Raw genomic sequence first — 57,671 nt, forward strand, 5'->3', positions numbered from 1 at the left:
CGAACCATCATCGGCCTGGAGATCGGCGGCACTCAACGTCACAGTCCCAAAAATCCTGTCTTCGCCCTACGAATTCCACAGAAGACTCAACTGATCCTGTGTCTCACACCAGTCTGACAGAGAGGGCATCGCAGACAAGTTGCCATGGCCAGACAACGTGTGGATCGGCACATCAGTCGAGGATGAAGGCGCGCTTCCACGGATCGCCGACCTCGCTCAGGTCCCGGCCGCAGTCCGCTTCCTCTCCTGCGAGCCGCTGATCGGCCCCTTGCCGGACATGGATCTGGACCGCATCGATTGGGTCATCGTCGGAGGCGAATCCGGCTCCAACGCACGCCCCGTCGCGGAGGCCTGGATCACCGACATTCTCGACCAGTGTCAGCGGGCTGAAGTTCCCTTCTTCTTCAAGCAGTGGGGTGGCCGCACTCCCAAAGCCGGTGGACGGCTTCTTGACGGTCGAACTTGGGATCAAATGCCCGAAATCCGCAACCGGAAAGAGACTACACCTACCGGGTGATCCAAAAATCTTGCACGCCGCCTATTCCGTTGCAACTCGTTCGCCCTTCAGCGTGAAGCTGCTTTACAGCTCGACGAACCAGTGGCTGACCAGCGAGCCCTAGCGCGGATCCGAGTACGTCCCGATAGCGATCAGCCACCCGGAAACCGCCGAACTCGTCAAGCAGTCGCTCTATATTGCCCTTGATCTCACGAACCCATTGATCCTCTCGCATTGCCTCCTCTTGCAGAAAAGGATCAGGAAGCGCAAACAGCGCACCTTCATCGACCACAGGGGGAGGCACTAACAGCCTCCTCCATTCTTTCTGAGCGCCAGCGAGCGCGTCACCGAACAACAACATACCGTCAGGATGCCGACTCAGGTAGACCAGGTGATAAACAGGTTGGAGTGTAGCCCGATTCTTCACAGGGAACACCCAGCCTCCAGAGCCAGCCGCTTGCGCGGCTCGCCGCATAAACTCGTGCGCGATGGCTTCTACGCGCTCCTCGTTCGTCTCGAACCGCACGAACAAGTCACGCCACCATGATCCACCACATGCCCGATCCATGGAGTTCAGCGTGGCCTGTCGATTCTTGGCAGTGGATGATGGATCTAGAAACGCCCCGATCCTCCTGACCGCATTTGCAGAGAAATTGAGCAGAACCTCAGTCTTGCGCATACGACCACCATGAACTCCCCCCATCGCTTTACCGGTTATGTCTTCGAAAGAGATCGCGAGCCCAAATGGATCTAGAAAAAGAAATAGCGGCGAAGCGGCAGTAAGTTGTAGCAGTCGATCAAGGTGAGCCTCAAGCCTTCCCTTATGAGCCACGCACGATACCCCGTCAGCCTGTGCCGCACCCACCAGTCCACTTAGGCGCGCAAAATCCGCGCGCCTTCTCTCAACAAAGTGACATTCGATGTTTCGATAGTCCACAGCTCGTGCGGTACTCAGCACAAGCGCAGGCGAACCGTCTGTTCCGTCAGCGTAACGCCCCGGCCCGGCATAACCGTCAACATACACCACACGTTTACCCTCAGCAGTCGATCCCACTTTACTAGCCCAGGGCTTTATGTAACGCTTGAGTATTCCATGCTTCAACACGGCAGCAGCCTTCTTGCTGACAAAGAAGGGCTGCCCCGGCTCAACGCCAACCTCTCCCGACGCTTCCCCGCCAAGATCTTCAGGCTCCTCATCCTCAGGCAATTGGCTCGCGACGGATTCACTACGCTCCACCATCATCACCTCGAAGATCGTTTACCGAGCGACGTGTCCATGATTCAACAGACACAATCGGGTTACTATCACCCAAAGGCCTGACGCTACGCAATGACAGCCGCACGCCCATCACCCATAACGGCCGAGTGATACCGCTGAATGGATGACGATACCGGCGAACGCCATGTTGACAAACTGTTCGCTGGAAGCTTTCCCATGAGCCAACCTGCGGACACGACTGGTAGCGCGCAGACGTCCACCGACAGTGGACACGTTCACGAATGTGGCTCACGTCTGCCGGTGGGAGCGTTCGGCGTGGCGGGGGCTAGCGCAGTCCCTTAGTCACGATGGCAAGGGCGTCGTTGTCGTGCTCCGTGGTAGGGCCGTCGCCATGAGCGTCGCGGTTGCCGCAGTGCTGTTAGCCCTGATCCTCGACAACTACCTCAACCGACAGTCCAGTCGTTCCAAGCTGATGACACCGTGTTTCGTGGCGGGCACCGTCGACTCCATGGCGTCCACGCCCCAACTGTGCGCAGTCCGCCGCAACCCCTACACAGGCCAGGGTCGACCTGTCTTTGATCAAGGACCGGTGTGCCCCTCGATCACCTCTCGCGGCACTTCCGCCAACTTTCGACCGCGCCAGGTCAGCTGCCACCTGCCATTCCTGAACTCCAGCCGGAACGGCGTGGGGTTCTGGAACGGGTTCGGCTGATCGGGGTTGCGATCAACAGTGATCCCCTGAGCATGATCGTGCTCTAGCGCGTCACGCGTCTCCTGCGAAGCCCCGAACTCACTGCGGGCCTCGACGATGGCCTCGTTGCAGAAGTCACGCACGCGGTCCCACTCTTCGTCCGTGAAGCCTTCGATGCTCATGCTGGCCTCCGGTTCTTCGGACACCGAACGTCTCACGTGCTGCTCATGCAGCACGTGAGATGCCAGGTGTGCGGCTACTGAAGCCGCGTCCCAGCGCTTGGGTTCCCGCTTGGCGGGGTTCCCCATCGTGCGGCCTTTGCCACGGACGACGGCCTGCCCGGCCAAATGTCGGCCAAGGCTGGGGAAGCTACGCCGTATTTCCGCAGGTCAAGCGCCATGATGACCGACCGTTTCCTAAACCGTGTGTCGCAGGTTCGAATCCTGCCGGGGGCACGCAAAACATGGGCAACATCAACAGGCGAGCGGCTGGTACTCGAAGACACCATCAAGGTGTGAGTATCAGCCGCTCGCCTGTTCCTGCTGGTCAGCTCGACGTCGGGCCACTTGGTACCGCCACACCCGAGCTGACCAGCAGGTCTGCACATCACGAACTACATCTGGGGCACTAACCGCCAGCACGGCCCGACCGCAACGATGGGCGACCGTGCCGGATTCTGCTCAGAAGCTGCATCCGCTGCGGTGGTTACCGCGTGGTGCGCCAAGGCATGTCTTGCTCCTGCATTCGTGCGAGCAGTCGACATCTCTGCGTCGCGATGACGCGACCGCCGCAGCGCAAGTCGGAACTGTGGACGACGCCCGCCCGCTCCCGTGGCTGGTTGGTGGTTGTCCGCGATGACGCCTGCTGACGTGCCTCGCAGGTCAGGGCCTTTGCCGATCCGGTGCCCTCGGCGGGATTACCAAAGGATGGGACCTGGTCTGACCAGCGGTTTTACACCGGCAGTCTGGTGATTGAGTCATCCTTCGGGCTGTCCACGCGTGAGTAACGCCCACTTGGAGCGGGACCGCGCGGTTCGCTCCAGGTGGGCCCTGTGGCTGGCGGACGAGATGCACGGGCGCCTGTCACGTGTCGTGGCGGGCCGCCGCTGTGTGCGAATGGAGATCTCGTTCTCTCGATGGACGTGGGAGGCTGCCCAGGTGAGGACGTGTGCTGCGCTCGATGTCGGACAAGGGCGTGGTCGCGATTCTGGATCCGCGCCTCGCTACCGCCCGCTACGGCGGTTTCCTGCGGGCCTCGCTGCCGCCGTTCTGGACGACCTACGACCCCGAAGTGGTCCGCGCCGCGCTCAAGCGCCTGGACGCGGCGCAGACCCCCTGACCCGTTCGACCAGCTCGTCCCGGTACTCGGTGGCCGCCTGGAACTCCGGCTCGTCGCCAACCGCTTTCTTCAGCGCGCCTTCCAGGATCTTCAACCCCTGGCGGTCGTCACCGTGCGAGTCGGCCATGCGCGCGGCGTTCTCCATGGCCTTGGCCAACCGGGTCGTGGCCTCGGGTTCCGCCCGCGCCCTGGTGATCCGGATCCAGTTGCCACCCGGATCGATGACCGCGAATCCGGTGTAGCGGTCGTTGCGCAGCCGGGGTCGGGTCATCCGCGGGATGCCGGAGATGAGCAGCTTCCCGTGCGTCTTGCGCATGGCCGCCGCGAACTCCTCGAACAACGCGTGGATGTCCGGCACGACGACGATGCACGTGCTGTAGGACTGCGCCGGGTCGTAGTCGTCCATGCCGAAGAAGTGCAGGTTGATGTCTTCCCGCCGCACCGCCAGGTACGGGTTCGGCCGCGTCTGCCGATAGGTCACCTCGAAGCCGAGCATCTCGTAGAACGACGCGATTTCGTCGATGGAAGGACAGGGCAGGGCCGGAATCGTCAGTTCGTTCGCCACCGCCCGAAGCTAAGCCCGACCCGGCCGAAACGACACGGACCTATTTGCTCACGCGAACAGCAGCGCAGCCCAACTCGGGACGCGCTTGCCCCAGAGGGTTTGGGTTGCTGGCCGACGAAGGGGCGTTGGCGTAGTAGGCGCCCCAGGTCGAGCCCTGTTTAGAGGCCAGTGGCGGCGGCATTTCCTTCTGTCGGTTGGCGATCTCGGTACGTGCCGCCGCCCTGGCCGGACTTCGGGGAGGGCACCAACCTGCGCGAGATCGTTCTGTGCAGGGCCGGACTTCGGGCGGGAGTACCAAAGGATGGGAACAGGGCTGACCAGCGGATTCGTACCGGCAGCCTGGTAGTTGAAGCGCACCTCGCGCTGTGACGCGGCGCAGCGCGGCGCACCGTTGGATAGCAGTGGGCAGGTTCTGAGGCCGCATGGCGGACCAGGGGATCACTGGTGGCCTGTCCGCCATGCCTCGAACGTCCGCTCCTGCCGAGGAGCGGTCGCCGCTGCACGCGGATCCTGCGTGCGTCGGGCAGGTGTCCGCACGGGCGCAAGACCGGTCGGAGATTGGTGGCCCGGCTGGCCGCACCTTCGCATGGGATCTCGACGGCGCCGGCACCTTCGCCACGTCATCGCCGGGCTCGCTGGTCACGGTGACGTACGCGACCGCGGATGACCACGTCATCAAGCTGAGAGTCACCAACGACGCCGGTCAGTCCCACATCGCTTCGACCTCCGTGCAGGTGGCTTCGCTCGGCATCTATTGGGGTCGGCCGATGGCTCCCACCAACATCACCTTCACGCCAGCGCCGGACCACAGCTCCGGCAGGCTCAGCTGGAGTCCACCCTCCGGTCCCCTTATCGAGGGCTACGAGGTGATCTCCGTGGATGACGGCACACCCATCGCCCTACTTGGACGACGACGTGGCCGGCCAGACACACGTCTACTTCGCCGACTGTGAGCTGCCGGAGTCGGTAATGGTCCGGGCGTTCAACCGGCGCGGGGCCAGTCCGTCGACGCCGACGATCACCATGACGCTGCCCGCGACGGCCATGATCGTGGGCGACTCGATCAGCCAGGCAGCGCGGGCGACTGCACCTGGCGTCACCGCTTCGACAAGGCCGAGACGGCCGACCTCACCCTGGTAGGCCCCCACGACGACCTGTTCGACAAACGTTGCCAACGAAGTGGAACAACAACCACACCGACACCTACTCCCCACCCCCTCGACGGCTTCTACCGCCTGCACACCCTCGGAGCCGGCCCCATAAGGCGAGCACCGCCCCTCGGCGGCCTGCTCGGCTCCTTCGACCCCATGACCGACACCGACGGCCTTCCGGCCACTCCTCCATCCGAGCGGCCGGACATCCGATTCACCGCTCCCTCATTGCCGCAGACCAAGACGCCGCTCAAGGTTCTGCACGGCCCGGCGATGCGGCATGTTTCGACTCTCCATGAAGAAGAGGTCGTCGGTGAACGGCTTGAATCCCAGCGAACGCCACACGTGCCGGACTCGCTCAAGGGCAGGATCAAATATCGCCGGGTCGTCTTTCTCGGCTTGGCTCAGCTCGACCGGGAACGGCTTTAACGCGACACATGACTGAGCGGAGCACAACCAGCGCAGCAGCCTGCCCGCCAGCAGTCTGCCCGCGCCACCAAGGCCACGCCACCCCGGTGCCAGTTCCGCGAAATCGACGATCACTATCTCACTGCACGGCAGTTCGAGCGTGTCCTCGATCCCTGGGTCGACGTCTACGAAACCATAGGTTCTCGTGTCGGCGAAGAGCGGTATGAACTCGGCGTACTCTGCCGTACGGGCATCCAGAGCGTCGAAGGTGTCGACGACGTCCTCCAGATCCAACTTGAGACCGTTCATCCGAAAAATCGTGTACTCGATCGAATCAGGTCGTTCTTCTGCGGCCAGAAACGCGTCGGGTAACGACCTCCAGTTGCTCTGCTCGTCCTCGCCGTAGTCCTCCGGATCGAACTCGCGGATCACAGCCGAGGCCCACCAGTCCATGCTGCCGCGGTCGCTCATGCCCGTGCCATCGAGGAACGACCGCCCGTCGAGGTGCAATTCGACGTCGGGGAGCCGGCCAAGCAGGAGGTCCCTGCCAGCGTTGTCTTCGGTCTTGCTGCCGCCAATCATGGGCAGGGACTGTAGCGCGGAACTTCTGTCGGGCACGTAGTGGGCATTCGCGGCAAAAAGTCAATCGCAGGGAATCATGGTCGGTATCCGCCCGCGAACTCCAGCATTACCTGACTGCGGCTGGGGTTGAGAGGGCGGTGCCTTCGACGTCGAGGGCGGGGAGCCAGCGCAGCCAACGGGGCAGCCACCATGCGCGTTCGCTGAGGAGGACGAGAGCGGCCCGGACCAACACATGCGGACCGCGATCGCGTACAAGATCCCACACAACGCCTGCCGGTCATCCAACCGCTTACGACCCGGATACCGACGCTGGCGCTGCACCTGCGGCAACAACGGCTCGATCCGCTCCCACAACCCCGTCGTCGACCTCCCTCCGGATAATGGAGCCATGGAACGGCCGATCGACTTCTCGCGCGACCGCCGCATGCTGTGCGGGATCTGCGCCCACCAGTGGCTGGTCGACCTCGAGTGGATCGACCGCTGGGAGCAGAGTAGAGAGGTGTGTCCCGGGTGCGGTACGACGTGCGAGCACGAAAACGCTCCCCGGGTGACGGTCGATCCCGACGACCTCGCGCTCGACGACGACAAGATCGCTCAGCTCGCCTGGTACCACACAAGCACGCTGCCGGACTGGCCGACGAGGGACTTCGATCCGGCGGCCGATCTCACGCCCGAGACGCGAAGAATGATGGGCGGCTCCAAGCGGGTCGCCGCGTGGGCCGCGCGCCAGCGCGGGAAGGCCCTCCATGTCGGCACGTACGAGTCCGCGATCCACAACATGCTGAGGCGGATGCGCGATCAGGCCGACCACGGCAGCCAGTTCTACCTGTACCGCGTCTTGCTGATGCCGTCCGTCGTGGTGCGGGAGGGCTGGCTCATCGATCCCGGCAACTTTGTCGGCGACGTAGTTCTCGACGAGGTCTGCCCTCCGGGCGTGGACGTCGCCCGCTACCTCAACTACCACGAGGACCCCGGCGGGCTCTCGCTCGCCCTGGGACGGGGCGCGGTCGCCGGCGTCCAGCAGGTCGCCGTACCCCTCCGTGACGCCTGCAACAACGACTGGGTGCGAGAGGCTGTCGCGGACCTCGATGGCGCCTCAGACGCCCTCGTCCCGGCGACCGGCAGGCTTGGCCGATTCATGCGGCCGTCGTCTCCGCGGGCTTTCCTGGGCCGCGAGCTCGGTGCGGCTCTGGCTGGCAAGCTGCCGGTCAACCTCCAGGACCAGTTCGCGTCTGCCGCTGCGTTCGACGAGGGTGACAACCCGATGCGATGGGCTCGTCGGACGAGCTGCCTGTTCGATCTGATCGTGGTTCCGCTGCGCGCGCTGGCCGAACTCGATCGGCAAGAGCGCCGCACGGTCTGAGAACCCACCGCGCGGTCGCTGCTGCCGCCCAGCACTCACTGTGTTCCCAGGCGCAGTTCGACCGCTGGCCCGCACTATCAAGATCAGCAGCCAGGTTCCGGGCCGCCTGAACATCCGCTCATCAGGAGGACGTTCCCACGTCCAGGCCAACACGCAGAACATCTGTCTATGCCGCGGAGCGAGTGTTCGAACCCTCGGGTGCTCGTGCAGTGAGAGCGGGCCTATGTGCGACCAGAGCGTCTTCACCCCCGTAGGAGATCAACGGGCTGGAACTCGCTGGCAGTGGCATGACCGTGTCGGTGCGCACGATCGGCCGTGTCGTGGCCTGCCTCGGCTTGAATCCCGCCGGTTCCTCGGGCCCGACCGGGTGAACAGCGCAGCTCGTGAGATGCAGTTGCCGCGCCATCCAACGGAGGTCGAGGTTTATCGGAGGCCAGTGGCGGCGGCATTGCCTCCTGTCGGTTGGTGATCTCGGTACGTTCCGCGGAGGGCCGGACCTCGGGGAGGACTACCAAAGGATGGGAACAGGGCTGACCAGCGGATTTATAGTGGCCACCTGATGGTCGAATGCCGGTTCGGGCTCCTGCCGTCGGAGTGAGTGCTAGGCGATGGGCAGAGGGTGACGGACCGTCAACCGCCTACATGCCGCTCGGCCTGCGGTGCGTCTCGCCGAGACCGGACGGGTTGTGGCACTTGGTCGGACGTCTCGCTGCAGCTGTTTGCCTCGCTGGTCGGTCATCCCACACCCTCGCCTGCGCTGACACTGGTCAGGAGGTGGGATGCGGCCGTCGGTGCGCCACTGTCGCAGCACTGTGCGGCCGTAGTTGTTAGTGCCGGCGACTCGGTCCAGTTCGGCGCCGGCACTGCACCCGACCATGAGCCTGCTCCCGCAGGAAGTGCTCCCACATGACCTCTTGAGCCGTCGGCGCGGGCGGCAGCTCGCGATGCGCCGAGAACCCGGCGGGAGTGATGACTTGCGCGGTCTCGCCACCGCTCTCGGGCCTGGTTTCGCCGTCTACGTGCGCGACCTGCAGTGGAAGGCGTTCACCTCGGCGCTGATGACCATGAGCGGCTGGTCGACGCCGAAGTTCAAGCAGCCCTGGGCCTACGGCGAGCCCTACACCGCGATCAACCGCGACTACCTCCAGCTCCGCGAGCGTCTGCTGCCCTACCTGTACTCCTACGCCGCCGAAGCGCACCGCACCGGCGCGCCGATCAACCGGTCGCTGATCTTGGAGTACCCGGACGACCCGAAGACCTGGGACGACACCACCAAGCACCAGTTCCTGGCGGGCGAGGAGTTCCTGGTCGCGCCCATGTGGGACACCGGCGAGGTCGGCCTCGTTGACCCGCGCGCCCGGCCGCAGCCGCCCGGTCATGATCAGCTCGCGGAGCGCGCCCGCCGTCGCCTCGGCGGCGCTCTCCCGCTCCGGCACCCGCACCAGCTCCGCCAGGTGCTGGGCTACTCGTCTTCGTCGTCGATCGGTTCAGTGATCCACTCCGGAGGTACGAGGGCCTGGCTGTTGCTGTAGCGCCAGCGCTCGACGACGTGGTCCCGGAAGAGCGGGTCGGCCAGGTCGGCGTGCTCGACGACGATGACCTGGAGCGCGCCGTCGAGTGCCTGGACGGTGTCGTTGATGATCCGGTAGATATTCAGCAGGTGGCTGAGGTCGGTCCCCTGGGGTGTGGGCTCGCCGGTGTAGTCGGGTGGGAAGTACACCTGGGACGGCTGGTCGAGGATCAGCGTCCGAGGAACGGGTCCGCGGTGCTCGCTGAACCACTCGTGCAGGCTCAGCAGCGTGGCGACGTGGTAGCCCAGGTGGTTCTCGGCGCTGCCCATGTCGGCGAGCCGGACGGGCCCGTCGGCCGTGTCGGCGACGACAGTCAGCCGGTTGACGTCGAGGCGGATGGGCGCGTCCGAGTGGTCGAGCTCCAGTGAGGCAGCCTTGGTGCGGATGTTCTGGCTGATCAGGGACAGGTAACTGGTGAGCCGGTCGCCCTGGGTGTCGTCGCTCAGGAGCTCTTCCAGCTCAGCGATCTGTCGCTGGAGGTCGTCGCGGCGGTCTTCGACCTGCGGGGCACTCACATGCTGGGCGGTGGTGTCGAGGTAGAGGCTGATACGACCGCGCACATGGGCGGCCCGCTGCGACTGGTCCGGCTCCTGCTGCAGCGCGCGCAGCCCGGCGCTGATCTCGTTAATCTCGTCCTGGCTGCGGGAGAGCGCCGCGCGCAGTTGCTGCAACTGCTCCTCCTCCAGGGCCATCTGGCGTTGCAGGGCGGGTGTGTCGCTGCCGATCACCTGCAGATCGCCGTCGAGGCGTTCGAGGTCTTGCATGATCGTCGCCACCGTGGTGTTGGCCGAGGCGATCTGGCTTTCGCACACCGGGCACTGGGCGGCCTGGGAGGTGTCCGGGGACAGTCGCATCAACCCGAGAGACGCGAGACGCCGGCGCTGCTCTCTTGCCTCGCCCGCGAAGTCGTCATTCTCCTCGACCGCGCGCTTGAGGTCGGCGATGCGGGCCCGGGACTGCCCGACGGCGCGCCGTAGTTGGGCGCGCCGGCCGATGGCGGCGGCCAACGGGTCGCCGCCGTTGTCCGGTCGGGACTCCAGCTCTAGCCGGATGCTGCCTTCCAAGGCCAACCGCAGAAGGCCAAGGACCTCCTCGGCCGTCGGCTCGCTGTCGCGGTGCGGTAGAAGCCCTGCCTCGACCGCCTCGGTGAGCAGTGCTCGGGCCTGGCCCGACGCTGGGCCGAGGTCGCGGGCCTGGGCGAGTTTGGCTTCAAGGTCGGAAAGGTCCCGGCGCAGGAGCCGCAGCCGGTTGCGCAACGCTGCCTGTTCGGGGTCGACGGCGCCAAGGAAGTACGGGATCACACCCCGGATGGTGTTCGGCCGCCACTCCTCACCTTGGGAGTGGAACAGCAGGTCGGGGTTGGCGACCTCGTTCTGCGCTTGGAAGCAGAAGTAGAGCGCGTGGCGGATCGACGGAGCGATCGTCTGGGCGCGGGCGACCGCAGGCACCTTGACGGTGCGGTCGATGCCGCAGAAGTCGCTGAGGATGTCCTTGGCGGTGTCCAGGGGCGTCGCGAAGGTCAGCTCTTCCAGCGGGGGAGGCGGGGTCTCCGGGGCCTGGGACAGGACACACAGCACGGTGCTCACGGCGTTCCCCGGCTCCGGGGCGCGCCGGGCGACGAAGATCTGCTGGCCGGGCTTCGCCAGGGTGACGGCGTAGGTGCCCACGTACTTGCGGACCTTGCCAGCCTTGACGGGGTAGTCGGAGCTGGCCAGACAGTAGTCGATGATCGTCAGCAGCGCGCTCTTTCCGCGCCGGGAGTCGCCCGTGACGATGTTCAGGGTGCCGGTGCGGAACGGGACCGTACGGACCTGTCCGGGCTGCTTGCCGTAGACGGTGACCGCTTGGATCTGAAAGGTCACGCTTGGACTCCCAGGAGCGTCAGGACGGTGCTGATGCTGCCGGTGCTGGGCAGCCAGCGCCCGAGTTGGTGGGCGGCTTTCTGGATCGCGGTGTTCTGCTCGGGGCCGTCCTTGAGGGCTGTCACGGACCGTGGCTTCACTGTCAGCCCGGAGCCTTGAAGCCTGAGCACATCGCTCTGAAGGGCGAAGAGCAGGCCTGGTCGCACGACGGCGGCGAGCGCGGCGGCGTTGAGACTCATGGCCACGCGCACGGCCTCGTTCTCGTCGAGCCAGCTCATCAGCCCGGTGCGGATGGTGGCGGGCAGCGCCGTCCGGATGGACGGCTGGAGGGCCATGACCGCGGCGGTCACTGCGACTGGAAGCGGGCAAGCGGAGTGGTACCGCTTCTCGTAGCCCTGCACAGCCCGGACGCACACGAGTGCTGTGAAGGCCGGGTTGAACAGGGCGCGCTCCTCGCGGCTGAGGTCACGCTCGGCCATCAGCGGCTCCCGCCGGCTCCAGCAGAGCCGCCAGCCGGGCGCTGAAGTCCGGATGCCACCCGACCCGCAGCTCGTCCGCGAGCATCTGGTATGACCCCTTGACGACGAACACCTCTTCACAGCCGGTGCGGATGCGAAGCCGGGCCTCCTGGTCGACCCACCTGTAGATCAGCTTGGCCTCACGCTTCATCTCTTCTTCGGTGGCTTCATCGCCGAGGTCTTCACGCATCTCGGCGAAGCGCGACTGCCACTCCTCCACGAGCCTGCGCTCATACGCGCCGATCTCGCCGGCACGCAGCAGGTTCTCGTTCGCCCAGCGGGAGCGCTGAGCGAAGGCCCTCACCCAGTCGCGAACCGCGTAGCCGATCCGCTCCGCGCCCACGTCGATCAGCCGGAGCTGATGCACGAACACCTTATCGGCGGCATCGGCAGCGGCCGGGGCCGCAGCCGTGAGCGCGGCGATATCAGGGTCGATCGGCAGATTGTGCGCACCGATCTGATTGCGTAGATCGTTGAACAGCTCGTCGAACTCGGCACCGGTCACCGGATCCGACCCCGGGAAGCTCATCTGGATGGACGCCCGCTCGAAGAACCAGCCCTCAAGACGCTGAAGAAAGGACTCGGCGTACCGGCGCTCGACGGCCAGGCTTGCGTAGCCGAGCAGGTCCTCCCTGATGGAGTCCATCCCCGGTGCGTCACCGATGACCTCGATCCGGCTGATGAGCTCGGCCCGGCGTTGCGTCCCGAGCGCGTCGAACGCCTCGAAGGCCTTGGCCAACGTCGTACTCTTCGAGGACTGCCGCGCCTGGACGAGGAGGGCCTCGGCAGCCTGCTCGTCACGGTGTCCGCTAGCCTTGGGTTGCAGGAGGAAACCCGCGCTGTCGTCCGGCAGCTCTGCGGTGGTAATCAGGTAGAGGCTTGTCTCGGCAAGATCGATGTGCTTCTCGGTGACGGCGTGTGACCAGACCCTGATTGTCTTCCACAGGTCCGACGACAGGTCCGTCAGTCTCACGTTGTCTGCCCGCTTCTTCAGCTGGGTCAGCTCGGTGTGCGACCCGATAAGGGCCTGGACATCGTCCGTTGCCTCAATCGCCACACTCCACTCGATCCCGCCCCGTGAGAGTTCCACGCACCGCTGGAGGGCCACGCGGAGCTGGTAGAGGTATCCGAGCGCTGACGCCGATGCCTCGAAGGGATTCTCCGGGCCGGTCATGCACCCACCGCCTCCCTCTGGTTACCGAGTGCAGCGATCATTTCATGGCTGCGCCGCAGGTAAACACGGACTGTCGAACTTGTCGAACCGTTACGAGTGCTGGCCAGCCGCCCGTAGTAGCCGCGCTGACCGTTACGGCAGCCGCGAATCAGCGTAAGGAGGGTGGCTTGATCATGTACATCCCTGCGGAGCGGGCTCCTACGGAGCGAGGGCGTCGGCCATGGCCTGGGCGAGCTCGTCGATCGTCCGCACCCACGCACCTGGGCGGCGTTATCCAGATCCGAGGCTCGGCGTCGCGGGCGTGATCGGCATCCGCCTGGCAGGGTGAGGGCGGAGCGCCGCCCGGTGCGGCCTACTCGTAGGCCCAGGCCCGGCCGGTCTGGCGGCACTCCTCCACGGGGATCGGGTCGACGCCTGTCCTCATGCGGGCGGTGTACAGCAGGCCGTCGAGGTGGTCGATCTCGTGGTGGATGAGGCGGGCGAGTCCGCGCTCGTACACGGTGGTCACGGTTTCGCCGGTCAGGTTCGTGGTCTCGTCGGCGATCTTCAGGGGCGGGGGACGAGGCCGCGGACGTCGAAGAAGCTCAGGCATCCTTCGTACTGCTCGTCCGCATCGTCGGAGCGGTCAGTGATCCGCGGGTTGAGCAGGATGATCGCCGGGGCATCACCGAGCGGCTGGACGACGGCGGTGCTGCTGGCCGCCGCCCGGCTCGCAGCCGGCCTGTCGGCCGCCGGGCTGCGGGCCTTCCGGTCACGCCGCTGGCCCCGCCACCTGCGGCGGCTGCCGCCCCAAATCACCCTGATCGCCCGCTGCCTGACCGAGGCGTCCGCGTTGCGGTCCGCCCGCTGGCTGGAGTCCGGCGCCGACGCGGTGGTGATCCTGACCGCGAACGAGGCCCTGCACGGCGCCGCCGCCCTCCTCAGCGGCCAGCCGCACCTTCGGTTCGTCCACGAGGCCGTGACCACCGAGGACGCCGTCGTGAGGCTGCTTGGCCAGCTCACCCGCCGGGGCGAGCAACGGGTGATCGCGGTGTACCCGACCTGGGCGGTCGGCGAACAGTTCGCCGCGGCCTTCCCCCACCTGCCCGCGGTGGTGCGGGCCTTCGCGGTCGACGACGGCCGCCGCCTGACCGACGCTGAGCGCGACGGCGGCCGGACGGCGTTCGGTATTCCCGCCGCCGAAGCCGCGGCGTGTCTGGTGGGCGACTGGTGGCCGTACAAGGACATCGACGTCATCAACGCCGCCCTGGCCCGGCTGAAGGAACCGCTGCACCTGGTGGTCGCGGGGAATCCGCTCGACGAAGCCGTACTCGAGCGGTGGCGGGCCCTGCCCCGCATCCGCCTGCACACCGTGCCCGGTCCCGTCGCGGAAAGCGTGCTGCGGCTGGTCTACGGCGCCGCCGACGCTGCCCTGGTCGCCCGCCACCCCGGGGTCGGCAAGGAATCCGGGCTCGTGATGGACGCTGCCCGCCTCGGCGTCCCCCTCATCGTCTCCGACCACGACCCCGCCCTCACTGGCCGTCTGCACGGCCAGCCCTGTGCCCTGACGTTCATCGTCGGCGACCTGGACGGTCTCGCCGCTGCCCTGCACGCCCTCATCCGCCAGCCGCCCAAGCCGCCCGGCTCCGAGGCACCCGGCCTGGTCGGGCTGTGGACGGCCGAAGATCAGGCCGACTTCCTCACCCGAACCTTCACCCCGCTCACGGCCAAGGAGTCCCGATCCTGAGCACGCCTCCAGCCCTGATCGCCTTCCACTTCCCCGGCCACGTCCCCGACACCCAGCGGCACGAGCTCCAGGCCGCCTGCCGGGACTCGGCATCATTCCCACCGGCACCAGCGCCGGCCCCTGGCACGAGCACACCAACACCCAGCTCCGCGACACCCTGCGACACCAGGCCGGTCCCGGCTGGTACCTGCTCGCCGACGCTGACGAGTCCAGCAGTACCCCGCCCGCTTTACGCGGTGATCGCCCAGGCCGAGAAGACCGGACACCGGGGGGTCGGCGGGGCTTATCGGAGGCCAGTGGCGGCGGCATTGCCTCCTGTCGGTTGGTGATCTCGGTACGTGCCGCAGCCCTGGCCGGACCTCGGGCGGGATTACCAAAGGATGGGACCTGGGCTGACCAGCGGTTTTACACCGGCAGTCTGGTGGTTGAACGCCGGTTTACGCTGTCTTCGTCACGCTGACAGGTGTCCGTGGGCACGGTCATGCGGCCCCGTCCACGGACACTCCCTAAGTTGGTCTGTCGGCGTCTCTGAGATGGCGGAGGCCGGCGTTGTCCACGACGAGGAGCTGGGCACCCCGAGGTTGTGTTAACCAGTCGCCGCTCCGCAGATCCGACGCCGACGCCGAGACCATCGAACCTCTGGTTCACCTTCCACATATTGCGAACACACTGGTCATATTGCGAACACACTGGTCCGCCTTAGCGGGGTTGTTCCAAGATCCGGCGGGCGGCGGGCGGGCCTCCGCGGGCGCCTTGGTGGACAGCGAGGTGACTTCGGCGGTGGTGTCCTCCGCAAGTGGCGGCCCCGGTAACCCGCTGTGGGTGCGTGCCGATATTGCGGGTACCGGGAAGGAGGTGGGCGGGTGTTGGGGCGAGGTGATGGCGGAACACCGGCGAGCCTGCTCATGGTCTTGTCGGTGGTGGGGTTGTCGGCTGCCGGTCTTGTGAACGCGTTCGTGGCGGTGACGGAGTCGGTGATGTGGGCGTGGTGGACCGCGTGGGTCTGCCTTCTGGTCGCGCCTGCCTTGGTCGTGGTGTGGTTGCGCCGTCCGAATCGGGACCGCATCGCCCGGTCGCGGCGCGGACGAGGGCTGTAGCTGTCGGGTCGCGGACGCCGCACCGGGGCGAGTGCCTCTCGGTGAATACCTCGCCCGAGCGTTTGGACCTCTGCGCGACCGGGTAATTCCAGGGCCTGTTTCTGCCTTGAAACCGCAGGGCGCTGGAGGGCTGGGCCGTGAGCACTGTCGATCTCCCTCGGGATGGGGTCGATCTCGACCTGCCCGATACCCCTCCCACCCCTAACGAGCTGCTGAGACTGGTTGCCGGCACTCTTCGGGGAACCGGCGACGACCGGCTCGTGGACGTCCAGGTGGTCGCCGCGCAACTGGTCGGCAACGCCTACCGCCATGCCCGCGCGCCACGACGACTGCGGCTGCGCCGGTTGTCCGACCGTGGCCTGGTCCGGGTCGAGGTCGACGACGGCAGCCCGAGTCTGCTGCCGGTCCTGGGGCGACTCGACACCCCGCAGCATGGTCGCGGCCTGCTCATGGTCAACCGGCTGTCGGTCAACTGGGGATATCGACCCCGCGGCGACCGCAAGACGGTCTGGGCCGAAGTCCAACTCGTCTGAATCGTTCCGGCGCAGCGGGAGACGGAAGGCGATCGGTGACACCCAACGCAGGTACGCCGTACTCCGGTGCGGGCTTTTCGTGCGACTGTCAGACCGGTGACGGCACCACGGTGATCACGGTGTGCGGGGAAGTCGACATCCGCGCTGCGGAGGAGATCCAGGACCGCCTGGTGCGGGACGGGCTGGGGCCGGTCCGGGTCCGGCTCGACCTGGGCGGTGTGACGTTCATGGCGGTCGCGGGGCTGGCGGTGCTGTTGCATGCGGCGGACCTATGCCGCGATCGCGGCATGGACCTCACCCTGGTCGCCTCACCCCAGGTCATGAAGGTCATCGACCTGATCCACACCACCGCCGGACTCGCCGACCACCTGATTCCCGCAGGCGCTGGCGGATCCCCACCGACACAGGCCGCCGGAGCCGAGAACGCGTACGTCGACCGGTGACGAGTACGGGAACGCTTCGGCGGTTGCGCAGCGGCCGTGGGTCGACGTGCTGTTACATGTAGTGGGCGTAGCGGGTGGCAACGGCTTCGTTTGGTGGGCAGAAACGCAGTACGGCTTTTACCTGGTTGGCGGTGCGCAGAGTGACGGGCACCCTGCCGTCCAGGCGTGTCTGGTTCCAGTTCATCTTGGTCAGGGCCAGGATTTCGCTGGCTCGGTCTCGCGGGCTGCGGCTGCTGTGAACGGAGCGGATGCCGATCGGCTGTGGCACGTACATGCCGGGATACGTCGAGTAGAACTCAATACTTCCGTTGGTATAGAGGGCCACCTCGTTCTGGTCGAGGGTGAGCAACGTTCCGCGCAGCGGAGGCGCGTTGCCGGGCCGGAAGAGCCGTGCACCCTCGCTGTTGGTGATCCAGCTCATGTCGAGTTCATCGAGCGTTCGTTCGTCTGCCGCTGCCTGGAATCCTGCGACCTCGGCGGCGGTGAACGATGAGGTCTTGTGAAGCGCCACTCTTGCGGGCATGGTCCGGTGTTCCTGCCGGTAGGCGTCCAGCGCGCGCAGGAGCAGAGCGTGAGCGTCATCCTCGGCAAGGTGTGGTTGACGGTCTTCGCGGCTTACCCTGGCAGGCCCACCGCGCACGATGACTCCGTCTCCGCGTTCGTTGAACACTTGCGCTACCGACGTGTCCAGCGTGTTGCGGTCCCCGCTGTTGTAGAAGGCGACGCCGATATAGCACGAGGTCAGATCGGTAGGGTTCCGTGGGAGCCGCCACGGAACGCCGCCCGCTTTGTAGTACAGGGCGACGTGGAGATTCCAGGCGCGGGTTGCCTCGTCTTGGCGGCTGCGGCCAGCAGGCGGCGGGGTCGCCTCGTCCCAGGTGCTTCGGCGGATGATCTGGATTGGCTGTCGCAGGTGCAGTAGCCGGGCCTTGAGCAGGTCGTGGAAGTTCGCGAAGCGCGGCACGGCTGGCCCTTGGGCGCTCGGACCGTCAGATGCTGTCGCCGCGGCGGCCGTTGATCGAGATTGACGTCCGGTTTTACGTCGGGTGTCGGTGAGCTGTTCTGGCCGTGCCACCAGCAGGACGTCAACACGGTTCTCGTCCGCGAGTGCTCGGATCTCGTCGGCGTACGCCTCGACTGCGGTTGTCAACGACTGGGCACCCGTGGTGCTGCTGATCGCCCGCAGGGCTCGATCGCTGATCGCTCGTGTGTTGCGGTCGCTGAACACGAGTGTGGTGTGCAGGCCACAGTCAATGTCGCACCCTGGGAAGCCGGGGAACAGGTGGGGATAACGGTCGTCTTTTGCGGCGATGGGTTCGCGGCAGCGTTCGAGCCAGGTTCGTATGCCATCGAGTTGATCAGATGGCCCGACGAGGCCGACACGGATGACGCGGGGCGCTTCCTCGGAGCCGAGGTCGGCGGGGCCGTAGTTGCTGATTCCGAACCGGGGGTCGATGTGTCGTCCCGCGCCACCGAACTCCAGCTCGGGCTCGTCGAGGACCTCAGCGCGCATCATCACTCCTGTCCTCGGCGGGATGCCTGGCGTGGCCGACCGGTCCTTCGTTGGTGCTTGGCTTTCGGGTCGCCGGTGCCGTGAGACGGCGCGTCCGGCTGGGGCTGCAACTCGGGGTCGGTGAAGAGAGTGAACAGATCGTCGGTGTCGATGCCCGCGGCGGCCAGATCGGCAGCGGCGGCCCGGTCGGACGGCGAGTCGCCCGGCTCGTCGTCAGGGGCTGCTTCGACCGGGGCTGCGCCCCACCATTTGTCATCGATGCCGCGGTCGACAGTCACGGTGAGCAGGTCCCCGAAGCGGAGCTGGCGATCCGAGTTGAATAGATCATCGTCGCCGCGCAGGTAACGAGCCCACATCTTGGTCCAACTCGCGACGGCGGCGTGTCTGTCGAGCTTCTTGATGCCCGTGAGCAGGCTGTCGGCGTAGCGCGATTCGGTGTAGCCGTCCGAGGTGAAGCAGTAGTCGGGCTCTAGTTGGCAGTACCACGTGCCGGCGATCCGCCGGATACGGGTTCGCAGTGCCGCATGGTGGTAGTAGCCCACCCGTTCGGGGTCCGACTTCAGGAAGTGCGGCCCGAAAACGGTGCGTCCGGGTGTACCTCGCGCTTTCCCGACCTTGCGCGGTTTCAGTCCTGGCGTTGCCCTGAAGTGGAGGTGCTCGCGTTCCTTGTGCCAACGCAGATCGGGATAGCAGTCCTGCATGGTCCGACTGAGGAGGTCGGCGAACCGGTTTGTGACCTCGCGTTCCTCGCTGGTCGCCCACTCACTCGTGTCGTGTTCTTCGACATCACCCTGGCACAGGACTCGTAGCGGCGCTTCACGAAGGTTCGAGAAGGAGAGCACGAGCCCGTCCCGCAGGATCCAGCCTGATCGCCGTACCGTCTGGCCTGCTAGTAGGTTGCCTGCTGTGGGGTAGTCGGTCGCTGACGTTGTTGCCAGGTAGATGTGTGACGGGAATTCGTTGATCGGCAGCAGGTTGGTGGTGAGTGTCTCGGTGATCGGCGGTGGCCGGAGGTACAGGCCCGACTCTCGGGGGATACCGAGGCGAAGGAGCGCCGGGGCGGCGTCCGCGTCGAATCGCTGAGTGTTTTTGTTGACGATGACAGTTCGGGTGGCGCGAGCCGTCGCGTCCGGGAATGCAGCGTGTACGTCGACCCACCATGCTTGGTCCTGCTCGGGGTGAGAAAAGATCAAGATGACGGGGGCGTTCCCTGACAGCCACAGGTCCAGGTCACGCTCATCGCACAGGTATCGAAATTCGTCGTCGGTCTCGAACGAGAACGGTCGATTTTGGGCCTTGCTTTGAACAAGCAGGACAAGGTTCAGGAGTGCGCCGCTGTCCGGGTCTACTAGGTCGATGTGACCGTCGATGCCGTGATCAACCCGCCGGGGGTGGAACAGGTAGCCCATCTCGAGGCACCGGGTGCCGATCAGGGAGATGCCCTTCTCTCCGATGATCGTTTGAGACGTGACCGTCTTACGCTGGGCCACTGGACCTCCCCTGCCGTGGACGATCTGTCGAGGTTACGCGCGACCTCCGACAATCTCGGCTGACCAGCGCTTCCGGTGAGCCGACACCTGGCGTCGACCCCTCGGGTCGTCGATGGTGGCCGCTGCGGCTTCTACTGTCCGGCGCGTTCAGAGCGCCGGTTGAGCAGACCGGCTGTGGCGGTGACCAGTGCAAGTACGTCCTCGCGCGTCCACACGAAGTGCTCGGTGGTGCCGGGATCGTCGTGTGCGGCTCCACTGAGCAGGGAGAAGACGTCCTCGACGAGGAAGGCCCAGCGCTCGCGCTGGTCACGATCCCGACGGGCTTTCGAGCCAGCCTGACGCACAGTGTCGGATGTGCTCTCGGCGGCGCGGATCGCCTCGACGGCCTTGCGGGCTTCGCCGAGTGCCTCCTCCAGGTGGTTGTGCCGGATGAGCTCGCGCGCCTTGCGAAGCCGCCGTACGCCGGTCGCGTGTTCATTGTCGCTGGTCAGTGGCACGAGGATCTCGATGTAGGAGCCGGCGTCAACGCGCTCCAGCTCTCGCGCCCATTCACCGCTGGGTAGGTCGAAACCGAGTTCTCCCGTTCCACCGGCCAGTTGCGCCGGGTCGCCGTCCACACAGGTCACGCTGACCTGGAGGGTGACCCAGAGGTGATCACCCCCTTCGCGCAACGCTTCCGCCACACGCAGTTGTTCGTCGGTAACGAAGCCGGTCAGCGTGAGTTCTGTGGCCACCTGGGCGGGGTTGGTCAGGTGGCCAGCCGACAGGTGGGTGAGGAGTCGTCGATCTCGGCTGGGGTCCGTGCCGATGAGCATCGCCGCGGACACCTGGTACGGCGGGGCGTCCTTGCGCTCGGAGGTCCGCCTGACGGTGACACTCAACTGGACCTGCGCACCGCCGACGGCTGGCCAGAGCCGCAAGGCGCGGCGAGCGGGCTCGAACGCCAGTGCCTCGGCAGGTGCGATGTTGATGTGAAGCGTCATCGGCGGCAACCGTTCATTCCGGTGGAGGCTAACCGGACATTGTGCACCCGCGTGGCTCGTAGGCACGGATCTTGGCGGCGTGTCGGCCGCACGGGGTACCCGCGACTTCGATCATTCAGACGATCGTGGCGGCTACCGCGTTCGCAATGCGGCTGGCTTGCTTAAGGATGTGGTCCGTGGGCTGAGAGAGGTCAAGTACCCAGGTACGGAGCTTGGTGCCGGCCTCGCGCACGGTGTGGGAGCTGGGTGCGTCCCCCGAGGCGTATACGAGGTGCCCTTCGGGTACGCCGAGGGCGGTGCAGTAGGCAAGCATCTGGTAGAGGTCTGCGTGGGGCCGATCGTCGTCCTTCACCCTCTTGTATTTGGCGTCAAGGACGGCGGCAGGTCGAGCGTGCCGTTCCCAGACGAGATCGGGGCGGATGCGGAGTTGCCGCATCGTGTCGAGATGACTGGGGTACTGGTCGCGCAGCCGGCCTCCGTAGGGTTCGAGTGCGCGGCGGAGCGTGATGGTGAGCCAGTCTTCGAATGCCTTGTTGAGATCGAAGAGAAATCCGCTGGCCGCGGTGGAGCCGGGTGGCTGATCGATGCTTCGTCCGGCGAGAACGACACGAGCCAGTCGGAGTGCCGGTTGGTAGTGGCGTGTCAGCCTGGTCGGCGGGGTGTCGGGCGGCGTGTCCCCGGCGACCAACGGAGTGACGTCAGCCAGGGTGGTCAGCAGTTGACGAAGACCGGCATGGGTCGCCAGCGGCAGGCCCGGAACACGGAGCAGCCGGCGAGCGGCGGTGAGCAGGACGCGGTTCTCGGGGATGTCGACGGTGTAGTCGTCGTAGCGGACTTCAAGGGGCACTGCGAGGCCGAGGCGCTGGCGGAGCTGGTCGGCTTCACGTAGGCGACCACGCAGGAGCGGGAGCGCTTCTTCGACGGTGCGGTAGCCCTGGAGCACTCCGTGGGAGAGAGCTCGACGGGTTGCGGCGTGGAAGGACACGGCTACCGCAGTGACGAGGTCGTCGACAGTGGCGAGGTCCACGATGTCGTCGTCGCGCCAGCCGTTGGGATCCTGGGCGTGGCCGAGGAGCCACAGCAGCCGATGGATCCCGATCTTCGGGGTGACCCGGAGTTCGATCTCGCCGCATCGAAGCACGCCGACGTACGACGATGCCTTGAGTACGGTGCGGCCTTCCAGGTCTGCGCTGACTTTGACCGCTCCGGTGGCGGTGAGCCCGTCGGCTATGGGCCGGGCGATCGGGCTGAACGCTCGGGCTTGATGTTCGGGCACGGTCAGCCGCCTCACGCCGGCGGCTCGCCGATCTCCTCTGGTGCGGAATCGTCGCGCGGTCGGGTGCGCGGCGTGGTGCCGTTGCGGAGGGCGTCAAGGCCGTAGAGGGCGTGGAGGTCGACGTTGTCGCCGATGTGCCGTTCTTCCAGGAGCGGCATGATGTGGTGTTTCCAGATGCGGGCGAGTCCTGCGTCGGTGCCGACGCGCGGGTTCATCAGGTACGAGGGGCCGATGGCGGCGTCGCGGTCGGCGACGCGGTCGTTGAGGGCGTCCAGCAGCCCGGCACGGTCGGCAGGTAGGCCGTGTGCGTGGAGCCATCGGCGCAGCATGTCGGCGACCGGGGGCTCGCCGGGGAACAGTCCCTGCCAGGAGAACCGTCGTCGCATGGCTGAGTCGACGAGGGCGATCGACCGGTCGGCAGTGTTCATGGTGCCGATGAGGTAGAGGTTCGGTGGTAGCCGGAAGTCCTCGGTCGGCGAGTACTGCAACTGCACGGAGCGGTCGCGGTACTCCAGGAGGAAGTAGAGCTCGCCGAAGACCTTGGCGAGGTTGGCGCGGTTGATCTCGTCGATGATCAGCACATAGGCGCGGGTGACGTCCTTGTTGGCTTCGTTGACGAGCAGCTTCAGCGGTCCGTCTTCCAACTCGAAGGCCACGGTGCCGGGCGTCGAGCCGCGCTGCGGGCGGAAGCCTTCGAAAAAATCCTCGTAGGAGTAGGACGGGTGAAATTGGACGAGACGATGCTCACCACCGGTCTGCTCAGTGAGGAACTGGGCCAACTCTTGTGCCAGGTAGGTCTTGCCGGTTCCCGGTGGTCCGTACAGGATGATCTGCTTCTTCTCCCGCAGCAGGTCTACCGTCTCCGACAGCCACTCGAGGTCGACGAACAGCTCGTCGGCGAGCTCGGCAGTGGGCTCCGGCAGCACAACCGGTTCGCTGACCGGCGGTTCAGGGGTGTCCTCGGTGGGGTCGAGGTCGGGGTCAATTCCTGCCAGCGCGGCAAACTCGGCGACCTGGGCACCGAGGGTGCTGACGGTCATCTGCCCGGAGAGCCGGTCCCTAGTTTCGGCGGTGAGCTGGTCTCGGGTGAAGGGAGCGTCGACGTTGGCCCAGCGGACCGGGCGTCGGCGGCTGTTCAGGTACTCGGGTGTTTCAGTCCAGGTCGCCGGGCCGGTGACCGTGCCGACATAGACCTTCGTCCCGTCGACGGTGGCGATGATGTCGCCGGGTTGCATCTTGTTGAGGAACCGGTCGAGCACGCCGACATGGATGGAGCGCTGCTTGCTCGTGAGGTCCGGCTGCCTTTCTGCGAGCTGAGTGTCGATCTGGGAGCGGGTACGCCCGGCTGGCAGTTCACCAAGGTCGGGGTACGCGAGCGAGCAGTAGCCCTCAGTCAGCCACTCGGGGACCAAGTTGCGGCCGTGCACATTGGCTCCTCGCACGAGCCAGCCACGTAGTTCCGGTTCACCGTCACCGGAGGCCGCGCGTGGGCGCCAGCGCCTCTCGATGTCGCTGTCGTAGAAGTCGATATGGTCGCCACGTCGACGTTCAAGCTCGGCCCGCAGTGCGGCGAGGTCGCGGTCTTCGTCGCCGGTCGAGTCCGACAGGTCGTTGGCGAGTCCTTCGACGATCAGTTGTTTGTGACGGCGGGACACGATGCGTTCGAAGGTGTCAGGGAACGCCAGGTGCAGCAGGACGTTGCGCTGGCTGTACGCACTGTTGATGGTGATCGAGTCGGCGACATCGCGGAACGCCCAAGGGTCTTTGAGTGCGTTCTGCCGGGCATCTGGTGGGAGTGCCTTCCACGCCGCGACGAACCGAACCAGCCAGGCGAGTTGCCGATCGCGGTAAGTGCGGTACGCCGTACCAGCGCGGCCGAATCCGCTGTCCAGCGCTGCGTCGAGTTCCGTTGGTACCTGGACCGACTCGGGTGCGAGCGCCAGGACTGTCAGCAGGAGGTCGCGTTTCGCCGTGCCGCCAAAGTCATTCGGAGCGAGCAAGTGCAAGTACACCAGCTCGGCGGCAAGTTGAATCGTCTCTTGTGGAGCGTCAGCGAGCTGGCGTCCCAGCTTCTCGGTGAAGCTGGCGGCGCCGAGTTCCGGCGCGTTCACGAAACGCTGAAGGAGGTCGTCGGCAGTTGAAGCTGTCCACACTGGACGGCCCGGTGTGAAGGCGGAGTCATCGTTGGCGAGGCCAGCGTCGATGACGCGCTGAGCGGCAGCGTACAGGCGACTGTTCTGGTAAGGCACGGTTACGACCTCCGGTTCGGGTGGCGGGGCCCATGCCCAGGCGCGGTATCGAGTGGGCTGACGAACTGGCCTTCCGTCATCGAGTCGTACACCGCGAGCACCAGGCGCCTTGTACGGAACTCGCCGTACTTCCGCTCCTCGTTTTTGCGCAGCACAAAGAACGAGTCGATGACGTGCTCGGCATCGCTCCTGTCTAGCCCGTAAAGGTGCAGATAGGCGGCGTCGAGTTCGGCGCGCAGCTGCGCACGCCGTTCCTCCTCCCATCGGAATGGAGGTCCGTCGTCACCGAGATCACGGGCATACGGCTGAAGGTCCCACGCCGTGTAGGACAACTCCAACACTCGCGCCGTCACCCAGTCGCGCAAGTTGGTTTCAGGACACCAACTTGGTTCTTCGTCGTACCGCGCTGGAGGAAGCACTGGAAGCTGCTTAACGACGTGATACTTAAGCGACGCGCCAGAATGTTTCTGTCGGGCGCAGTAGTCAAGCACGAGCGATGATAGGTTTGACTGCAGGCATGCCGCCTGCCCACTGCTGATATGCAGTAGGAGAAACTTGTCGCCAACTGCTGCACGTGGGATTACAGTGGCGATCATTGTTCGTTCATCAGTGTCTTTTGCGACGTCTCGCCAACCCAGCAGCCAAGGGTGGCTCCATCTGTCCGCCAGGCCAGCATCCACATCGCTTTCAGGTACCCAGTACCGTGGCCACACCACGGCGTCGGGATCATCATGGATTGCGACTGGGAGCTTCGGGAGAGTGCCTTTGTTGAGTTGTGCCTGGGTCGCGCCAGCGTATGTGGCGTACCTATGGTCATAGTGATGTGTCATTTTTGCTTCATAGAGCGGCAGCATTCGAGCGCCCTCGAGCTCGAATGCTGCCCCGGTGGCTGTCCAGCCGGCATCGCGTAGTGCGGGCTCTTCATGGAACTTGCCGGAGTCGGTGGACATGTCGAGCATCCTCTGGAAGGAAATGTTCCAGGGGTTTCCGTCGGCTGTGCCGTCGCGCCAGAGTACAGGAAGCAGGCGGTGAATGTTGACGGTTATCCGTGCGTCGCGACGGCTGCGGAAGATGGGACTCGTTCCACTGTTGGGATTGACTTGTAGGATTTCAGCCGATTGGAGCGGGAAGCGGCGCTCAGAGAGTTGATGCGCGTGCCTCGTCGAGAATGCAAACGAAGCCACTTCCACGGTTCGCCCTCCCGTGGCGACCAGGATCGCAAAGCGGAACCTGTTGGTGACACTGGGGAATATCTTCGCTTCATTCTCGAAGTCGAGAAATGCCGAGAGGGTGTTAGTGTTGACTAGTCGACGGAAGAACGGCGCGGTTGTGTCACCCGTGGCGATGCCCGTTGGAAGCACAAGTCCAGCGAAGCCGCGCTTGACTGTCAGAGTCAGTGACGCCTCAGCGAAGAGGGCGTACGTATCGATGTCGCCGCGCCCAGTAAGTGGGTATCGGCCGGACGCTCGGGCGAACAAACTAGCCAAGTCCGCGTCTCGAACTGCTTCACGATAGAGACTCCACAGGGCCGGTCGATCAGCCTCCAGTTTGCTGATCATCTTCTTACGGGCTGCGGAGTTCGATGCCTCAGCAATCTCCGGAGCGCTGACTGCGAAGTATTGTTGCTCCTTGAGCTTCAACTTTCCCCACGGGGGGTTGCCGAGGATGCAGGTGAATCCTTCGGGGAGTACGTCGGGAAATTCGAGATGCCAGTGGAAGAAGTGGTGCTTGTCTCGAATTCGGCGCACTTCGGTCAGTTGGTCTGCTGTGATCCCGGACAGGCCTTGATTGGTGATGCGCCGGATATCGCCCACTGTGGGGGCGGGTGCCTTGCCTGGCTGGTGGTGCCAGAGGAAGGCAGCGCACCAGGCATCAGCAGCGAGTCGAGCCTGAGCCAACACCGGGTCTTCTTCCGCCGCCTGCCAGGCGGCGGCCTTGGCGTGCACATCGGTCAGGGTATTTTCCGGAGCGTCGGCGAGCTCTTGGAACGCCTTGCCAAAGTCCGGGGTCGGTGTTCCGAAGTCAAGTTCGGCTTGTTCAGAGTGGATGGTCTCATCGCGGTTGCGACGTTTGCGCTTCGACAGGGTTGCTGAGTCGTCGCCGGGGAGGGCGGTGAATGCTGCTTCGGGGAGTCCACCGTCGACGAGTTCGGGTGTCGTGCCGAGCAGTGCGTTACCGACCTTGATGTGAGCGTCTAGGAAGGACAACGGACGGCCCGGTTCGAGGGCTTCAAGCCAAAGTGCCACTTTCGCCAGCTCAGCGGCGAGCGGATTGAGGTCGACGCCGTACAGGCAATGGCTGATGACATCGCGCATGGCGTCGCGGAGCGCAGGTTCAGGGGGTTCGGCCTCGCCCGTCCGGTGGGATGCAACTCGCCGTGCGATGCGTCGGCCTGCGGCAACTAGGAAATGTCCCGAGCCACAAGCGGGATCGCAGACAGTGATGGCAAGGAGCGCAGCCTCCGGATCAGGGTCCGTCATGGCTTCGTCGAGAACAGGTTTCAGGGTCTCCTCGAGCAGGACGTCGACAAGGTCCGACGGGGTGTAGTAGGAACCGGTCTTTTTGCGGTCGTTTCCTGCTGCGACATCGAGGGTGTAGCGGCCAGATTGGGCGTCGTAGTCCGGGACGAGTTCGAGGAGTGATTCGTAGACGCTGCCGAGTTCTTCGGCGCCGAGGTTGCGGTAGTCCACTGCGCGAGCCATTCCGGTCTCGTCCCGCGTGAGAGACAGGGCTCGAACGGCGGCAAGGAGGTCGCGGTTGGTCAGGGAGGCGTTTTCGATCGGGCCGAGCGCGCCGTTGTCATAGACGCCACCGAGGCCGGGTAGACCGAGTGCTGGCAGTCCGTCTTCGTTACCGAGGCCTCGGGTGATCAGGCGCAGCGCGGTCCATAGGTCGATGTGACGTTCGGTGGTGTAGCGGCCTTGGGCTTTACGGCGTAGTCGATCTGTGGAGAAGTGCTGGGCATAGCGGCGGCGTTGTTCGGGGGTGGCTTGGTCGTGATGGAGGAGATTGCGGTCCTCAGCGACGAACAGGACCAGCAGTTGGTAGACCACCCGGAGCACGAGCCGGTGGTACTCGCGAGCGGTGAGCGTGCCGTCTCGAAGTTGGTCCCGCAGGGGAGGTGTTGCGGTCAGGAATCCGGCACCGAGGATGTTTAGGGCCTGCTGGACTCCGGCCGAGAGCCGTTTGAGGGCGCGAGTTCCGCGGGTGGTGGAGTCTTCTCGCCAGCGTTCCAGCCAGCAGGTGGTGGGCGCGGCTGACGGATCCGGTTGCGGTTCAACGCGGCTGGCGTGGCAGAGCTGCCACATCACGGTGAAGTCGGCGAACACCTCTCCGTCGAACATCCCGGCGAGGTCGAACTGGACGTATGCCTGGCGGACGAGTGCGGCAGAGTCCCGCAGCAGGCGCAACTCGAGGCCGTTGGTGAGGATGCCCCACAGGTGGTCTGGCGAGCGGTTGAGGAGTTCTTGCAGCATGGAGTGCGGTGCTTGTCGCGCGGCGCCGACTACACCGGGCGTGCGGTGGTCGAGGTCCACGCCGACGCCGAGCAGGTGCAGCGGGGTCCGCTGCCACAGGTGGCTCACCGGATAACTGGCATCGCCGACAGCAACGCCGCCTGCGGGAACTGCGGGAAGACGACCGTAGCCGAGTTCGTCGAACAGGACTCGCAGCCATTGGGAGCGGGTGGTTTCGATCTGGTGGCCGGTGTCCTCGCCGGGTGGCACCGTGCGCCGGAAGGCCAGCCAGGCGCCACGCAGTCGCTCCCAGGAACGGTTGGCTGCTTCGCGCACTGTTTCGGACTCGGCGAGGCCGTAGGTGCCGGGTTTGAGTCCGTCGAGCTCACCGGTGGTGATGGCTTCGAGGGTTTCCGGGGGCAGCAGGCCACCAACGGTCCGGATGGTGCTGACGGTGTGGGCGCGCATCACGTCCCCGCAGGCAGGTAGAGGTAGACGCCGAGGATGTCGGCGGGGCGTTGGGCGGTCACGGTGAGACCTCGGCGGATGAGTTCGCCGGTGCTGCCGGCGGCTTCTCGTACTCGGCGGTGGCTGGCGAGGAGTTCGGCGGCTAGCCGGTCTCCCTCGTCATCCAGGTGGGGAGTGAGGCGGTCCAGGCGAGCCTGGACACGGCGGATGTCTTCGGCGGCGAGATCACGGGGAATGTTGCCAGCAGGCCGGGCGTCCAGCAGGGTGGTGACCTCGTTGTCGGGCAGCCATTCAGGCGTGACGGCACTGCCGCGGTAAGCGAGTAGCCGAGCTTCTTCCACGACCATCGACCGGCGTTCGGTAGTGGTGGGCAGTGTGAGGTGCAGGCGGTAGCGCAGCAGGAGCAGGGTCGTGCGGGTGTCGACGGCCTCGGTGAGGAGTACTCCGCACCGCCTGGCCGGCCGGTCGGTGCCTGTCTCGGGGTCGAGTGCGGTGTCGAGGACGTAGCGGGCGAGGGTTTCGACGGAGGGGTCGGTGCGGGCCAAGACCGCTCCGCCGTCGGGCGCGGGTGGGGTTCGTACGAGTGGAAGATCGGTGGTGGTGCCGAGTTCTTCCCGCAGTGCGGATGGCAGTCCGTCTAGTGCGGCGACGTACCCGTCGGATGCGGTGGTCAGCGTGGCCCGCAAGGAGGTGAGCGCGTCCACGACGAAGGTCTCGGTCTCGGCCGGGCCGCCAAGCGCAGCGCGCAGGGCATCGACCTCGCGGGAGACCTCGTCGGGTTTGATCTGTTCCTGGGCGAACAGGCTGCGGGAGCGTTTCTCGCGTTGTGCTGCGTCGTCCCACCGCTGGTGCAGGTCGGTGCGGGCGGTTTCCTCGACGCCTTCCAGTTGGAGTTGGTCGCCGGTCTCGGCGCGCAGGACGCCTTCCAACACGGCGGTGAGGACGGCGTCGCTGTCTTGGGGGACGGGAACGGCGACCCCGGTGTCGGCTTGGATGGCGCGGTGGCGGCGCAGCAGCACGTCCAGCACGAGACCGTCGATGCCGTTGTCTTCGCCGTAGTAGGTGATCGCGTACACGTCGGGGGCGCGTTGTCCGAATCGGTCGACGCGGCCTTCGCGTTGCTCCTGGCGGGTGGGGTTCCACGACAGGTCGTAGTGCAGGACCGCAGTGAAGTGGTCTTGCAGGTTGACCCCCTCGGACAGGCAGTCGGTGGCCACCAGGACGCGGCGCTCGGCTTTGCCGAGTTCGGCGACGCGGCGTTCGCGTTCCTCCGGTGGCTGGGCGCCGGTGACCCAGGCGACTTCGACGTCCGGCAGCGCCTGGCGCAGTGCGGTTCCCACGTACTCGGCGGTGGCGATGTAGCGGCAGAACACCACGATGGCGTCGCCCGCTTCCACCCGGTCGCGGACAAGCCCGATGCCCTTCTTGAGCTTCGCGTCCTTGGCGCCGCGCAGTCGATCGGCGTCCTTGGCCAGCCGCAGCAGACGAGCCCGCGGTGTGTCTTCTGCGGGTAGCGCCCCGGCGGTGGTGTCGCGGCCGTCGATGGCTTCGTCTTCGTCGGGGAGATCGAGGACGCCGGCTTGGCCGCGGATGTCGGCTTCCTCGACGGTGGTCACATCGTCCTCGCCGCTGCGGTTGCGCAGGGTCGCGGCGGCTGCGGCGGGCGAGGAGGCCATCGCCCGCAGCAGCGCGAGGATCGACCACCAGCGGACCCGCTGGTGCACCGGGCCTCCGGCCGAGTCGCGCACGGTCTCGCGGGCGTAGCGCAAGACCTGGTCGAACAGCTTGCGGTAGTCCGGTGTCAGCCGGTAAGTGGCTTCCAACGGGATGCGGTTGGGGAATGGGGTGTCTTCGTCGAGGTAGGTCTTGATGTCGCCGCGCTGGCGTTGCACGACGTGACGGGCGATGCGTTCGCGGTCGCGGCGGCGCGCGTCGCCGGACAGGTCGTCGGGCAGCTCCGCGAGAGACTTATCCAGCAGCCCGAGCAGTGCCCGAAACGCTTCCGACTTGCCGCTGTGCGGGGTTGCGGTGACCAGCAACAGATGCCGGTCGGGGTCGGCGGCGAGGCGGGACAGCAGCGTGTAGCGCTGCTGGCTGGCGCGGGCGGTGCGGCCATCGGCGGCGCCGACGCAGGTGTGGGCTTCGTCGACGATCACCAGGCCGGGACAGGCCCGGATGAACTCGTCCGCGCGCCGTGACGACTTGATGAAGTCGGTGGACACCACCGTGTACGGGTAGCGCTCGAACAGCGATTCTCCGGCGGGCAGGTTGCGTTCCAGGCGGCCGGCGGTGGAGGGCAGGACCAGTTCGGCGTCGAGTCCGAACTTGTCGGCCAGCTCCCGTTGCCACTGTGGTGCCAGGGCGGGGCTGCACATGACGGTGAACCGGTCGACGCTGCCCTGGGCGAGCAGTTCGGCGACGATCAGACCGGCTTCGATGGTCTTGCCGACGCCGACGGCGTCGGCGATCAGGAGCCGGACCGTGCGCATGCGCAACGCCATCAGCAGCGGGACTAGTTGGTAGGAGCGGGGGCTCACTGCGATTTGCGCCAGACTGCGGAACGGGCCGCCGCTGGACCGGAAGCCCAGTCGCAGCGCGCTGCGGAGCAGGCGCGCGCTCACCGCGTCGCCGAGGTCCTCGGGGTCCGGTGGCGCGAAGGTCGCGGACTCGACCGGTTCGAGGTCCGGGAGCACTCCGGCGATGTCGTCCACGCCGCCGCCCAGCGGGCGAAGGAGAAGCAGGTCGTGGGTGCTGTCGGGCAGCACGACCCAGTCGCGGCCACGGGCTCGCACCAGGGAACCAGCTGCCCAGCTCACGAACGTCCACCTCCGAAAACGGTCGGCATCCTGTCGATGACCGCGGCCCAATCCTCGCCCTCACGGAGCCGCAGCACGTGCCACCGAGGACGGGCCAGAAGCCGTTCCTCGGCGTCCTCGTCGGTGAGGGCATCGTTGTGGCCGTCGTCGATGAACACGCCGTACCGCCCGACGGCCAGGTCGTATACGAAGTGCGGGCGCGCTTGTGCTTCCTCGACGAGCACGTCGACGGCGTCCGGGAGCCGTGCGCCCTTGGCGCGCAGCAGGTCGATGAACGGGTGCTCGCTCACGACCCCATTGGAGGGAGCGTCTGGCGGGGCCGGGACGGCGCCCATCGCGGGTGCTGCCGGGACGGTGGTGGCGTCGGCGAGGTCGCGCAGCATCGTGACGATCGAGTGGCGGTCCAGCAGGAGGTGGTCGGGCTGGTTGCCGTAGGACAGCAGGCAGTCGTAGCAGGCGCGTTCGCAGCGTTCGGTGCCGGGTTGGGCGGAGCCCCGGTCGTGGCCGTCCTGGTCGAAGTGCAGGATGTCGAGCGCTTCACGGGCGACGAGGCCGAGGTCGTAGTGCTCGCCGGCGACGAGGTTGCGCAGCACGCCGGCACCGCCTTCGGCGGACTCGTACAGCAGGATCCGGCGGCGTTCTCGGGTGTTGGGCAGTGCTTCGGCGGCGAGTTCGTTGTCTTCGAGGTCGAATGCCGCCTGGATCCCCCGTTTGAGCGCCCACTGCAAGGTCGCCAGCCGCTCCGGGGAGACCTGGTCCGACCAGTGCACGACCAGGGTGTTGCGACGGTCTTCGACGAACGGGATCACGAGCTCGGGCGGCGCACCGGCCGCCGCCGCAGCGGCGCGGCCTTGGCGGTTGCGCTGGGGGCGTGGCTCCCACCGTCCGCTGGTGGGGTTGATGAAGTAGCCGTCGGGTGTGCCGGGTGCGCGCCGTCGCAGGCCGATGTTCATCCGGCGGATGGTCGCGGTGTCGGCGTAGGTGAGCCGCGCGAGCTCGCGCCCATCCGCGGCGACGACCCGCGCCTCGCGTCGGGCGTCGGGTCCGCTGGGCGGCAGCCCGACTGCCGTGACCAGGTCGAAGCCCTGGCGGCGGCGTTCTTCCTCGTCGGAGGAGATCCGCTCGCGACGGCGGGTGGTCGCGGTGGTCATCCGCAGCAGGTTCGGGACGGACGCCCCGAGATCGACGTTGCAGATGTCGCAGTGGTCGTCGGAGTCGTTCCACAGCGTGCCGCAGTTCTCGCAGCGCTTGGCTCGTTCCAGCGCGAGCCGGCCGTCGGCCTCACCGCGGGAGGGCACTGACACCTTCACGACCTCGTAGCGAGCGCCCTCGTGGTAGACGAAGGCACCCGGCCCGAACTCGCTGATCGCCAAGAACCGCGGACGGGACAGGTAGTCGCCGTCACGGCGGCGGCCTCCGGCTCGGGCAGGGATGAACGCCGACACCGGCAGCCGCGGGAACGAGTAGCCAGGCAGGAAACCTTCGGTGGCGAAGTAGCGGTAGCTGTAGAAGTCGCTGTAGCCCAGCTCGTCCGATTCGTTGCGCAACAGATTCAGCTTCGTCGCGGCTTCCAGATACTGCGCCCTGGCACGGTTGACAGCGTCCGCCGAGGCGGCGGCGTCGGTGAGCACTCGGTTCGCCGCAGCCATCTCGGAGCGCGCCGCCCGGAATGCTTCACGCCACCGGTCGCAGGCGCGGTCGAACTCCTCGACGGCGTCCTCGACGGTGCGCCGGATCCAGTCCTCGTCGAACCACGGCGCGTCGGCGATCTCCTCGACGGTGCCCAGCACCTGCCGCGCCCGGTGCAGCGCCCGTTCCGCCGCTGCACGGTCGGACAGGGTGTGCCGCACTGTGGGCTCGAGTTCCAGGCTCGGGTCGTCACCGCTGACATCCAGCAGCTCGACCAGGGACTTTCCGAGTGGCTGGCGTGTCTCGGCCAGCCAGATGGCGTGGATGTGGGAACGCAGGAGATCTGCGTTGGCCAGGTCAAGGCGGGGCGGGGCGACGGCGCCGGCCACCATCCGCGCGGAGCGGTGGAAGTAGTACTGGTCGTGCGCGCTGCCGGTGGTGCAGTAGGTGACCACGATCGCGGGCTGCCCGGCGCGACCGGCGCGGCCGGAGCGCTGAGCGTAGTTGGCCGGGGTGGGCGGGACGTTGCGCAGTACAACGGCGTTGAGGGTCGCGATGTCGACGCCCAGCTCCATCGTGGGAGAACAGAACAGGGCCTGCAGGCCGGCGTGACGGAATGCTTCTTCACGCTCTTCGCGGATCGGTGCCGGGACCTGTGCGGTGTGTTCTGCCGACCGCAACCCGGTCAACCCGGCCGCGAGAGTGCGGTAGAAGTCGACGAAGTACGGGTTCGGGGCCGCGCCGGTCTCGCCAGGCGCGTTGCGCAGAGGGTCCGGTGCACGCGTGACGCCATCGCCGGCCAACCAGCACAGTGCTGCCGCGTTGAGCTGATACGCCCGCTCGCCTCGGTCCTCCTCGACGACGGTCACCAGGCCGTAGATCGCGAGTGCGTCCAACATTCCGACGATGGTCAGCTCGGTGTCGGCTGCGGTGATCCGCGGCCCGTCCCCGCGCAGCTGGCGGCGCAGGTACCGGCCATATGCCGAGAGGCCGGAAATGAACGCGTCGCCCCGGGTGTCGTCCTGCCGCCGGGACCGCGGCCAGACCCGGCCCGCGAGAAACCGCTCTTCCTCGGCGATCGTCCACGGATCACGCAGATGCTGGTCCGAGAGGTTGCGAACGGCCTCGAACCCGTCAGCGGTCAGCGCGGCCACCCTGATCGCCAGCGCTCGGCGCATTTCGTCCAGCAACACCCGCGCCAGAGCCTCGCGCCGCTCGGCGGACACGTCGGCCAAGAGACCACTGCGCCAGATCTCGTCGTCGGCGCACGCTTCGTCCAACGCGACGTAGTCGATCCTGAGCAACGCGGACTGTTCGAGGTTCGGCATCGTGATCCGCCAGCCGCGCTGCAGATCCTGGTAGAGCCGGTAGGAGACCGCTTCCCGAAGTGCCCGTTCGGCCTCCTGCCGGGCGAGGCCCCGCACGTCCGGTTGAAGCGCGTACTCCTCGCGCGGCAGCCCGAGCGCCTGGACGACCGCGCTGGCCATCGTGTCGTGCCGCAACCCGTCCGGACCCGCCTCAGCCACGGCCCGGTGCAAGGCGCTACGCAGCAGACCGACCTGGACGAAGTCGTTGAAGTGCCCTGCCTGCAGTGAGGCATCCTGCCGATTGTCGGTGAACGACAGCACCTTCCGGGCGTCGTCACGCAGGTCCTCGCCGCGCAAGGCTCGCACCAGGCTGGACGCCAACACCGTCGTCGCCGAGCTTCGGCCCTCGGAGCCGAGGCTGGACAACTTCGCGAAGTCCTGCTGGCGCGCGGATTCATACGACACGCGGCATCGCAGGCAGAACCGGAAGGGCGCGGACACGAACGCCGCCGGGATACCGCCCTGCCCGTGCACGTCTTCGTGACCGTCTGGCTGCACGACGACTCGTACAGGCACATGGTCGGCCTTGGTCGGATCAATCTGCTCCGCTCCGGGGCGACCGACCAGCCAACCGGTGGGGAGTCGTTCCATCACGTCGGTCGGGTCGGCGGGCCACGGGGTCGTGGTGTCGACGTACAGGTAGCCGCTACGGGCATCACCAGCGGCATCGTCCGGGAGCCGCGGCCGGAACCCGTCCGATGTGCGAATGACCGAGAGGTACTCCTGGCCGCATTCGCGGCAGAACGCAAGCGGTGCGAGAACGGCGTCGGGGCGGCCTGGCACAGCCAGTTGATACCGGGTAGTGAGGTAGCGATCGGCTTCCGGCTCGATCGAGCAATAGACGGTGTCGCCCTTGCCGATGAACTGGTGCAGCCGGAACGCGAAAAGCGAACGGCCGAAATCATCGAGCTGTTCCGCGCCGGCCAGCAGCACCTGTCGAAGCGCGCCCGTGCAGGTGGCCTCATCCAGCCCCGTGCGACGCGCCAGATCTGTGGCCGCGTCGGAGAGCTTGGTGGGCGGTTGGCGAACGAGCCGTCCGTCGACCGTCGCCACGCCGAAGGTCGACTCCACCCATGCGGCCAGAGGATCATCCCGAAGATCCTCGACTGCCCCGACGTTCTGAACGGCGGCGCGCAGGGCGTCGTCGTCCGGGTCAGGGGTGCTGCGGGTGGCTCGGCGCAACGTCTCACCGATCACGTGCTGCGGCTCCACGCGCGTGCCGAACAGCCGCCCGGCTACCTCGGCGATCGCCTCACGCTGTTGCTCCAGCGTGCCCGGCCCGGCCAAGGTCGCGGAGGTGCCGACGTACTGCACCGACGGGCTACCACACGCATCACGCACACGCCTGACCAGCATCGCAACGTCCGCGCCCTGACGGCCGCGGTAGGTGTGCAGCTCGTCCAGCACGAGAAACCGCAGCTCGCCCGCCTGATCAACAAGCCGACGCCGCTCATCGGGGCGGGTCAGCAGCAGGTCGAGCATCACGTAGTTGGTCAGCAGCACGTCCGGCGGATGCTGCAGGATCTGCTCCCGCTGCTCGTCGCTTTCCTGGCCGGTGTAGCGGGCGAAGGTCACTCGCCGATCCGTGTCGCCCAAGAACTTCGCCAGCTCCAGCTCCTGGCTGTTGGCAAGCGCGTTCATCGGATACACGACGATGGCGCGAACACCACGACCGCTACCTTCCCGCAGCACGTGGTCAACGATCGGAACGAGGTACGACAAGCTCTTGCCCGACCCGGTACCCGTGGTCAACACGTAGCTCGCACCAACCCGGGCCGCCGCCACCGCGTCTCGCTGGTGCTGATGCAACTGCAAGCAGCGGCCACCCACCTGGAAGATCTGGGCGCACGCGGGATGCAGAACCCCCTCTGCGACGAGTTGCCGGATATCGCCCCCACCGGCGAACGCGGGGTTGAGTGAGAGCCACGGCTCCGGCCACAGCAACCCGGCGTCAAGCTCGCGGTCCACCAAGCTGCGGATCCGGTCGTCGCGTACGCGCAGGAACCCGTCGACGTAGCGGCGGTAATCATTGACCAGCCGATCACGCACCGCGAAGACATCCACCGTGTTCCCAACCCCCGTATCCCTGGTCCGACGCTGAGACTCAACAGAGAGTAGTAGCGCAGTCCGACAACCGAGCTCCCCCCGCTCCGCACCGGCATCGAACGTCGGCGCCAGGTCCACAGCGTCGAGTCGACACAGCAGATCTCACGCGTTCGTGCGACCTGTGCGATGTGAACGATGCCGAGCACACCATAGGTTCGATCAACAGCGATGCTCCGTTACGAACCGCAGTCGTGTGCGTCCGATTGGCCTAGCCACCGTTTGCTTCAGTGTGACGGTCGGCCGCGCTCGCCGCCGATGCGCCAGGGCGCGTCTGGGGCAGGTCGGTCCTGCATGTCCAGCGAACCTCGCCGAGCCGTGTCCGGCTGTCTATCGTGCGGATGGTGGATGCCCCCGGTGCAGGTGACTCACGTGACCGCTGGTTCGACGTCCTCTGTGCAGAGGTCCTCACCCTCGCCGGGTCATCGGTCGACGTCGTCCGCCGCTACACGCCGCTCAGCTCTCGTCCTGATCTTGGAGCCAGCGCGGTTGTCGTGTCCATCTGCAACCAGGCGCGCCGAGCCGTGGCAACGGTGCGGATCGCAGAGCAGTTGATGGCCTCGGGCGCTCTATCGGGCTGCGCGTCGGCTGAAGTGACGACACTGGTACGTGACGTGCGGCTTCGTTGGGCGACGCACGGTCTCCCGATCGCCGATTGGTGGCATGGCGACCAGTTGCTCGTAACGCTACTCAGCTACCTAACGCCGCGGGTCGCAGCCGAACAGGGCGACGCTGAGGCCCGGAGCCACCTCCGGGACGTGTTCTGCCTGACGACGGGCGCACTCATTGACGAGCTGGTCGCGTATCCGCTGTCCCCTCCGCCGCTGCCGCCGATTCCTCGCGACTTGGTGACCAGTGACGGCGCCTGGGGTGCCGACGGGAGTCGCGTTCTCACGGAGGTGGCGAGCCGAGTCGAGGTCGAAAACCAAATTGCTGAACTACGGTCGCGGTCCCTCCTCGGTGGTGGCGGTCCACGCCGGTGCGGCCATTGGGAGCGCCGAGTCAGCGACGACCTCGACGAACAGCTCAGACAGGGCCAGGACGTGGTGCTCACCTGGACAGTTCTCCGCCGTCTGATAAGACCCGCTGAAACAGAGAACGACACCGCTCAGATCGGCGTGAACCTCACCGATTTCGAGCCGGATTCTCTCATGGAGGCCCAGGCGATCATCGATATTGCGTTGCAACAGTGTGTCGACTGGCTGAACAGCTTGACCGCAGCGGAACATGCGCTCATTCAGGTTTACGACACCAAGGAACTTCGTCGGCGGCGGTGGCTTGACGCACACCTGTGCATCAAGCGCGCGCCGCTCTTGATGCCGGATGCCGTTCCCGATATCACGTCAACAGGTATCACGCCCCGTGTTCCTGATTGGGTCAACACCCTTGTGTTTGATCGTGGCGCCCGTTTCTTCCACAGCACCACAGGCCCGCTCGAACTATGGTTCGGAGTCGTCGAGACAGACGACGAGCAGCACCAGCTGATGTCCACCCTGGAAGAGGGCATCCGCCTGGAGGTCAGCCATGAAGGTGCCGACGTTCTGCTCCAGATCGCCGTAGAACCCCAGGCATCGGTGGATCCAGCACTCGCACCCTTCCACTTCAACCCCGACGAGCCCCGCAGCGCCATCGAGTTGCTCCTGGCCGCACTGACGACTGTACGTGTGGACTGGTACCGGCTCCATGAAGACCGGACGCTCGAACACGTACACGGAAGTGGCCTCGACATCCCGGCCGACGCGTTGACATCAATCCTTGAACGTGTCGATTCCACTCTCTCGCGAGCCGAACTCGACGCCCCTGAGTCCTCGCCATATGAGCTGCTGACGCGGGCTTCGATGCATCCTGATTCCGAGCAGTTCATGTTCGTAGGGGCAGACAACGCCAAGTCGGAATCAATCCTCTTCGACCTCGATCTACTCGAAACGGAATCCGACCGTGACACCGAGGCCATCGGCGAGGCCCGCGACAATCTCGCCCACGCCGAACTCGCACGAGTGTCCGCCGCGGTCGACGGCATAGTCGACGAGGAGGTGCAGGCACAAGCCGACCTGGCACGCCGCTCATACACGATCAACCGCCAACGAGTTCAGCGCCCCACCGGCCACCGATTCGCCGACATGACAGCTCGTGTAGTCAGCGCCGAGCGCGCGTTCGTCCAGTTCACCGAGTCGGAAGGTTACCTATCGGCCGTAGTCGCCATCGAGACGGGCGACGGTGTCGAAGCAAGATTCATCGACCTCAGCAACATCACCGTCGACCGCATCCGACTCATCTCCGATAACTGGCTCGGCCATGACCCCGATGCACCGTGGGAGGAGGTCGCCGACGCGCTCGACATCCTGCTCCGGTGGGCAGGACAGGAGATCGTCGCACCGGTCTTCGACCTGCTCGTTCAATACAGAACTCGACACGTCGTACTCTGCCCCAGCCGTACGCTCGAACCGCTTCCGCTCCATGCCGCCCTGATCGACGGCAACGTACTCGGAGATCTCGTTGACGTGAGCTATGCACCGAGCGCAGCAGTCCTATCACGGCTATCGACCCGAGGTGACCAGCACTACACCCTCGACCTCATTGTCTCGGCAAACGGAGCACATGCGCCCCGCAACCACGGCCTCGACGTCCTCGAAGGACCCGACCAGGAAGCAAACGCGCTACACGAACTGGCTGCGCACGCACGGGTCCTCAGCGGCATCGACGCCACACCGGGCGCCGTCCTCGGAGCCATCGCAGATTCTCGAGTGGTCCACCTCGCGGCCCACGGCGAAGCGAGTCCGGACAAACTTGCCAGCGGCATCTGGCTATCCGGAACGACCCCTTCACATGCGCTGCTTTCCGCCGCAGCCATCCATGCTGGCCCGGAACTCCGAAAAACATCGCTCGTCGTCCTGTCTGCCTGCGACACTGCGCACCACCCCACCGGAGGCCGCGCCGTGCAGGCGTGGCGTGGCCTCGACAGCGCGTTCCTCTCTCGCGGCGCCCGTGCCGTCGTAGCCGGCCTCTGGGAAGTCGACGACGTAGCTGCTCTTGTTTACAGCACGGCTCTCCATGTGCGGCTCTTCCACGGCGCGACCATCGCACAAGCACATGCCAACGCAACAATGGTTCTGCGAGGGGGCGAACCCGATACACGTGCAACCGAACTGTTGGACAAGGCACGACCGTCGTGGAGAACCGATCTTCACGAACTAGAACTGGAACGCGCATACTGGTGGTCCGCCTACCGTCCTTCTGGTATCTGCTGGTAGGCCCTGCCCCTCGAGTCCTTACACGGCAGATCACGCCCAACGCACGGACCGCCCTTCTGCGATGCCGTGCTGCAACGCCTGACAGGAGGAAGGGCCGGGCAAGGCTGTCGCGACGACACAGCCGACGATCGGACTTGACGGACTAGATCCGAGGCCACCAGCACCAAGCTGTACGCAGGCGCTGACCAGGACGACCATTCGCTTACGTGCGCTTTCGCAGCGCATGGAAGGGCACGAGCTGGTCGACCAGGTGAAGCTTGTCGCGGCGGCCGTCGGCGTAGCCGATCTCGTAGTCGACGATCCCGTACCAATCGCCGTCCACGCTGGGGAAACGGCCGTGTAGTCGCCCTTGGACCACGCCCGTGAGGTCCAGGCCGGTTTCAATGACGTGTCGCGGCACGTCGGGGGGCCGAGGGAAGAGGATGTCCAGGTTGACCCAGACGGACGTGAGCACCGGTTGGCGTCCGTGGAGGTCGTCGCCTTCCCAGTGGGTGAATGGACTGTTGATCACAGCATCACCGCCTACCTCGCGCTGGCCGCCGCCCGCACGCGGTGGAGAATAAGGTCGCCGTAGGGTTCGTCGTCCAACTCCGCGAGGTCCGGGCTGGGTCGGCTGCTGATCAAGCGCCAGCTCGCATCTACTCCGGGCGTCGCCGCGCAGGCAGGGCAGATGACGTGGACTTCGCCGTCTGCAGCGATAGCCCTGCTGAGGCCGGGCACAACGCGGTGCGCGCCGCCTTTGCACGTGGCCGGGAGGACGGCGATCGTCGTGCCGGTGGGGTCGACGCGGTAGCGCAATGCGCCGTCCGATTGGGCGGGCGGAAGCGGCGAACTCATGTCAGGCAAGCTACCACCGCGCTCGCACATATGTTCGACTGAGGTGGAATTCGGTGAGTCGACGTGGGTGAGCGGCGACGGAATGTCACTCGGCCGAATGAATCGTGCTGCTGAAGTCGTGTTCAGGTGTGGTGCCGCCTCATGGACGCCTCACGAGCGCCGCGTGTCCGCTCTGGTTCAGATCTTGATGTCGGCGGTCTAATCGCCCGCACCAACCCGGCCAACTTCCGGTAACGCGGACGTCCCATCGGCGGGGTCGACCAGGTGCACAGCAGGTCAGGCTCGTGGTGACGGGCCGGGCGGGGGAACGTCAGGGTGATGGCGACGCAAAGGGGTGCGCTGGGCCTCGACGCGCCGATCGATCTTGACGCGCCGTCGCTGGCCCGGATCTACGACTACCTGCTCGGCGGCGGGCACAACTTCGCCGCCGATCGGGTCGTGGCCGACAAGATTGCGGCTTTGGTGCCCGGCTATGGCGTGTTCGTCCGCGAGAACAGCATGTTCCGGCGCCGCGCGGTGCTCCACATGCTCGCCGCCGGGATCGAGCAGTTCCTCGATGTGGGAACGGGCGTGTTCAGTACCCGACCCCTGCATCACCTAGATGACTGATTCTGTGAAGTTGGTGTTAGTGATCGAATGCGGTGAGTGAGCGTTTGCTGGTCACGCCGGTCATCCAATTGTGCCAGATGCCGGCGGCCATGGCCAGCAGGCGTTGGGCGACGCGGGTGAACACTCCGGCCGGGGTGCGTCCGCCGTGCTGTTCGAGGTCGAGTTGGCCTTTGAGGGTTTGGTTGACCGACTCGATCCACTGCCGGACGCCACCGAGGTTGCCGTTGCGGTAGGTCTCGTCCTTACGGTCGGGGCGGAGCAGGTTCAACCCCATCCGCTCGGTGAGTTGTTTGAACGGTTTGCCGGAGAAACCTTTGTCGGCCAACAGGACCTGGCCGTCGCGGATGAGGTGGTGGTTGTGGTCGAGCAGCGCGGCGAGCACTTCGCGTTCGCCGATCCTCGGGTTGGCCAGGCACCACATGACCGGCATGCCGTCACCGGTGCAGACGAGGTACAGCTTCAGTCCCCAGTACCAGCGGGAGTGTGACGCGCAGTAGCCGTAGTCGGCGTGTCCGGCCAGGTCGGAACGCTTGACCGTCTCCCGGGACATGCCGCAGGGCACCGGGGTGGCGTCGGTCATCCACAGGTCGTCGAACCACGACGGGCAGCACACGGCCAATGCGAGAATCGCCTTGCACAACAACGGTTCCGCCGTTCTGAGGCGCTTGTGGTAACCGGATTGGGTGAGCATGTCCGGGAACATCCCGAGCAGCTCGGCGTCGGCGTGGACGTGGCGGACCCAGCGGCGTTCGCTGTGGTAACCGAGCATGATCTGGGCCACGGCCAGGCAGATCAGCTCACTGTCGGTGAGATCGGGTCGGTGACCCCGACCGGTCCGGGGCGGGACCACGTGGTCGTCGACCAGCACGTAGAGTGCGGTCAGGAGGGTGTTCAGGTCTTTCGTCACACATTGATCATGAACACCCTCCTCCCATGCCCTCACGTCGGGCCGCCTTCACACGATCTTCACGGAATCAATCATCTAGCGCAGGCCGGAAACCCCGACGCTCACGTCGTCTACGTCGACCGTGATCCCGTGGTCGTCGCCGGTCTCAACCTCCTTGTCGGGCAGGGCGACGCGCGAACCGGGGTGGTCGAGGCAGACCTGCGGCACGTGGACGAGGTCCTCGACCACTCCGTGACCGCCCGGCTACTGGACTTGACCCGACCGGTGGGCGTTGTCGCCGGTGCAGTGCTGCATTGCCTGCCCGACGCCGACGACCCCGCTGCGGCGTTGGCCCGGTACTACCAGCGGCTCGCGCCCGGTTCGCTGCTGGCCGCCTCGCACGCCGACGGCACGACGCTGGGGCTCGAGTCGGCCGCCGCGATCGAGGACTGCCTCGCCGAGGCCGGCATCACCCTGGTGCACCGCAGCGAGCAGCGGTTCGCCGACTTGCTCGGGCCGTGGCAGCCGCACCCGGACGGCGTGGTGCCCGTCGGCTGGTGGCGGCTGGACAGCCTGACGGCTCCCAGACCCGAGCGTTCGTTGGGCAATGCCGTGATGGCCAGCCGCCTCCAGATCCCGGAGCAGGTGTGAGCGGGGCCCAGCACGTCAACAGCATCGCGGGCACGGTCGTCGGGCCGGTCGTTCAGGCCCACACGGTCACCGCCGAGACGATCGTCCTGCACGCTCACGACCGACGGATGCCGGTGCCCCGGCGGCTTCCGCCGCCCGCACGCACCCAGGTCGACCGCGCCGAGGAGCTCGACCGGCTGGACCGTCTGCTGGCCGCGGCGGGAGCGACCCGCGTGGTCGTGGCCGGCCTGGGCGGAGTCGGCAAGATCGGCTTGGCGGTGCGCTGGCTCGACCGGCACCACGACCGCCACCCCGACGGCGTGCTGCACGTCGACCTCAACGGCTGGAGCGGCCACCCGCCACCGACCACGGGTCAGGTCCTCGCCGGGTGGCTGCGCGCGCTCGGCGTCGCCGCCGACGACCTCCCTGCCGACGTGGCCGAGCTGACCGCGCTGTACCGGACGGTCACCTCGGACAAAGCGTTGGCCGTCCTGATCGACGACACCCGCTCCGCCGACCAGGTGCAGCCCCTGGTGTCCGCCACGGCACGCGGCACGACCCTGGTCACCAGTCGCCACCGGCTCGCCGGCCTGGCCGTGGTCGGCTTCCGCACCCTCGACCTCGACTGCTTCCCCGCCGCCACCGGAGTCGCGCTGCTGGCCGGACTGCTCGACGAGAACCGCCGGCCCATCGGGCACGAGCTGCTGCGCGCGCTGGCCGATCGCTGCCACGGGCACCCGCTGGCTCTGACCATCGCCGGGGCCACCTCGCCGCGCATCCCCGACGCGACCCGCACGCCTGATCACCCGCCTGAACCACCACCCCCGCCAAGGCTTCATCCGCCGCCTTGGATTCGCACGAGCTGTCCGTCGGAGGAGTGCTGCAGATGAGCTACGAGGACCTCGACGCCACCACCGCCCGGCTGTACCGCGGCCTGGTAGAGCACCCCGGCGCCGAGTTCACCGCCGACCCGCTGGCCGCCGGCCTGGAAGTCCCGGTGACGGAGGTCGAGCGAGCGCTCGGGCGGTTGCTGGAGGCCAACCTCGTCACCGAGAGCGGTGACGAGCGCTACCGGCTGCATGACCTGGTGCGCGACCACGTGAAGACCCTGGCCGACCAGGACGACGAGGCCACCCGCCTCGCGATACGTCGCCGGATGATCGAGTGGTACCTGCGGCGCACCGCGGCGGCCGACAAGGTCATCAACCCGTTCCCCCGCCGGTTCAGCCCCGTCTACACCAGCCTCGACACCGGGATGCCCCCGACGCCAAGGCCGCCCTGGACTGGGTCGAGACCGAACGAGCCAACCTCCTGGCCGCGCAACAGCGTGCCGCCGACAGCGGCTGGGGTGAGCTGGTGTACGAGTTCGGCGAGGTCCTGTGGAACCCGTTGCGCCCCAACTACACCGCCAGCGAACTGGTGCGGTCCCAGTTCCTCGGGGCCAACGCCGCCGCCGACGCCGGACACATCCTGGAGATCGTCTGCCGCACCCGGCAGGGCTTCGGCGAGACCAACCTCGGACACCACGAGGCCGCGATCGCCATCTGCACCATCGCCGTACAGCGCGCCACCGAGGTGGGCGATCCGTGGCTGGAATCCGGCGCGCTGTCCACGCGCGCCCGCGCGCACCTCAAGGCCGACGATCCCCACGCTGCCCGCCCGGATCTGGAACGGGCGCTGGAGATCGCCGAGGAGATGAACGACGCCCGCAGCGTCGCGCTACGGCACCGCCGCCTCGGCGAAAACGCCCTGCACCCCAAGATCGCCGACGCCAAGCTCGCGGCACACCACCTGCGGCTCGCGGCGAGCATGTTCGCCGGCATCGGCGACCACATCGGCCACGCCCGCACCACCATGCATCTGGCGCGAGCCCTGCCCCTGAACGGGCAGGCCGCCGAGGCGCTGACCGCGCTGACCGCGATCGAGCAGTCCGTGCGCGACTACGGCTCGGTCGGCTACCTCGGCGACCTGTACACCGTGCTGGGCGAAGTCCACGCCGCGCTGGGCAACACCGCCGAGGCCCGCCACCACTTCGGCCAGGCCATCGACTACTACACCGCAGCCGGACCCGGCGCCGACAAGGGCAAGGCCACCGTCCTCGGCCTGCGAGACGCCCTCGACTCCGACCTCGCACACCCGAACGCCTAACCGCCCGAAAGGGGAACCTCCCTCATGGCAGCACCGACCACCGGCAAGGGACGCCGAATCACCGGACCCGCGCGGGACAAGATGGCCGCCGACCTGAAGAAGAAGTACGAGAAGGGTGCCAGCATCCGCGCGCTGGCCGAGTCCACCGGCCACTCCTACGGCTTCGTGCACCGGGTCCTGTCCGAGTCCGGGGTGACACTGCGCTCGCGCGGCGGCGCTACCCGAACCAAGGCTTCCTAGCTCGGCGAGAGCGGGCGCGAGAACGGCTCGCGACGGCAGCACATCCACCACGCGAGCGGAGATCACGATGCCCAGACGGGTCTTGAGGGGATACCGCCTGGGAACCCCGACCGGCGAACCGGACCGCGACGCCCAGCCAGCACCTCGAGCCGAGGTCCGCTTCGCCTGCCGGAAGGGACACGAGTTCACCGTGCCGTTCTCGACAGACGCCGAGGTTCCCGCCACCTGGACGTGCAGGCAACACGGCGTCGAACACTGCCCCCGCCTCGACGACGACACCGCCGGGCAGCCGCCCAAGGGCAAGCCTGCGCGCACGCACTACGTCATGCTCCGGGAACGGCGCAGCGTCGCCGACCTGGAGGTCCTCGTCGACCAAGCCCTCGCGGGAATCCGCCGACAACACCACTCGCCGTACGGTGGCGTGACGATCGGCGATCGGACCTACGGCTTTCGGTTTGACCCATGACGTGCGCACGGGCTGGCCGGCGGGAGCACCATAGGACCAGAACAGGGCTGAGCTGCGGCTTTCGACAGGGACATCGGTCGTGGAGGCCGAAGTCGCCACGGCGTCTGCTGGCCGATCGCGACCTACGTGACGGTGCGTGGTGGATCGTCGTCGTTGCGGTCGCACGACTGCTGCGTCTGTTGCCAGGCCAGGATGTCCGGGATCGCGTTCGTCTGTTGCCGGGCGAGTCGAGTGGCATCGTCACCATCGACAGTCTCGATCGCCACGACGATGTCCGGTCCGACGCGACGCGACCGGTGTGCGGGTCTGTGCTGACGGAACAGGGCTCTAGCATCCAGGTCAGCCGTCAGTCGGCCCGTCGGATGTGCTGCTCGTCGGCGGTCTCTTCCTCGACGATCTCCGCGATGTGGACCGTGTCGTCGCCCAGGTCGAGGTCAGCACCCTTCGTGGTCACGGTGACATCGACCGTCTTCAAGTTGTGCTTCTCGCGCAGGAACCGCTCGCGGTAGAGATGCTCGGCGTCACTGGTCAGGTTGGACAGCAGCCGCGCATTGAGTCCGGCGCCGATCACGATGCCGACGACCGGCACGGCCTGTCCAAGCTTCTGCTTCGTCAGCCGCATTGCGAATCGCTCGTAGAACGCTTTGACGATCTGCGTGACGCCGTTCTTGTTCAGCTGCGCCCACGTCGCCCTGCGGGCGAGGTCGTTCACGATCTTGTTCAACTGGACGTAGGCGATGCTCTTGCCGGTCTGCTGGGCCATCCCGAAGTTGAGGACGCCGAGCGCGAAGACCCTCTCCTGCGGCAACTCGGTGTCGTAGCCGTAGTACGCGGCGGTGTGGGCGATCGCCCTCGTCATCGCACCCAGTACGAGCACAGCATCGGCCGCGATCGCCGCGGCGACCGTGCCCGCACCGGGCGCTGCACCGGCGCCCGCGCCGAAGATGCCGCCGGCTGTCGCGAGCAACTCGCCGCCGGAGACCGCCAGGCCGGCGCCCGCGCCCTCGATCGTACTGAAGGTCGTGTAGCTCAGCCCCAGCCGAGGCTTGGCCTTGTCGATGTCGCGCAGGTCGAGTTTGTGAATGTCGCTCAGCTCGCTGACGGCGTGCCCGCGCTTGGCATAGGCTGCGACGACCGCCTTGCGTCGAAGCGTCGCTTCGCTGGCCTTGTTCACCAAGTTCAGCAATCCGTCGATCGAGTTGTGGACGATCGCGGTCATCTGTTCCGAGCCGGGCACTTGCTCGAACCGCCCCTTGGCGATCTCGCGACCCTTGACCAGGCGATCACGAACGCGCTGCGGCAACAGGTGACGCTCGCTGGCTGCCAACCGCTCGCCGCGCCAGCGCTCGATGTCCTCCCACTCCGCACGCTCATACGAGTTCATCTGCTCGATGCCCACGACCACCCCCTTCGACAGCGAGGACCGCTCCGCCTGTCGCTGACGAACTCATCGGGGCATGGTAATCGGTTCCGTCGTCGACAGCGCCCGGCGTAGCAGTAGACGCTGCTTCGCGTCGGGTTCGACGCCGAGCGGGCGGCAGGAACGGGCGAGTCCAGTGTCTCCGAACCCCTGTACGACACCAACCGGAACTGAACTGACCTGCGGATTTGCGTTTCTGTACCTACGCGGCTCACAGGAGGAACAGAGCCGACCTGCGGAACGCTTGGTCCAGTTGAGTGCCTCCGGGGGACGCGCACCCACACCAGGGAAATCTACTGAGAATCCACCCGGTCAGACTCTGGTAACGCATCGTAGCCGCCTCCAAGATCTTCAAGTGGCCTCCAAAACCAAGACCGGCTTGCTGCCGATCGTGCTGCTCGCCGCAGTCGTCCTCGTGGCGGTACCCGAGGCTCGAAACGAAGTACTCGGATTGATCGACGGTGCCGCAGGTGGGACCGAGCTGGTGGGCGAGGGCGAGACGCAGTTCCTGGTCGCCGCGTCGGCGGCCTCCGAAGTGCACAAATGCGCCCCGGCTCAGGGACTGGCCGACCAGCAGTGCGACGACCTCAAGTTCGTCATCCTCGACGCCGCCAAGATGCCGTTCATCGCCCGCAACATCTCCACCGCCTGGCAGGCCGGCCACCCCGGTGTCCTGACCAAGGACAGGACCGCAGAAGCCGTCAACCGCCGCAAGGTCTGCCTGCCCAGCTTCCCCAGGAAACACGGCGGACAATGCGACGAGTTCCCCTTCGCCAGCACCCGCCAGGGTGGAGCGGGCGCCCAGGAGCAGGAGGTGCCGGCACGGGAGAACCAGTGCCAGGGCGGCACCCTCTCCCGCCGGTATGTTGCCGCCGGCATCGGAGACGGTGATGATTTCCTCGTGGTCATCACCCACCCCGACAAGATCGCGCAAGGCCCGTTTCAGGGCGTCGACATCGCCGAGGACCAGAGTTGGTGCGGATGACCAGGCGACCCGACACGATCATCGACCTGCAGGTCGAGATCGACCACGGCCAGCTCTACATCTACTCCGTCGCCCCCTGGGCCGAAAACCCCGACAACGACGCGGTACTGCGCGCCTTGGACGACGCCCGCCGCTCGGGCCGATGGGTCGGGCTCGCCGACGGGCTTATCGACCTCGTGGTGCCGTTCGGCAAGAGCTTCGACGCCCCGATGCGCGTCGAGGTCTGGTCCGCCGAACCGCCCTCCGACGACACCGACTGGGACCACGTCGTCGACCTGGACTTCGACGTCCACGACGGCCGACTGGTGTTCGAGCCCTCCGGCGGCTTCGCCCCGATCCCGTGCGACCAGCCGTTGCCCTCGGGCAACTTCCGCGTCCGCCTGTCCGCCCGCGGCTACACCGCAGCGACCGGCGGCGCCGAGGGGATGGACCAGTACCGCATTGCCCTATGGCCCCGCAACGAAGACACCCCGCCGACTGTCCGCCGCATTTGGCCGGGATGGGCACAGGTCACGTAGAAGGCGAAGCGTCGACCGGTCGTGTCATCAAGACCGGAGTGCGGCCCGCCGATGGAACAAGATGTGAGGATGCCCGAAGCGGAGGGACCGAGCGGGCAACTCGTCAACGCCTCGGTCGGGGTGTACGTGGACTTCGAGAACCTGGTGTGCGGCGCTGGCCGAGGGCTACCCGGCCGGGCGAACCCGGTGCCGTACGAGGCGATCACCCGACTGTGTCGGGACTACGGCAACGCCGTCATCCGCCGGGCGTACGCGGACTGGGCGAACCCGCAGTTCGGCCGCTACCAGCAGGACCTCGCGATGAACGGGGTCGACCTGATCCAGGTGGTCCGCTTCGGCGCCGCCCGCAAGAACGCCGCCGACATCCGCATGGCCGTCGACGCGATGGAAACGCTGATCACCCACCCCGAGGTCAGCGTGTTCGTGCTGGTCGCGGGGGACGGCGACTACACCCCGCTGGTGCAGCGGTTGCGCGAGTTCGGCAAGCACGTCGTGGGTGTGGGCACCGAGGCCAACGCCAGCCCGCGGCTGGTGTCGGTGTGCTCGGAGTACAAGTACTGGGGCACCCTGGTCGCCCAGGTCGCACCCAACCCGGACGATCACCTCGCCGACGAGTTCGACATCGGCACCGCCGAGGTTCTGCTGGTCGCCGTGATGGAGCAGTCCACCGTCGCTACCCCGACGGCGGGCTGGGTGAAGAACAAGATGATCTCACTCGACCCGGCGTTCGACGAGCGCAACTACGGCTGTCGCAGCTTCCGTGACTTCCTCGCCCGCCTGGCGCACCGTGTCACGGTGGTCGGCACCTCGGGCGGCGATGTCACCCTGGCCCTCACCGACGCCGCCGCCGGGGCAGACCAAGCAGAAGACCACTGACCCCGCCTCAGGGTGGCCGCCGGCCTGTCAGCGCCCGACGCCGTCGAGCCCGAAGTGCTTGTCGTCCCACCGCCGACGCAATTCGGCGAGCCCGGCCCGGTCGGTGACCACCGCCTCGGCGCGCGCCTCGCAGTTGTGGGGTCCAGTGCGGTGCGCTCGGGTCTGCGCTCCTCAGTGGCCGCTGAGGCGTTACCGGCGTTGGCGCCGCGCAGTTCCGCCGGTTGGGTTTGCAGTTTCATTCGGATCGGTGCCGTCCTGGTGCATCCCGTTCAGGGCGGATTCGAGTTCGGCCACCAGGTCCCGGACCCGCTGCGCCGCCGCGTCGTCGGTGCCGATGAGCAGCGCGAGCGCGCGGTTGAACCGACGGTGGGCGACGGCCCGGTCGCCGGACAGCCACAGCGCCCGGCCCAGCAGGGTCAGGCACTCGGCCCGTTCGAGGGCACGTGATCCTGTTGGGCCCGAGCCTGTCGGGTCGGGCAGGTCGTCGAACACCTTGTCGGCGCGGGTCAGGTAGTTGACCGCCGAGTCGAACCGGCCGACCTCGATCATCAGCGAGCCGAGGTGGACCAGTGTCCACGCGGTGCCGGGCGGGTCGCCGTGCAGGAGGTACAGCTCCAGCGCCTCGTCGGCGCATCCGACGACCTTGTGCATCCGGCCCTGGGCCCGGTAGGTCGCGGCCAGGTCGCGTAACGCGGCGGCGGCGGCGTCCGGGTCGTCGTCGCGGAGGCGGTGGATCGCGAGTTCGCGCATGCCGGCGAGGGCGGCGAGCCGGAGCGCCCCCTGGGCGCGCAGGGATTCGGCGGCGCGGCGGAAGGCGGTGGCGAGGAGGAGGGACGTGGGCAGCGCGGCGGCGAGTCCGGCTCCGAGGTCGAGCAGGTCGTGCGACCACGTTTCGTCCACGTCGGTCGGGACCACGGGCCACACGTCGGCGAACAGCGCCACCGCCGTCTCCGGTTCGCCCGTCGCGGCGCGGAGGGTGGCCAGGATGTGGTCGCGGTGCGCGTCGAACCAGGCATGACCAGGGGTCTGCCGGGCGGCCGGCAGGTCTTGGCGCAACCGCGAGGCCGCGTGCCGTGGGTTGTCGCTCACCGGGCGCCATCCTTCCGCGGCCGGAGCAGGCCCGCCGTGCGGGTGGCTCGGGATGTCGGGGTGGGCATTCACGTCGGCGTCTCCCAGCCCGTGTCGGACCGGCCCGGGTTTCGGTCCCGGCGGGCGCGGCCACGGCGACGGAGCCAGATCCGGACGATGTCCCAGGGGGTGCGGCGATTGCGCCGGATCAGGGCGGTGAGACGGTCCGCCTCGGCGGCGCCGAGCCTCTCCAGCACCAGGTCCGTCGCCTCGGTGTGGAGGTTCGAGGGCAGCCCTCCCCGGGCGATGCCCATGACCAGCGCACCGAGGCGGCGCATGTCGTAGAGGTCGGCTCGGCGCATGTCCGATGCCATCGCTTCGGCGGCGGCGGTCTCGGCGACCTGGTGGTTGCCCCGGCGCCTGGCGGCGATGTGCCCGAGGAACAGCGCAAGGCCTTCCAGCACCCGCCGATCCTGCTCGGGTGCCCCGTGGTGCAGCGCACGCAGTTCGATCGTGATCGTGTAGCCGTCCAGCGTCGCCAGGGCGGCTCGCAGCGCGTCGGACTGGGTGATCAGGCCGCTGTCGGGTGCGAGCAGTCTGGACCAGGTCGCGCGTGGGATGGTGGTGCAACCGTCCCGATCGGTGGTCAATTCTCGTCCTTTCCGTGGTGGGGAGCCGAGTCCGGTGGTCCGGTGCGGACGTGCTGCCTTCGCGGCGAGGGACGCGCCGCGACCGCCTTACCGGTTCGGGATGCGGGAGGCCGGATCGACCCGTCGGTGCAGTTCCGTCGCGGTCTCGGCCGGGGTGAGCGCGATCCGGTCCAGGTGCTCCAGCAGTGGCTGGTACGTGGCGTGATCGGCCCCGGTGCTCACGCCGGCGTCGGTGAACACGGTGGAGTCGGTGGTCTCGGTGTAGGACAGGGGGGCGATCGGGCGCGTGAAGGTCATGACCGTGACGGGCTGCCGCAGCGGCGGGTGTCCCAGGATGCCGCTGGAGTTTGCGGGCACGAGTCGTACCTGGTGTCCGGGAATGTCGGCCACGATCGCCAACGCCATCACCTGCTCGTGCATGACCTGGTCGTCCTCGGTGAAGGCGACGGCGTTCTCGTGGATGAAGAAGGTCATGCGGCACCGGGGCCGAAATCGGAGATCGAACCGGCGTTGTCGTCGCATCCGGAGCCGTACCGCGTGGTCGACGTCCGTGGTGTGGGCGAGCGCGGCGCGTGCGTAGTCCTCGGTTTGCCGTAGCGCGGGCACCATCAGCGGGTCGTAGGAGGTGATCGTCTCGGCGATCCGCTCGTGCGCGGCGAGCATGGGCAGGTCGTCGGGTGCCTGCCGGGGGTGGGGGCGGACGTACCAGCCGGCGGCAGGTTCGCGCACCAGCCGGTTGATGCGGGCGCTGGTCTCGGGGTCGCAGTTCAGGGCGCCGAGGGCCACGCCGATGTCCCAGGCGGTCGTACCGCGTGTTCCCCCCCTCCAGCTTGGACAGCCTGCCCAACGTCCAGCCGACCAGATTCGCGGTCTCGGCGCTGTTCAGACCGCGCTGCGTCCGGAGACGGCGCAGCTCCTCGCCGAGTTCCCGGCCCTTGGCGGTCCCGGCCGCGCGGGTCTTGGGGGTTCCGGTGTGGGACGGTCGCGGTGGGGTGGTGCTCTGCACGGTGGAAGCCCTTCCATGCCAATCGGATCGGATCGTGGCGGAGCGCCGCCGGAGCGGGTTGTCCGACCGCACACGACCCCGGCCGAACTTGTGCGGGGTTCGGCCGGGGTCGTGTGCGGTCGGACAGCAGGGGGAGGCGCTGCCGACCTGGGTGGGCCTCCGTTGGGGGCCCTTCGGGGATGGTCAGGTGGCTTTCCAGCCCTTCGGGGGATCGAACGTGGGCCTCGTGCCGGCGGCGGCCCACCGCTGCTCCAACTGGTCGCGCTGCTTGTCCGGCTCGGCGCGGATCTCGTCGGGTGAGGCGGTGACGAACCATTCGCCGATCGCTGCCGCCGCCTCGGCAGTCGTGGCAATCACAGGTTTCGGGGATCTGCGGGAAGGTTCTCCGTCATCACGCCCTCCGATCGGGCTGGGGGTCGTCGAGGGCGCTGTATTCGAGGCAGCCCTCGGCGGTCAGTGCCTCGCGAAGATCCAGGCGGACGCCGTCCGCGGGCCGGGCTGCGGTGAGGCTGGGTGCCGACAGCATCGTTGTCTCGGTTCTTCCGGGAAGGTCGAATCGCGCGAGCGGCGAGCCTGTGGACTGTCGGGCGTTTGCGTGTGCGCCCGTCGTCAGGACCTGGACGGCCACCACGGGGTCTCGGCGGTCAGGGTGCCGCTGCGCAGTCGTTCCGCGATCACCGCCGGGCGCACGTCGATCTGGTGGAGGTCCGTGTCGGCGACCCACCGCACTTCGCCCTCGTTCCACTGCACGGCCTCGGGGTCGGTGATGGTCACGTCGAACAGCAGCGCCAGCTCGTAGACCGGCGGCCCGTTCGGGTCGGTGTGTCCGTGAAGTTCCACGGTGGCGCAGAAGTCGAGGTGCGCGATGTCGGCGTCGACCTGCTCCCGTAGGACGCGACGCAGCCCGTCCTCGACGGATTCCCCAGGCCGTACGAGCCCGCCGGGCAGGCGGTAGGCGGGGGCGTGCCGGTCCCGCAGGATCAGGATGCGCTCGTCGTGTCCGACGAGGCCGTACACCGCGACAAGCGGACCGAGAGCGGAGGTGGTCGGGGAGTTCATCATGGAGCTCTCAAGTTCAGTGGGCAGGGCGTTGTCGAGGCGGCGCCCGGAGCCGGGTTGCGGACTCTCGTGACGTGGGCCGCCTGCTTGTGGTGGACCGGTATCAGAGGGCACGGGCGTTCTCCCACAACAGGATGTGCAGTCGCGAGGTCAGATTCCAACCTCGGGCAAGCACCGGGTCGGCCAGCAGCCGCATCCGGTCCAGCACCGTGGTGCTGTCGGTACCTTCGGGCATCGGCGGGGTGTCGCAATACATAAAGGACAGGTGGCAGCGGAACAGACGCAGGAATCGCGCGAGCCAGCCCTGGCTGGCCCCTTCTCCCTTTCGGAAGGTCGGGCCGAACAGCTCGTTCACCGCCAAGGTCGCTGCGGCCTCCGGCATGGCGGACGTCGTCACGACGCCGTGGGCTCGTAGACGGCGGTGTTCAACTTGGTCTCGCGGACCACGACCCGTTCGACCTGCGCCCCCTCGGCGCGGGGAAGCCCCGCCAGCACGCTCTCGGCCACCCGGCCCAGCAGCACCGCGACAGCCTCCACCGTGGGCCACGTCAAGCCGTAGCCGAACCTCTCGGCATCGTCGGCCGGGTGCTCGACGCCGAAGCGGAACACCCTGTTGCCCTCGGCGATCAACGGCGCGATCAGCCGGTCCTGGACACCGAGCATCGTGGCGTGGTCGAGGTGCTCGTCGATCCACCGCCGGAGCCCGACCTTGAGCGCCCCGAACTCGACCACGGTCACCTCGGGACTCAACTCCGGCGCGCTCACGGTCACCGCGACCGACCAGGAGTGGCCGTGCAGACTCACGCACTTGCCACCCAGGTGCGGCAGGCGATGCCCGGACTCGAACGAGTGCTCGACAGTGATCTTGTGCGGCATCAGCGGACCACCGTGTTCGACCAGCCGGTCGACGCGGACGATCGCGCCGGTTCCGCCTCGCGCATCTCCACTGAAACGAACTCGCTTTCCGCAGCGGCAGGGACGGCCGGGACCGGGTATGGCCTGCAGTGACCGGTCGGGGGGCGGCCACCGCAGGCCGAAGCAAGTCAACGCCGACGCCATTACCGATCACCAGAGCGGCCGTGCGGCGAGGACGAGGCGTCCACGGGGCGCCGTAGGCGTTGACCAGCGCCTTTGACTCATCGGAGCGAGCGGATGGGATTGCAGTCCCGCTGACCTCGCATCTGCGGAAGCCGGTCAGACCGCCGCGTGGTTGCCACGCGGGACACGCAGCCTGAACCGACGTGTGCAGATCGGGGCTGCCATCCTGAACCGATGAGCACCTCCGGTCCGGGCCGCGGTCGTGACGACTTGGGACGCGCGCTGTTGGCCCAGCACCCACGTGGCGAGCAATGGCGACAGCTTGATGTGACCATCGCGAACCTGACCTTCGAGCAGATCACTCGCATGGGCTCGCTTGGCGAGGAGCGCGCCTCCGATCGCCAGGCCGTCCGGGACAGGATCATCGCGCGGATCACCGATCCCGAATTGGCCGGACGGCTCGCCTCCCGATGGATCCGATGGAAAGACACCTTCGGCCTGCCGATGCCCGCCGAACTCGACGACCCGATCGCAGTGCTGCACCACCCCTACCTGCTGGCCCAGCAGGCTTCACCGGAACACTCCGGCTGGCACAAGGTGGTCCTGCCCGTGTTCGACGCCGGGCTGGCGATCGCAGCGGCAGGCCACGACGACGCGGGAATCGCCGACTACGAATTGCTCACCGCTCCTTGGCGGCAGACCTGTCTGCCCTCGCGATACACCGCGACTGACGCCTACGGCCCGCACACCCAAGCCGCGCTGCGAGTCCTGCGCCATGCCGAAGCCGCGCAGGCAGGGGTTGTGCGCCGGATGGGTCGGGTGTGTGCGGAAATCGACGAGCAACGCTGGGAAGCGGCTTGTGCTGCGGTCACCGAGGCGTCGATCGCGTGGGGGTTCCCGCTCCGGGCGCGCTCCCTGTACTGGGAGACCGTTCCAGCCGCCGAGGACGCCGTCGGCGAGTCACCCACAGACACGTCGGTCGTCAACGCACTGTGGGGCGCGGCGATCTCGCAGTCGTTCGCCGGACGACTCGACTCCGACACCAGCGCGCTGTTGACCAGCCCTTGGCGGACGGCGGGACTTTCACTCCCTGGATGACCCACCTCGCCGCGCTCCACGGCAACGGTCAGGTCCAGCCTCTGCTGACACTGAGGTGTGACTTAGCGCTCCAGTTGGCCAGTTGAGCATGGTTGTTGGCCAGCCTGCCGCTCAAGCTGGCCCGGACGTCCCGCAATCCAGCGCACTGTCATGCCGATGGGCGGTAGGCAGTAGCCGCGTCATCCCGCTCGGATTGGCGGGCCCGAAGAAACATCGAGGGTGTCGCCGGGCTGGCGGCACCCTCGCCGGTCGGAGTCGTGTCGGTGGTGCGCGTCAGACTGGTGGTGTCGGTGGTGACCCACGAACGGGAGCGGACGGTTGGACGAGGCAGAGTTCGCCAGGTATCTCGAGCTGGGTCACGAGAACGCTCGGATCATGGGGCTGGCTGCGAATCACTGCCAGCACATGCGGTTCGTGGAGTCCGGCGGCCGCGGGATGCTAGAGGAAACGACCGGGCTGCCGTTGAACTCGCGGCGGGTGGAGTGTCCAGTCGCCATCGGGAACACATCCGGGATGCGGTTGGACCATGTGACGTTCGGGTTCTACGCCGAGCACTGCGTGGGCTGTGACATGCGGAACCCGACAGGGCGACTTCCAAACCTAGAGACCGAGGCTCTAACCCGCCGGCAGGAGGCCGAGGCCCAGGAAGCCGAGCGGGCTGAGAAGCTGCGGGTCCGGGCTGTTGCGCGTGCTGGGCGGGTGGAGCGACGGCGGAGCCTGCGGGCGTCCGCGGACCCGGCGACCGTTGGCATCCTGGACGACCTCGATGTTCTCGATCCGGACCCGGCGGTTGACGTCGACGCCGACGCGACGGCTGCGGCGCGGCGCCGGTTGACGACGGTTGCTGGTCGTGCGGCGGACCGGTTCGATGAACGCATCATCGACGAGCTGTTCGATGCGGTGGAGAGCGTCGGGCTTGCCGAGCTGCTGGAGCCGTTGCGGCATCTGACGTCGCGGCGACCGGAGCTCGCGGAGCGCCTGGTGGCGACTGCGCTGGCGGCGTTGCGGACGGTCTCGACGTTGGAGGCGGGCCGCTGCGTGACCGACCACCCGGACTTGGTGGACGCGGCGGCGGTCGATGATGCGGTCATCTGGGCGGTCGTGGTGTTGGCGGGGTCGAAGACACCCGGTGACCATCATTTCTCCGGTCCGACGCCGGTGGTGCAGGCGAACGATCCGGGCCCGTTGCGGGTCCTCGCAGACCTGTGTCCGGACAAGCTGGTCGCCCGCCTGGGTGGGATGCTGCCGCGGCCCGCGGTGACGGGCATCATCGTGAACCCAGCGCACCAGCCGCAGCTGGTCTCCGATTTCGACCGGCGGGCCGCCGCCGGCGCTGTTGAGCATCTCGCGAGCACCCATCTCGAGCTGGCTGTCCAGCTGTTGCCGAATTTGGCCGTTTCCATGTGCGTTCCACCGCAGGACAGTTACGACCCAGGCACGGTCGGGACCGCCGAGAGGGCAGTCGCCCGGATGTTCATCGCCGCGCCCGTCCGGATTGCCGGGCTGCTGGAGGAGGCGGGCCGGCACGCGGCCGAAAAGATTCGGGACGGCCTTGTCGGCTCGGTCCGACATGCCCTGGACATGATCGACACCGAGTACGTCCACCGTCGCGCTCATGACCCGGTGGCGACGCCTGAGGAGGCGGCGGCGGTCACCGACGCGGCGTTCGTGTTCCTCCTCACCCGTACGGATGAGTCGTGGGGGCACGAAGTGACGTTCTCCGCAGCCGAAGCCATCGAGCGGATGGGCCACTGGCGCAGCGACACCCTCGCCGGACGCTTGGACGCGACCCTGGGTGCGTTCGTGACGCTGACCCGGCACCGGCTCACCGAGCAGAAGAGCGTGCTCATCTCTACCGCTGCGCCGGACCCGCTCGCGTGGATGGAGGCGGGGTCGCGCAAGAACAGCCTGTACCAGTCCGCCCGACGCCTGCTGAGGGCGGTGGAGTCCGCATCATCGACTGACCCGTTGGCGGTGTGCGAAACCATCACGACGCTCATCACGAGCGAACGCGACAGCGACCTGGGTTCCGAGGTGGTGTACCCGCTCTTGGCCACCCTCGGCGAGGTCGGCCGCCGCCACGGGAACCAGCCCGGAGTGCTCCAGGCCATCCTGCCGACCCTCCACACCTACCTGGTCGATGCCGACCCCGGACCACGCGCCGCAGCGCTCGATGCCTGGACGACCATCGGCAGAACCCACGCCCTCCCGTCGACGGTCGCGGACCTACTCCCGGCACTCGTCTCGGACGCATACATCGTGATGATCGACGCCGTCCTCGAGGCCGCGTACAGGCTTCCTTGGCCGGACCAGGAGTCCCGGATTCGGCTGGCTCTTCACGCTGCGACGGTGATGGAGGGCATCAACGTCTCCAGGCACCTGGACACGTTCCTGACCTCGCTCGCAGCGCTGCGGCGCCACGTGCCGGACATAGCTGCGCTCGCTGAGCTGGAGAAGAAGGCCCTGGCACGGGTTCCGGAACTCGAGTGGCATCAGGCGACCAAGGTGACCGAGCAGCCGTGGCAGCCGGATGCACGAGTTGCACCGGAGCTCGCGGTGTTGTGGTTGACGCTGGCACCCCGGAGGACTTACGGGCTCCGGCAGCACGACGAGGCCGAGGAGGCGTTGAACGGGCTTCTCGACTGCGGCGCTGGTCTCCTCGGTCTCCAAGCGGCCGACATCATCAAGGTCGGCGCGGCACACTCTCCGGAGTCGCACTACGGATCCATGGAGTACGCCGAGGTCCTCGCCCGAGCAGAGCGCCGGACCGATGTCCTGGCGCTGCTCGAGAGCGCGCTGA

The 57,671-nt window shown here is 67.0% G+C and carries 49 protein-coding genes and 1 pseudogene (1 of these 50 running past the window's edge); 20 read left to right on the top strand and 30 right to left on the bottom strand.

Annotated elements, in window-relative coordinates; translation table 11 throughout:
* The first annotated feature begins 139 nt into the window (after positions 1–139).
* Entirely contained in the window at positions 140–517 is a 378-nt protein-coding gene (locus tag FM051_RS42945) for a DUF5131 family protein (protein ID WP_274383876.1), read from the top strand.
* Here FM051_RS42945 and tcmP read toward each other — a convergent pair.
* Together tcmP and FM051_RS42955 are read right to left on the bottom strand one after the other, a co-directional pair.
* The gene (tcmP, locus tag FM051_RS42950; protein WP_238413073.1) at positions 507–1,739 is read right to left on the bottom strand and encodes a three-Cys-motif partner protein TcmP; all 1,233 of its coding nucleotides are present in this window, start codon (positions 1,737–1,739) and stop codon (positions 507–509) included. The two genes, FM051_RS42945 and tcmP, sit on opposite strands and share 11 nt — an antisense overlap.
* 555 nt (positions 1,740–2,294) lie before the next feature.
* On the bottom strand, positions 2,295–2,588 hold the full coding sequence (locus tag FM051_RS42955) for a hypothetical protein (RefSeq protein WP_158852859.1): 294 nt from the start codon (positions 2,586–2,588) through the stop codon (positions 2,295–2,297).
* Positions 2,589–3,567: 979 nt separating this feature from the next.
* Here FM051_RS42955 and FM051_RS42960 point away from each other — a divergent pair.
* Positions 3,568–3,744 (top strand): annotated as a pseudogene (locus FM051_RS42960) (helicase C-terminal domain-containing protein); the annotation flags it as partial.
* Here FM051_RS42960 and FM051_RS42965 read toward each other — a convergent pair.
* Positions 3,713–4,309 carry a bleomycin resistance protein gene (locus tag FM051_RS42965; RefSeq protein ID WP_158852861.1) on the bottom strand — a complete coding sequence of 199 codons (597 nt, stop codon included), beginning with the start codon at positions 4,307–4,309 and terminating at the stop codon, positions 3,713–3,715. The pseudogene FM051_RS42960 and the gene FM051_RS42965 overlap by 32 nt on opposite strands.
* A gap of 422 nt (positions 4,310–4,731) precedes the next feature.
* Between FM051_RS42965 and FM051_RS42970 the strand changes: the two genes are divergently transcribed.
* Positions 4,732–5,262: a PKD domain-containing protein gene (locus FM051_RS42970; RefSeq protein WP_158852862.1), complete on the top strand. Its 531-nt coding sequence runs from the start codon at positions 4,732–4,734 to the stop codon at positions 5,260–5,262.
* On the opposite strand, the gene FM051_RS42975 is transcribed toward FM051_RS42970, so the two are convergent.
* Positions 5,245–5,457: a hypothetical protein gene (locus tag FM051_RS42975; protein WP_158852863.1), complete on the bottom strand. Its 213-nt coding sequence runs from the start codon at positions 5,455–5,457 to the stop codon at positions 5,245–5,247. The genes FM051_RS42970 and FM051_RS42975 overlap by 18 nt on opposite strands.
* Before the next feature lie 228 nt (positions 5,458–5,685).
* Entirely contained in the window at positions 5,686–6,450 is a 765-nt protein-coding gene (locus tag FM051_RS42980) for a hypothetical protein (protein ID WP_158852864.1), read from the bottom strand.
* Between the two features lie 388 nt (positions 6,451–6,838).
* Here FM051_RS42980 and FM051_RS42985 point away from each other — a divergent pair, with 388 nt between their 5' ends.
* Both FM051_RS42985 and FM051_RS42990 read left to right on the top strand, forming a co-directional pair.
* Complete coding sequence (locus FM051_RS42985) at positions 6,839–7,813, top strand: hypothetical protein (RefSeq protein ID WP_158852865.1); 975 nt, start codon at positions 6,839–6,841, stop codon at positions 7,811–7,813.
* Positions 7,814–8,787: 974 nt separating this feature from the next.
* Positions 8,788–9,345: a TIM-barrel domain-containing protein gene (locus tag FM051_RS42990; protein WP_238413067.1), complete on the top strand. Its 558-nt coding sequence runs from the start codon at positions 8,788–8,790 to the stop codon at positions 9,343–9,345.
* Here FM051_RS42990 and FM051_RS42995 read toward each other — a convergent pair.
* The 5 genes from FM051_RS42995 to FM051_RS54210 all read right to left on the bottom strand — a co-directional run bounded on the left by FM051_RS42995 (position 9,276) and on the right by FM051_RS54210 (position 13,592).
* Entirely contained in the window at positions 9,276–11,051 is a 1,776-nt protein-coding gene (locus tag FM051_RS42995; RefSeq protein WP_238413068.1) for a DUF3732 domain-containing protein, read from the bottom strand. The two genes, FM051_RS42990 and FM051_RS42995, sit on opposite strands and share 70 nt — an antisense overlap.
* Positions 11,052–11,242: 191 nt before the next feature.
* Positions 11,243–11,725, bottom strand: coding sequence for a three component ABC system middle component (locus FM051_RS43000; protein ID WP_158852868.1), 483 nt, complete (start codon positions 11,723–11,725; stop codon positions 11,243–11,245).
* Positions 11,712–12,938 (bottom strand): ABC-three component system protein, encoded by a 1,227-nt coding sequence (locus FM051_RS43005; protein ID WP_158852869.1) that lies wholly within the window; start codon positions 12,936–12,938, stop codon positions 11,712–11,714. The genes FM051_RS43000 and FM051_RS43005 overlap by 14 nt, the downstream gene beginning before the upstream one ends.
* Positions 12,939–13,290: 352 nt before the next feature.
* Positions 13,291–13,530 (bottom strand): peptide deformylase, encoded by a 240-nt coding sequence (locus FM051_RS52545; protein ID WP_274383877.1) that lies wholly within the window; start codon positions 13,528–13,530, stop codon positions 13,291–13,293.
* Complete coding sequence (locus FM051_RS54210) at positions 13,485–13,592, bottom strand: peptide deformylase (RefSeq protein WP_274383879.1); 108 nt, start codon at positions 13,590–13,592, stop codon at positions 13,485–13,487. The genes FM051_RS52545 and FM051_RS54210 overlap by 46 nt, the downstream gene beginning before the upstream one ends.
* On the opposite strand from FM051_RS54210, the gene FM051_RS43015 reads away from it, so the two are divergent.
* The 3 genes from FM051_RS43015 (at position 13,567) to FM051_RS43025 (ending at position 16,737) form a co-directional block, all read left to right on the top strand.
* Positions 13,567–14,664 (top strand): glycosyltransferase family protein, encoded by a 1,098-nt coding sequence (locus tag FM051_RS43015; protein WP_238413074.1) that lies wholly within the window; start codon positions 13,567–13,569, stop codon positions 14,662–14,664. The genes FM051_RS54210 and FM051_RS43015 overlap by 26 nt on opposite strands.
* Before the next feature lie 1,234 nt (positions 14,665–15,898).
* The gene (locus FM051_RS43020) at positions 15,899–16,294 is read left to right on the top strand and encodes an ATP-binding protein (protein WP_420803660.1); all 396 of its coding nucleotides are present in this window, start codon (positions 15,899–15,901) and stop codon (positions 16,292–16,294) included.
* A gap of 35 nt (positions 16,295–16,329) precedes the next feature.
* Entirely contained in the window at positions 16,330–16,737 is a 408-nt protein-coding gene (locus tag FM051_RS43025) for an STAS domain-containing protein (protein ID WP_158852871.1), read from the top strand.
* Positions 16,738–16,789: 52 nt separating this feature from the next.
* Here the strand turns inward: FM051_RS43025 and FM051_RS43030 are convergent, their stop codons facing one another.
* The 8 genes from FM051_RS43030 to FM051_RS43065 form a co-directional block, all read right to left on the bottom strand.
* Positions 16,790–18,253 carry an argonaute/piwi family protein gene (locus FM051_RS43030; protein WP_202919345.1) on the bottom strand — a complete coding sequence of 488 codons (1,464 nt, stop codon included), beginning with the start codon at positions 18,251–18,253 and terminating at the stop codon, positions 16,790–16,792.
* Positions 18,253–19,740 (bottom strand): DUF4365 domain-containing protein, encoded by a 1,488-nt coding sequence (locus tag FM051_RS43035; protein WP_202919346.1) that lies wholly within the window; start codon positions 19,738–19,740, stop codon positions 18,253–18,255. The genes FM051_RS43030 and FM051_RS43035 overlap by 1 nt, the downstream gene beginning before the upstream one ends.
* A gap of 131 nt (positions 19,741–19,871) precedes the next feature.
* Positions 19,872–20,723, bottom strand: coding sequence for a hypothetical protein (locus tag FM051_RS43040; protein WP_158852872.1), 852 nt, complete (start codon positions 20,721–20,723; stop codon positions 19,872–19,874).
* Between the two features lie 115 nt (positions 20,724–20,838).
* Positions 20,839–22,014 (bottom strand): McrC family protein, encoded by a 1,176-nt coding sequence (locus FM051_RS43045; RefSeq protein WP_158852873.1) that lies wholly within the window; start codon positions 22,012–22,014, stop codon positions 20,839–20,841.
* Entirely contained in the window at positions 22,011–24,248 is a 2,238-nt protein-coding gene (locus FM051_RS43050) for an McrB family protein (protein WP_158852874.1), read from the bottom strand. The genes FM051_RS43045 and FM051_RS43050 overlap by 4 nt, the downstream gene beginning before the upstream one ends.
* Before the next feature lie 2 nt (positions 24,249–24,250).
* Positions 24,251–28,171, bottom strand: coding sequence for an Eco57I restriction-modification methylase domain-containing protein (locus tag FM051_RS43055; protein ID WP_158852875.1), 3,921 nt, complete (start codon positions 28,169–28,171; stop codon positions 24,251–24,253).
* The gene (locus tag FM051_RS43060) at positions 28,171–30,987 is read right to left on the bottom strand and encodes a helicase-related protein (RefSeq protein ID WP_158852876.1); all 2,817 of its coding nucleotides are present in this window, start codon (positions 30,985–30,987) and stop codon (positions 28,171–28,173) included. The genes FM051_RS43055 and FM051_RS43060 overlap by 1 nt, the downstream gene beginning before the upstream one ends.
* Positions 30,984–36,047 carry a DEAD/DEAH box helicase gene (locus FM051_RS43065; protein ID WP_158852877.1) on the bottom strand — a complete coding sequence of 1,688 codons (5,064 nt, stop codon included), beginning with the start codon at positions 36,045–36,047 and terminating at the stop codon, positions 30,984–30,986. The genes FM051_RS43060 and FM051_RS43065 overlap by 4 nt, the downstream gene beginning before the upstream one ends.
* A gap of 383 nt (positions 36,048–36,430) precedes the next feature.
* On the opposite strand from FM051_RS43065, the gene FM051_RS43070 reads away from it, so the two are divergent.
* A complete protein-coding gene (locus FM051_RS43070; RefSeq protein WP_158852878.1) occupies positions 36,431–39,337 on the top strand; it encodes a CHAT domain-containing protein in 2,907 nt (968 codons plus the stop codon).
* Positions 39,338–39,539: 202 nt separating this feature from the next.
* Here FM051_RS43070 and FM051_RS43075 read toward each other — a convergent pair whose 3' ends face one another.
* Entirely contained in the window at positions 39,540–39,791 is a 252-nt protein-coding gene (locus FM051_RS43075; RefSeq protein ID WP_238413069.1) for a hypothetical protein, read from the bottom strand.
* A 701-nt stretch (positions 39,792–40,492) separates the two neighbouring features.
* On the opposite strand from FM051_RS43075, the gene FM051_RS43080 reads away from it, so the two are divergent.
* The gene (locus tag FM051_RS43080; RefSeq protein WP_158852880.1) at positions 40,493–40,783 is read left to right on the top strand and encodes an SAM-dependent methyltransferase; all 291 of its coding nucleotides are present in this window, start codon (positions 40,493–40,495) and stop codon (positions 40,781–40,783) included.
* A 16-nt stretch (positions 40,784–40,799) separates the two neighbouring features.
* On the opposite strand, the gene FM051_RS43085 is transcribed toward FM051_RS43080, so the two are convergent.
* A complete protein-coding gene (locus FM051_RS43085) occupies positions 40,800–41,690 on the bottom strand; it encodes an IS982 family transposase (protein WP_158852881.1) in 891 nt (296 codons plus the stop codon).
* A gap of 9 nt (positions 41,691–41,699) precedes the next feature.
* Between FM051_RS43085 and FM051_RS43090 the strand changes: the two genes are divergently transcribed.
* From FM051_RS43090 to FM051_RS43110, 5 genes are all read left to right on the top strand, one after another.
* A complete protein-coding gene (locus FM051_RS43090) occupies positions 41,700–42,320 on the top strand; it encodes an SAM-dependent methyltransferase (protein ID WP_158852882.1) in 621 nt (206 codons plus the stop codon).
* The gene (locus FM051_RS43095) at positions 42,317–43,189 is read left to right on the top strand and encodes a hypothetical protein (RefSeq protein WP_158852883.1); all 873 of its coding nucleotides are present in this window, start codon (positions 42,317–42,319) and stop codon (positions 43,187–43,189) included. Before FM051_RS43090 ends, FM051_RS43095 begins: the two co-directional genes overlap by 4 nt.
* 274 nt (positions 43,190–43,463) lie before the next feature.
* Positions 43,464–44,447 (top strand): hypothetical protein, encoded by a 984-nt coding sequence (locus FM051_RS43100; RefSeq protein ID WP_158852884.1) that lies wholly within the window; start codon positions 43,464–43,466, stop codon positions 44,445–44,447.
* Positions 44,448–44,471: 24 nt separating this feature from the next.
* On the top strand, positions 44,472–44,687 hold the full coding sequence (locus FM051_RS43105; RefSeq protein WP_158852885.1) for a helix-turn-helix domain-containing protein: 216 nt from the start codon (positions 44,472–44,474) through the stop codon (positions 44,685–44,687).
* Between the two features lie 67 nt (positions 44,688–44,754).
* Positions 44,755–45,153 (top strand): RNA polymerase-binding protein RbpA, encoded by a 399-nt coding sequence (locus FM051_RS43110; protein ID WP_158852886.1) that lies wholly within the window; start codon positions 44,755–44,757, stop codon positions 45,151–45,153.
* Positions 45,154–45,275: 122 nt separating this feature from the next.
* Here the strand turns inward: FM051_RS43110 and FM051_RS43115 are convergent, their stop codons facing one another.
* Together FM051_RS43115 and FM051_RS43120 are read right to left on the bottom strand one after the other, a co-directional pair.
* Complete coding sequence (locus FM051_RS43115; RefSeq protein ID WP_158852887.1) at positions 45,276–45,419, bottom strand: hypothetical protein; 144 nt, start codon at positions 45,417–45,419, stop codon at positions 45,276–45,278.
* Between the two features lie 80 nt (positions 45,420–45,499).
* Complete coding sequence (locus FM051_RS43120) at positions 45,500–46,552, bottom strand: EcsC family protein (RefSeq protein ID WP_158852888.1); 1,053 nt, start codon at positions 46,550–46,552, stop codon at positions 45,500–45,502.
* A gap of 376 nt (positions 46,553–46,928) precedes the next feature.
* On the opposite strand from FM051_RS43120, the gene FM051_RS43125 reads away from it, so the two are divergent.
* From FM051_RS43125 to FM051_RS43135, 3 genes are all read left to right on the top strand, one after another.
* Positions 46,929–47,558, top strand: coding sequence for a NucA/NucB deoxyribonuclease domain-containing protein (locus tag FM051_RS43125; RefSeq protein ID WP_158852889.1), 630 nt, complete (start codon positions 46,929–46,931; stop codon positions 47,556–47,558).
* Positions 47,555–48,076 carry a hypothetical protein gene (locus tag FM051_RS43130; RefSeq protein ID WP_158852890.1) on the top strand — a complete coding sequence of 174 codons (522 nt, stop codon included), beginning with the start codon at positions 47,555–47,557 and terminating at the stop codon, positions 48,074–48,076. The genes FM051_RS43125 and FM051_RS43130 overlap by 4 nt, the downstream gene beginning before the upstream one ends.
* 69 nt (positions 48,077–48,145) lie before the next feature.
* Entirely contained in the window at positions 48,146–48,952 is an 807-nt protein-coding gene (locus FM051_RS43135; RefSeq protein ID WP_158852891.1) for an NYN domain-containing protein, read from the top strand.
* A 189-nt stretch (positions 48,953–49,141) separates the two neighbouring features.
* Here the strand turns inward: FM051_RS43135 and FM051_RS43140 are convergent, their stop codons facing one another.
* The 8 genes from FM051_RS43140 to FM051_RS43170 all read right to left on the bottom strand — a co-directional run bounded on the left by FM051_RS43140 (position 49,142) and on the right by FM051_RS43170 (position 53,611).
* A complete protein-coding gene (locus tag FM051_RS43140; RefSeq protein ID WP_158852892.1) occupies positions 49,142–50,041 on the bottom strand; it encodes a tetratricopeptide repeat protein in 900 nt (299 codons plus the stop codon).
* 68 nt (positions 50,042–50,109) lie between these two features.
* Positions 50,110–50,670: a hypothetical protein gene (locus tag FM051_RS43145; protein ID WP_158852893.1), complete on the bottom strand. Its 561-nt coding sequence runs from the start codon at positions 50,668–50,670 to the stop codon at positions 50,110–50,112.
* 87 nt (positions 50,671–50,757) lie between these two features.
* A complete protein-coding gene (locus tag FM051_RS43150) occupies positions 50,758–51,456 on the bottom strand; it encodes a Scr1 family TA system antitoxin-like transcriptional regulator (protein WP_158852894.1) in 699 nt (232 codons plus the stop codon).
* Positions 51,457–51,859: 403 nt separating this feature from the next.
* A complete protein-coding gene (locus FM051_RS43155; protein ID WP_158852895.1) occupies positions 51,860–52,033 on the bottom strand; it encodes a hypothetical protein in 174 nt (57 codons plus the stop codon).
* A 34-nt stretch (positions 52,034–52,067) separates the two neighbouring features.
* Positions 52,068–52,202 (bottom strand): hypothetical protein, encoded by a 135-nt coding sequence (locus tag FM051_RS53450; RefSeq protein WP_274383878.1) that lies wholly within the window; start codon positions 52,200–52,202, stop codon positions 52,068–52,070.
* Between the two features lie 83 nt (positions 52,203–52,285).
* Complete coding sequence (locus tag FM051_RS43160; RefSeq protein ID WP_158852896.1) at positions 52,286–52,738, bottom strand: NUDIX domain-containing protein; 453 nt, start codon at positions 52,736–52,738, stop codon at positions 52,286–52,288.
* Between the two features lie 100 nt (positions 52,739–52,838).
* Positions 52,839–53,132: a hypothetical protein gene (locus FM051_RS43165; protein ID WP_238413071.1), complete on the bottom strand. Its 294-nt coding sequence runs from the start codon at positions 53,130–53,132 to the stop codon at positions 52,839–52,841.
* Positions 53,129–53,611 (bottom strand): 6-pyruvoyl trahydropterin synthase family protein, encoded by a 483-nt coding sequence (locus FM051_RS43170; protein ID WP_158852897.1) that lies wholly within the window; start codon positions 53,609–53,611, stop codon positions 53,129–53,131. The genes FM051_RS43165 and FM051_RS43170 overlap by 4 nt, the downstream gene beginning before the upstream one ends.
* A gap of 396 nt (positions 53,612–54,007) precedes the next feature.
* Between FM051_RS43170 and FM051_RS43175 the strand changes: the two genes are divergently transcribed.
* Positions 54,008–54,871, top strand: a complete 864-nt coding sequence (locus FM051_RS43175) for a hypothetical protein (RefSeq protein ID WP_158852898.1) — start codon at positions 54,008–54,010, stop codon at positions 54,869–54,871.
* Positions 54,872–55,189: 318 nt separating this feature from the next.
* Positions 55,190–57,671 carry the 5' portion of a hypothetical protein gene (locus FM051_RS43180; RefSeq protein ID WP_158852899.1) on the top strand. The gene runs 1,784 nt beyond the window's last position, so only the first 2,482 of its 4,266 coding nucleotides appear in the window; the start codon lies at positions 55,190–55,192; its stop codon lies off the right edge, out of view.

Source organism: Saccharothrix deserti (assembly GCF_009769385.1).
Classification (GTDB): domain Bacteria; phylum Actinomycetota; class Actinomycetes; order Mycobacteriales; family Pseudonocardiaceae; genus Actinosynnema; species Actinosynnema deserti.

Bases quoted from the DNA above. Each gene is read 5' to 3' on its own strand.
- FM051_RS42955 (WP_158852859.1), bottom strand. From the start codon at position 2,588: ATGAGCATCGAAGGCTTCACGGACGAAGAGTGGGACCGCGTGCGTGAC.
- FM051_RS43005 (WP_158852869.1), bottom strand. From the start codon at position 12,938: ATGACCGGCCCGGAGAATCCCTTCGAGGCATCGGCGTCAGCGCTCGGA.
- FM051_RS43040 (WP_158852872.1), bottom strand. From the start codon at position 20,723: ATGACGCTTCACATCAACATCGCACCTGCCGAGGCACTGGCGTTCGAG.
- FM051_RS43055 (WP_158852875.1), bottom strand. From the start codon at position 28,171: ATGCGCGCCCACACCGTCAGCACCATCCGGACCGTTGGTGGCCTGCTG.
- FM051_RS42970 (WP_158852862.1), top strand. From the start codon at position 4,732: ATGGCGGACCAGGGGATCACTGGTGGCCTGTCCGCCATGCCTCGAACG.
- FM051_RS42985 (WP_158852865.1), top strand. From the start codon at position 6,839: ATGGAACGGCCGATCGACTTCTCGCGCGACCGCCGCATGCTGTGCGGG.
- FM051_RS43030 (WP_202919345.1), bottom strand. From the start codon at position 18,253: ATGATGCGCGCTGAGGTCCTCGACGAGCCCGAGCTGGAGTTCGGTGGC.
- FM051_RS43105 (WP_158852885.1), top strand. From the start codon at position 44,472: ATGGCAGCACCGACCACCGGCAAGGGACGCCGAATCACCGGACCCGCG.
- FM051_RS43000 (WP_158852868.1), bottom strand. From the start codon at position 11,725: ATGGCCGAGCGTGACCTCAGCCGCGAGGAGCGCGCCCTGTTCAACCCG.
- FM051_RS43080 (WP_158852880.1), top strand. From the start codon at position 40,493: ATGGCGACGCAAAGGGGTGCGCTGGGCCTCGACGCGCCGATCGATCTT.
- FM051_RS43130 (WP_158852890.1), top strand. From the start codon at position 47,555: ATGACCAGGCGACCCGACACGATCATCGACCTGCAGGTCGAGATCGAC.
- FM051_RS52545 (WP_274383877.1), bottom strand. From the start codon at position 13,530: ATGCCTGAGCTTCTTCGACGTCCGCGGCCTCGTCCCCCGCCCCTGAAG.
- FM051_RS43160 (WP_158852896.1), bottom strand. From the start codon at position 52,738: ATGATGAACTCCCCGACCACCTCCGCTCTCGGTCCGCTTGTCGCGGTG.
- FM051_RS43170 (WP_158852897.1), bottom strand. From the start codon at position 53,611: ATGCCGCACAAGATCACTGTCGAGCACTCGTTCGAGTCCGGGCATCGC.
- FM051_RS43090 (WP_158852882.1), top strand. From the start codon at position 41,700: ATGAACACCCTCCTCCCATGCCCTCACGTCGGGCCGCCTTCACACGAT.
- FM051_RS43110 (WP_158852886.1), top strand. From the start codon at position 44,755: ATGCCCAGACGGGTCTTGAGGGGATACCGCCTGGGAACCCCGACCGGC.
- FM051_RS43175 (WP_158852898.1), top strand. From the start codon at position 54,008: ATGAGCACCTCCGGTCCGGGCCGCGGTCGTGACGACTTGGGACGCGCG.
- FM051_RS53450 (WP_274383878.1), bottom strand. From the start codon at position 52,202: ATGCTGTCGGCACCCAGCCTCACCGCAGCCCGGCCCGCGGACGGCGTC.
- tcmP (WP_238413073.1), bottom strand. From the start codon at position 1,739: ATGATGGTGGAGCGTAGTGAATCCGTCGCGAGCCAATTGCCTGAGGAT.
- FM051_RS43135 (WP_158852891.1), top strand. From the start codon at position 48,146: ATGCCCGAAGCGGAGGGACCGAGCGGGCAACTCGTCAACGCCTCGGTC.
- FM051_RS42980 (WP_158852864.1), bottom strand. From the start codon at position 6,450: ATGATTGGCGGCAGCAAGACCGAAGACAACGCTGGCAGGGACCTCCTG.